This is a genomic window from Mycobacterium sp., assembly GCF_039583785.1.
GTDB lineage: Bacteria > Actinomycetota > Actinomycetes > Mycobacteriales > Mycobacteriaceae > Mycobacterium.
The window spans coordinates 1-57671 of the sequence record NZ_JAVKSG010000011.1; the positions used below are offsets into that span (position 1 = coordinate 1).

The 57671-nt window shown below is 66.4% G+C and carries 47 protein-coding genes and 5 pseudogenes (1 of these 52 running past the window's edge); 36 read left to right on the forward strand and 16 right to left on the reverse strand.

Translation table 11 applies throughout. The features are described 5' to 3' along the window. Positions 1 to 264: 264 nt before the first annotated feature. The 3 genes and pseudogenes from ABDV69_RS06255 (at position 265) to ABDV69_RS06265 (ending at position 4387) form a co-directional block, all read left to right on the forward strand. Positions 265 to 1593, forward strand: a complete 1329-nt coding sequence (locus tag ABDV69_RS06255) for an ATP-binding protein (RefSeq protein WP_343572635.1) — start codon at positions 265 to 267, stop codon at positions 1591 to 1593. Positions 1594 to 1604: 11 nt separating this feature from the next. Then, positions 1605 to 1856, forward strand: a pseudogene (locus ABDV69_RS06260) (hypothetical protein); the annotation flags it as partial. A gap of 170 nt (positions 1857 to 2026) precedes the next feature. After that, positions 2027 to 4387 (forward strand): RelA/SpoT family protein, encoded by a 2361-nt coding sequence (locus ABDV69_RS06265; protein WP_343572637.1) that lies wholly within the window; start codon positions 2027 to 2029, stop codon positions 4385 to 4387. 60 nt (positions 4388 to 4447) lie between these two features. Here ABDV69_RS06265 and ABDV69_RS06270 read toward each other — a convergent pair whose 3' ends face one another. Together ABDV69_RS06270 and ABDV69_RS06275 are read right to left on the reverse strand one after the other, a co-directional pair. Continuing rightward, complete coding sequence (locus tag ABDV69_RS06270) at positions 4448 to 5251, reverse strand: peptidylprolyl isomerase (protein WP_343572639.1); 804 nt, start codon at positions 5249 to 5251, stop codon at positions 4448 to 4450. Next, positions 5251 to 6108, reverse strand: coding sequence for a peptidylprolyl isomerase (locus ABDV69_RS06275; RefSeq protein WP_343572640.1), 858 nt, complete (start codon positions 6106 to 6108; stop codon positions 5251 to 5253). The genes ABDV69_RS06270 and ABDV69_RS06275 overlap by 1 nt, the downstream gene beginning before the upstream one ends. A 108-nt stretch (positions 6109 to 6216) precedes the next feature. Between ABDV69_RS06275 and ABDV69_RS06280 the strand changes: the two genes are divergently transcribed. Together ABDV69_RS06280 and hisS are read left to right on the forward strand one after the other, a co-directional pair. Then, the gene (locus ABDV69_RS06280; protein WP_343572721.1) at positions 6217 to 6879 is read left to right on the forward strand and encodes an MBL fold metallo-hydrolase; all 663 of its coding nucleotides are present in this window, start codon (positions 6217 to 6219) and stop codon (positions 6877 to 6879) included. Next, positions 6876 to 8135 (forward strand): histidine--tRNA ligase, encoded by a 1260-nt coding sequence (hisS, locus tag ABDV69_RS06285; protein ID WP_343572642.1) that lies wholly within the window; start codon positions 6876 to 6878, stop codon positions 8133 to 8135. The genes ABDV69_RS06280 and hisS overlap by 4 nt, the downstream gene beginning before the upstream one ends. Here the strand turns inward: hisS and ABDV69_RS06290 are convergent. Further along, positions 8128 to 9735 (reverse strand): metallophosphoesterase family protein, encoded by a 1608-nt coding sequence (locus ABDV69_RS06290; RefSeq protein WP_343572644.1) that lies wholly within the window; start codon positions 9733 to 9735, stop codon positions 8128 to 8130. The genes hisS and ABDV69_RS06290 overlap by 8 nt on opposite strands. A 957-nt stretch (positions 9736 to 10692) precedes the next feature. On the opposite strand from ABDV69_RS06290, the gene ABDV69_RS06295 reads away from it, so the two are divergent. The 4 genes from ABDV69_RS06295 (at position 10693) to ABDV69_RS06310 (ending at position 12956) form a co-directional block, all read left to right on the forward strand. Next, entirely contained in the window at positions 10693 to 10992 is a 300-nt protein-coding gene (locus ABDV69_RS06295; protein ID WP_343572646.1) for a PE family protein, read from the forward strand. Positions 10993 to 11007: 15 nt separating this feature from the next. Then, positions 11008 to 12273 (forward strand): PPE family protein, encoded by a 1266-nt coding sequence (locus ABDV69_RS06300; RefSeq protein WP_343572648.1) that lies wholly within the window; start codon positions 11008 to 11010, stop codon positions 12271 to 12273. A gap of 81 nt (positions 12274 to 12354) precedes the next feature. Then, positions 12355 to 12651: a WXG100 family type VII secretion target gene (locus ABDV69_RS06305; RefSeq protein WP_343571997.1), complete on the forward strand. Its 297-nt coding sequence runs from the start codon at positions 12355 to 12357 to the stop codon at positions 12649 to 12651. Between the two features lie 20 nt (positions 12652 to 12671). Then, complete coding sequence (locus ABDV69_RS06310) at positions 12672 to 12956, forward strand: WXG100 family type VII secretion target (RefSeq protein ID WP_343571996.1); 285 nt, start codon at positions 12672 to 12674, stop codon at positions 12954 to 12956. 18 nt (positions 12957 to 12974) lie between these two features. Here ABDV69_RS06310 and ABDV69_RS06315 read toward each other — a convergent pair whose 3' ends face one another. Next, entirely contained in the window at positions 12975 to 13106 is a 132-nt protein-coding gene (locus ABDV69_RS06315; RefSeq protein WP_343572650.1) for a hypothetical protein, read from the reverse strand. Positions 13107 to 13192: 86 nt separating this feature from the next. Continuing rightward, complete coding sequence (locus tag ABDV69_RS06320) at positions 13193 to 14212, reverse strand: hypothetical protein (protein WP_343572651.1); 1020 nt, start codon at positions 14210 to 14212, stop codon at positions 13193 to 13195. 127 nt (positions 14213 to 14339) lie between these two features. On the opposite strand from ABDV69_RS06320, the pseudogene ABDV69_RS06325 reads away from it, so the two are divergent. Then, positions 14340 to 14764, forward strand: a pseudogene (locus tag ABDV69_RS06325) (radical SAM protein); the annotation flags it as partial. 98 nt (positions 14765 to 14862) lie between these two features. On the opposite strand, the gene ABDV69_RS06330 reads toward ABDV69_RS06325, so the two are convergent. Beyond that, positions 14863 to 15747 (reverse strand): neutral zinc metallopeptidase, encoded by an 885-nt coding sequence (locus tag ABDV69_RS06330; RefSeq protein WP_343572653.1) that lies wholly within the window; start codon positions 15745 to 15747, stop codon positions 14863 to 14865. Positions 15748 to 16127: 380 nt separating this feature from the next. Between ABDV69_RS06330 and ABDV69_RS06335 the strand changes: the two genes are divergently transcribed. From ABDV69_RS06335 to ABDV69_RS06345, 3 genes are all read left to right on the forward strand, one after another. Continuing rightward, positions 16128 to 17189 (forward strand): 3-oxoacyl-[acyl-carrier-protein] synthase III C-terminal domain-containing protein, encoded by a 1062-nt coding sequence (locus ABDV69_RS06335; protein WP_343572654.1) that lies wholly within the window; start codon positions 16128 to 16130, stop codon positions 17187 to 17189. Next, complete coding sequence (locus ABDV69_RS06340) at positions 17190 to 18305, forward strand: sulfotransferase (protein WP_343572656.1); 1116 nt, start codon at positions 17190 to 17192, stop codon at positions 18303 to 18305. A 114-nt stretch (positions 18306 to 18419) separates the two neighbouring features. Next, positions 18420 to 19808, forward strand: a complete 1389-nt coding sequence (locus tag ABDV69_RS06345; protein ID WP_343572658.1) for a hypothetical protein — start codon at positions 18420 to 18422, stop codon at positions 19806 to 19808. Between the two features lie 33 nt (positions 19809 to 19841). On the opposite strand, the gene ABDV69_RS06350 is transcribed toward ABDV69_RS06345, so the two are convergent. Next, complete coding sequence (locus ABDV69_RS06350; RefSeq protein WP_343572659.1) at positions 19842 to 20735, reverse strand: oxidoreductase; 894 nt, start codon at positions 20733 to 20735, stop codon at positions 19842 to 19844. A 65-nt stretch (positions 20736 to 20800) separates the two neighbouring features. Between ABDV69_RS06350 and aspS the strand changes: the two genes are divergently transcribed. Beyond that, entirely contained in the window at positions 20801 to 22612 is a 1812-nt protein-coding gene (gene aspS, locus ABDV69_RS06355; RefSeq protein WP_343572660.1) for an aspartate--tRNA ligase, read from the forward strand. A 200-nt stretch (positions 22613 to 22812) separates the two neighbouring features. On the opposite strand, the gene ABDV69_RS06360 is transcribed toward aspS, so the two are convergent. Then, the gene (locus ABDV69_RS06360) at positions 22813 to 23169 is read right to left on the reverse strand and encodes a transglycosylase family protein (RefSeq protein WP_343572723.1); all 357 of its coding nucleotides are present in this window, start codon (positions 23167 to 23169) and stop codon (positions 22813 to 22815) included. 655 nt (positions 23170 to 23824) lie between these two features. Between ABDV69_RS06360 and ABDV69_RS06365 the strand changes: the two genes are divergently transcribed. Together ABDV69_RS06365 and ABDV69_RS06370 are read left to right on the forward strand one after the other, a co-directional pair. Then, positions 23825 to 24715, forward strand: a complete 891-nt coding sequence (locus ABDV69_RS06365) for a transglutaminase family protein (RefSeq protein WP_343572725.1) — start codon at positions 23825 to 23827, stop codon at positions 24713 to 24715. Further along, positions 24708 to 25775, forward strand: a complete 1068-nt coding sequence (locus ABDV69_RS06370) for a putative zinc-binding metallopeptidase (protein ID WP_343572661.1) — start codon at positions 24708 to 24710, stop codon at positions 25773 to 25775. The genes ABDV69_RS06365 and ABDV69_RS06370 overlap by 8 nt, the downstream gene beginning before the upstream one ends. On the opposite strand, the gene ABDV69_RS06375 is transcribed toward ABDV69_RS06370, so the two are convergent. Continuing rightward, positions 25776 to 28430: a circularly permuted type 2 ATP-grasp protein gene (locus tag ABDV69_RS06375; protein ID WP_343572662.1), complete on the reverse strand. Its 2655-nt coding sequence runs from the start codon at positions 28428 to 28430 to the stop codon at positions 25776 to 25778. Next, positions 28430 to 31768 (reverse strand): transglutaminase family protein, encoded by a 3339-nt coding sequence (locus ABDV69_RS06380; protein WP_343572664.1) that lies wholly within the window; start codon positions 31766 to 31768, stop codon positions 28430 to 28432. The genes ABDV69_RS06375 and ABDV69_RS06380 overlap by 1 nt, the downstream gene beginning before the upstream one ends. A 108-nt stretch (positions 31769 to 31876) precedes the next feature. Between ABDV69_RS06380 and ABDV69_RS06385 the strand changes: the two genes are divergently transcribed. After that, the gene (locus ABDV69_RS06385) at positions 31877 to 32713 is read left to right on the forward strand and encodes a DUF3097 domain-containing protein (RefSeq protein WP_343572666.1); all 837 of its coding nucleotides are present in this window, start codon (positions 31877 to 31879) and stop codon (positions 32711 to 32713) included. Positions 32714 to 32727: 14 nt separating this feature from the next. Here ABDV69_RS06385 and ABDV69_RS06390 read toward each other — a convergent pair whose 3' ends face one another. Continuing rightward, a complete protein-coding gene (locus ABDV69_RS06390; protein WP_343572668.1) occupies positions 32728 to 33741 on the reverse strand; it encodes a hypothetical protein in 1014 nt (337 codons plus the stop codon). Between the two features lie 119 nt (positions 33742 to 33860). Between ABDV69_RS06390 and ABDV69_RS06395 the strand changes: the two genes are divergently transcribed. Beyond that, positions 33861 to 35207 (forward strand): replication-associated recombination protein A, encoded by a 1347-nt coding sequence (locus ABDV69_RS06395; RefSeq protein ID WP_343572670.1) that lies wholly within the window; start codon positions 33861 to 33863, stop codon positions 35205 to 35207. A gap of 154 nt (positions 35208 to 35361) precedes the next feature. Here the strand turns inward: ABDV69_RS06395 and ABDV69_RS06400 are convergent, their stop codons facing one another. Then, complete coding sequence (locus tag ABDV69_RS06400) at positions 35362 to 36024, reverse strand: GntR family transcriptional regulator (RefSeq protein ID WP_343572672.1); 663 nt, start codon at positions 36022 to 36024, stop codon at positions 35362 to 35364. Between the two features lie 68 nt (positions 36025 to 36092). Here ABDV69_RS06400 and ABDV69_RS06405 point away from each other — a divergent pair, with 68 nt between their 5' ends. The 3 genes from ABDV69_RS06405 to ABDV69_RS06415 are packed head-to-tail and all read left to right on the forward strand — an operon-like array spanning position 36093 to position 39554. Then, positions 36093 to 37445 (forward strand): LLM class flavin-dependent oxidoreductase, encoded by a 1353-nt coding sequence (locus tag ABDV69_RS06405; protein ID WP_343572674.1) that lies wholly within the window; start codon positions 36093 to 36095, stop codon positions 37443 to 37445. Then, the gene (locus ABDV69_RS06410) at positions 37445 to 38629 is read left to right on the forward strand and encodes a CoA transferase (RefSeq protein WP_343572676.1); all 1185 of its coding nucleotides are present in this window, start codon (positions 37445 to 37447) and stop codon (positions 38627 to 38629) included. Before ABDV69_RS06405 ends, ABDV69_RS06410 begins: the two co-directional genes overlap by 1 nt. 13 nt (positions 38630 to 38642) lie before the next feature. Then, the gene (locus ABDV69_RS06415) at positions 38643 to 39554 is read left to right on the forward strand and encodes a CoA ester lyase (protein WP_343572677.1); all 912 of its coding nucleotides are present in this window, start codon (positions 38643 to 38645) and stop codon (positions 39552 to 39554) included. Here ABDV69_RS06415 and ABDV69_RS06420 read toward each other — a convergent pair. Further along, positions 39551 to 40171 carry an antibiotic biosynthesis monooxygenase gene (locus ABDV69_RS06420; protein WP_343572726.1) on the reverse strand — a complete coding sequence of 207 codons (621 nt, stop codon included), beginning with the start codon at positions 40169 to 40171 and terminating at the stop codon, positions 39551 to 39553. The two genes, ABDV69_RS06415 and ABDV69_RS06420, sit on opposite strands and share 4 nt — an antisense overlap. Positions 40172 to 40322: 151 nt before the next feature. Between ABDV69_RS06420 and ABDV69_RS06425 the strand changes: the two are divergent. The 6 genes and pseudogenes from ABDV69_RS06425 to ABDV69_RS06450 form a co-directional block, all read left to right on the forward strand. Continuing rightward, positions 40323 to 40451: pseudogene (locus ABDV69_RS06425) on the forward strand (YjbQ family protein); the annotation flags it as partial. Between the two features lie 64 nt (positions 40452 to 40515). Further along, entirely contained in the window at positions 40516 to 43230 is a 2715-nt protein-coding gene (gene alaS, locus ABDV69_RS06430; RefSeq protein WP_343572678.1) for an alanine--tRNA ligase, read from the forward strand. Further along, positions 43231 to 43728: a Holliday junction resolvase RuvX gene (gene ruvX / locus ABDV69_RS06435; RefSeq protein WP_343572680.1), complete on the forward strand. Its 498-nt coding sequence runs from the start codon at positions 43231 to 43233 to the stop codon at positions 43726 to 43728. Between the two features lie 91 nt (positions 43729 to 43819). Continuing rightward, positions 43820 to 45010: an endolytic transglycosylase MltG gene (locus ABDV69_RS06440; protein WP_343572728.1), complete on the forward strand. Its 1191-nt coding sequence runs from the start codon at positions 43820 to 43822 to the stop codon at positions 45008 to 45010. Further along, a complete protein-coding gene (locus tag ABDV69_RS06445) occupies positions 44988 to 45794 on the forward strand; it encodes a shikimate dehydrogenase (RefSeq protein ID WP_343572681.1) in 807 nt (268 codons plus the stop codon). Before ABDV69_RS06440 ends, ABDV69_RS06445 begins: the two co-directional genes overlap by 23 nt. A gap of 10 nt (positions 45795 to 45804) precedes the next feature. Then, entirely contained in the window at positions 45805 to 46227 is a 423-nt protein-coding gene (locus ABDV69_RS06450) for an A24 family peptidase (protein WP_343572683.1), read from the forward strand. Positions 46228 to 46318: 91 nt separating this feature from the next. Here ABDV69_RS06450 and ABDV69_RS06455 read toward each other — a convergent pair whose 3' ends face one another. Both ABDV69_RS06455 and ABDV69_RS06460 read right to left on the reverse strand, forming a co-directional pair. Continuing rightward, a complete protein-coding gene (locus tag ABDV69_RS06455; RefSeq protein WP_343572684.1) occupies positions 46319 to 47524 on the reverse strand; it encodes a fatty acid desaturase in 1206 nt (401 codons plus the stop codon). A gap of 19 nt (positions 47525 to 47543) precedes the next feature. After that, positions 47544 to 48674: a ferredoxin reductase gene (locus ABDV69_RS06460; RefSeq protein WP_343572686.1), complete on the reverse strand. Its 1131-nt coding sequence runs from the start codon at positions 48672 to 48674 to the stop codon at positions 47544 to 47546. A 138-nt stretch (positions 48675 to 48812) separates the two neighbouring features. Here ABDV69_RS06460 and aroC point away from each other — a divergent pair, with 138 nt between their 5' ends. The 4 genes and pseudogenes from aroC (at position 48813) to aroQ (ending at position 52188) form a co-directional block, all read left to right on the forward strand. After that, positions 48813 to 50018 (forward strand): chorismate synthase, encoded by a 1206-nt coding sequence (gene aroC / locus ABDV69_RS06465; RefSeq protein WP_343572730.1) that lies wholly within the window; start codon positions 48813 to 48815, stop codon positions 50016 to 50018. Further along, positions 50019 to 50516: pseudogene (locus ABDV69_RS06470) on the forward strand (shikimate kinase); the annotation flags it as partial. 152 nt (positions 50517 to 50668) lie between these two features. Beyond that, positions 50669 to 51757, forward strand: coding sequence for a 3-dehydroquinate synthase (aroB, locus tag ABDV69_RS06475; RefSeq protein WP_343572687.1), 1089 nt, complete (start codon positions 50669 to 50671; stop codon positions 51755 to 51757). Then, positions 51754 to 52188 carry a type II 3-dehydroquinate dehydratase gene (aroQ, locus tag ABDV69_RS06480; RefSeq protein ID WP_343572689.1) on the forward strand — a complete coding sequence of 145 codons (435 nt, stop codon included), beginning with the start codon at positions 51754 to 51756 and terminating at the stop codon, positions 52186 to 52188. The genes aroB and aroQ overlap by 4 nt, the downstream gene beginning before the upstream one ends. Here the strand turns inward: aroQ and ABDV69_RS06485 are convergent. Beyond that, a complete protein-coding gene (locus ABDV69_RS06485; RefSeq protein WP_343572691.1) occupies positions 52185 to 52904 on the reverse strand; it encodes a B-4DMT family transporter in 720 nt (239 codons plus the stop codon). The two genes, aroQ and ABDV69_RS06485, sit on opposite strands and share 4 nt — an antisense overlap. Positions 52905 to 52937: 33 nt before the next feature. Between ABDV69_RS06485 and ABDV69_RS06490 the strand changes: the two genes are divergently transcribed. The 5 genes and pseudogenes from ABDV69_RS06490 to ABDV69_RS06510 all read left to right on the forward strand — a co-directional run. Next, a complete protein-coding gene (locus tag ABDV69_RS06490; protein WP_343572692.1) occupies positions 52938 to 54035 on the forward strand; it encodes a Xaa-Pro peptidase family protein in 1098 nt (365 codons plus the stop codon). A gap of 131 nt (positions 54036 to 54166) precedes the next feature. After that, a complete protein-coding gene (efp, locus tag ABDV69_RS06495) occupies positions 54167 to 54730 on the forward strand; it encodes an elongation factor P (protein ID WP_343572693.1) in 564 nt (187 codons plus the stop codon). Continuing rightward, complete coding sequence (gene nusB, locus ABDV69_RS06500) at positions 54727 to 55212, forward strand: transcription antitermination factor NusB (RefSeq protein ID WP_343572694.1); 486 nt, start codon at positions 54727 to 54729, stop codon at positions 55210 to 55212. The genes efp and nusB overlap by 4 nt, the downstream gene beginning before the upstream one ends. After that, a complete protein-coding gene (locus ABDV69_RS06505) occupies positions 55209 to 55571 on the forward strand; it encodes an antitermination protein NusB (protein ID WP_343572695.1) in 363 nt (120 codons plus the stop codon). The genes nusB and ABDV69_RS06505 overlap by 4 nt, the downstream gene beginning before the upstream one ends. A gap of 48 nt (positions 55572 to 55619) precedes the next feature. Beyond that, a pseudogene (locus ABDV69_RS06510) lies at positions 55620 to 57671 on the forward strand (aminotransferase class I/II-fold pyridoxal phosphate-dependent enzyme); its annotated part runs 690 nt beyond the window's last position; the annotation flags it as partial.

Sequence of the window (57671 nt, forward strand, 5' to 3'; positions counted from 1 at the left end):
CCCAACTTGTCAGCGATGTCAGGTAACTCTGCCGTTTCAGTTGCGTCCGATCGGCAAAACGACTGGTGAAAGCATTGTCGAGGACATGAGGTGATGTTCGCGACATGTGAGTCAGCCGGTACTAGTGGGCCTGCCGGCGATTCCAGTCCTGCGCCCGGCTGCGACGGCACCGGCCTCGGCTAGATTCCGCGGATCGGCGAACTAATCTCCGCGGATCGGCGATTTCATCTCCGCGAATCGGCGAACTCTGGGTATGTTGTCGAGGTGAATGTGCCGTCCCGTGTCGCTCGAAACCTGCGTCCCAGGGTTGAAGAGGCACTGGCCGACACACGGATTGTTGTCGTTCAGGGCGCGCGCCAGGTCGGCAAGTCCACCCTGGCAGCCGAGATCACACGCCACCGCGGCGGGCGATTAGTCACGCTCGACGATGACGTGACCCGAACGGCAGCGGCCACAGATCCTCATAGTTTCGTTCGCCAGTTCCCCGATGGACTACTCACGATCGACGAAGTGCAACGGGTCCCAGAACTGGTCCTTGCGCTCAAGGCCACCGTTGACGCCGACCAACGGTCAGGCCAGTATTTGCTCACCGGATCCGCCAATCTCTTGCAACTCCCAGCGACCGAGGACAGCCTCGCCGGCAGGGCTGAGAGCCTTGAGCTCTTCGGATTTAGCCAAGGCGAACTCGCCGGAGTTACTGAGACCTTCATCGACCGGCTGTTCGCGGGCGATCTCTTTCTTGGTCACGAAAGCGATCTGACCCGTCATGACTATCTCACCCGCGCCTGTACCGGCAGCTACCCCGAGGCTGTCAACCGACCGTCAACCAGACGCCGAAATGCATGGCTGGATAACTACGTCGACCGTATCGTCAAACGCGATGCAGCCGACGTCTCCAATCTCCAACGCATCGCCGACCTGCCGCGGCTCATCCGACTGCTGGCCGCACGCAGCGCATCCGAGCTCAACCTGAGTTCCCTGGCTGCTGACGCCGAGATCCCCGTGCGCACCCTGCCGCCCTACCTCGATCTCCTCGAGACCCTGTATCTCATCGACCGCGTACCCGCATGGTCGACCAACCTTTCGAAGCGGGTCGTTGATCGACCGAAAGCCCTGCTCCTCGACTCTGGACTGGCCGCTCGCCTCGTCAATGTCTCACCTACTGGAGCCGGGCCGAATGCCAACCCGGACGCGGCAGGGGCCATCATCGAAACTTTGGTGATCTCAGAGCTCCGGCGACAACTCGGATGGTCACAACAGACCCCTCGACTGTTCCACTACCGCGATCGAGACGGCGCCGAGGTAGACCTGATACTGGAAACCGCAGACGGCCTCATCGCCGCGATCGAGATCAAGTCGGCGGCAACCCTCCGCGGCAAGGACACCCGCTGGATCACCCGACTCCGCGACAGAGTCGGCGCACGCTTCGCCGGCGGCCTCATCCTCCACACCGGTCCGCAAGCCCAACCTTTGGGTAACCGGCTCGCAGCCGTCCCCATCGACGTCCTCTGGTCCACCCAGGGGTATGGGGGGCTGGGGCCTCGCTCACATGTGAACGTGGGTTGCCGACAGGAAACGGGTCCTGGCCGGTAGACACCCGACTTGTCAGCAACCTGGTGCTGGTCTGCCCGTATCACCATCGGCTGCACCACCGCGGCGTCATCACCATCACCGGACCCGCAGACGCGCTCACCGTCACCGACCAGGACGGCCGAGTACTGAGACCGGGATCGCTGGCGCGCCCACCCACACAACCCCCGCCCACGGCGGCACCCTGCCCGGGACCCACCGGCGAGCGGGCCGACTGGTGGTGGTACGACCCCTTCCAACCCCAACCACCACCGACAAACAACTAACCTGGTTAATCAGCGGGCCCGGGGTTTGAAACCCTGACGGTGCGCACGGTGGTGGTTTTCCCGCAGCCGTGTTCGGCGATCAGCTTGAGCGGCGTGTTCATGGAGGCACGGGGAGTAACGGGCCAACCCGGCGTCAGCCGCTATATCCTTGAGCTTCGGAGGTGACCAACGTGGCGGACGACACGGGTACGGCGGTGCAGCCGCCCACCGAGCCGCTGCAGGTCGCCGAGGTTCCGGCGATGCCCGAGCCCTCGACGAGTCTCAAGACGTCGAGTAGCGCCTCGCGCCGGGTCCGCGCCCGGCTGGCGCGACGAATGACCGCCCAGCGCAGCGCGATCAGCCCGGTGCTCGAACCGCTGGTCGCGGTGCACCGGGAGATCTACCCGAAAGCCGACCTATCGTTGTTGCAGCGCGCCTACGAGGTGGCCGAGAGCCGGCACGCCAGCCAGCTGCGCCATTCGGGCGACCCGTACATCACCCACCCGCTGGCAGTGGCCAACATCCTCGCCGAGTTGGGCATGGACACCACCACGCTGGTGGCGGCCCTGTTGCACGACACCGTCGAAGACACCGGCTACAGCCTGGAGGCACTGTCCGCGGACTTCGGTGACGAGGTCGGTCATCTGGTCGACGGGGTGACCAAGCTGGACCGGGTGGTGCTGGGCAGCGCCGCGGAGGGCGAGACGATCCGCAAGATGATCACCGCGATGGCACGCGATCCGCGGGTGCTGGTGATCAAGGTGGCCGACCGGCTGCACAATATGCGGACCATGCGCTTCCTGCCCCCGGAAAAGCAGGCCCGCAAGGCCCGTGAAACGTTGGAAGTCATTGCCCCGCTGGCACATCGGCTCGGGATGGCGACGGTCAAGTGGGAGTTGGAGGACCTGTCCTTCGCCATCCTGCATCCCAAGAAGTACGAGGAGATCGTGCGACTGGTCGCCGGCCGGGCGCCGTCGCGGGACACCTACCTGGCCAAGGTCCGCGCCGAGATCATCGCCACGCTCAACCGGTCGAAGATCAACGCGATGGTCGAGGGACGGCCCAAGCACTACTGGTCGATCTATCAGAAGATGATCGTCAAGGGCCGCGACTTCGACGACATCCACGACTTGGTCGGCGTCCGCATTCTGTGCGATGAGGTCCGGGACTGCTATGCCGCTGTCGGCGTGGTGCATTCGCTGTGGCAGCCGATGGCGGGACGGTTCAAGGACTACATCGCCCAACCCCGCTACAGCGTGTACCAGTCGCTGCACACCACCGTCGTCGGACCCGAGGGCAAGCCGCTGGAGATTCAGATCCGCACCCGCGACATGCACCGGACCGCGGAATACGGTATCGCCGCGCACTGGCGCTACAAGGAAACCAAGGGCCGCAACGGGGTTCCGCATTCCAACGCCGCCGCCGAAATCGACGACATGGCCTGGATGCGCCAACTGCTCGACTGGCAGCGGGAAGCCGCCGACCCCGGCGAGTTCCTCGAATCGCTACGTTACGACCTTGCGGTGCAGGAGATCTTCGTCTTCACCCCGAAGGGTGATGTGATCACGCTGCCCACCGGATCCACCCCGGTGGACTTCGCCTACGCCGTGCACACCGAAGTCGGGCACCGCTGCATCGGTGCCCGCGTCAACGGCCGGCTGGTCGCGCTGGAACGCAAGCTGGACAACGGGGAAGTGGTCGAGGTTTTCACCTCGAAAGCGGCGACCGCCGGGCCGTCGCGCGACTGGCAGCAGTTCGTCGTCTCGCCACGGGCCAAGGCCAAGATCCGGCAGTGGTTCGCCAAAGAGCGACGTGAAGAAGCAATCGAAACCGGCAAAGAAGCGATCACCCGCGAGGTTCGCCGCGGCGGACTTCCGTTGCAGCGCTTGGTCAACGGCGGATCCATGGCGGCGGTGGCCAATGAACTGCACTACGCCGACGTGTCGGCGCTCTACACCGCGGTGGGCGAGGGCCACATCTCGGCCAAGCATGTGGTGCAACGACTGCTGGTCGAACTCGGCGGCATAGACCAGGCCGAAGAAGATCTCGCCGACCGTTCCACCCTCACGACGATCCCGCGCCGCCCGCGCAGCGACGACGTCGGCGTCGCGGTGCCCGGCGCGCCGGGTGTGCTGAGCAAGCTGGCCAAGTGCTGCACCCCGGTGCCCGGCGATGAGATCCTCGGATTCGTCACCCGCGGTGGGGGAGTCAGCGTGCACCGCACCGACTGCACCAATGCGACGTCGTTGCAGCAGCAGTCCGAGCGCATCATCGAGGTGCACTGGGCGCCGTCACCGTCATCGGTGTTCCTGGTGGCCATTCAGGTCGAAGCGCTCGACCGGCACCGACTGCTCTCGGACGTCACCCGCGTGCTGGCCGACGAGCGGGTCAACATCCTGTCGGCCTCGGTGACCACCTCCGCCGGTGATCGAGTGGCGATCAGCCGATTCACTTTCGAGATGGGCGACCCCAAGCACCTGGGTCATCTGCTCGACGTGGTCCGCAACGTCGAAGGTGTGTACGACGTCTACCGGATCACGTCGGCGGCCTGACGGGTGACCTCGCCGGACTCGGCTGGCATCCGGCGCGTAGCCCATGCCTATGTCGAGAGGTCAGTCCCGACGCGCTGAGGTGATGGTGACTTCGTTGACGGGCTTGCCGTCGTCACCACCGCCCGCGACGCCGCCCGACGCGATCTTGTCGATCACCGCCAGCCCGGCTTCGCTGACCGTGCCAAAGATCGTATAAGTGGGCGGCAACAGCGAATCGCGGTAGACCATGAAGAACTGGCTGCCGTTGGTACCCGGTCCAGCATTGGCCATTGCCAGTGTGCCCCTGGGATATACGACGGGCACCTTTAGTGCCGGTTCGCCGGGCGGATATTGAACTGTCGGGAATTCGTTGACGAATTGGTAGCCGGGTCCACCGGTTCCGTCGCCGTTGGGGTCTCCGCACTGCAACACCGACAACGCGCGGGCCGTGGTCAGCCGGTGGCATTCGGTGTTGTCGAAGTAGCCCTGCTGAGCAAGGTTCACGAAACTGCTGACTGTGCAGGGCGATTCGTTGTTGGCGAGCTGCAGAGGGATCCGGCCGCGATCGGTGACGATCGTCAGCCCGATCTGCGCCGGGACCGTCGAAGCCTTGCCCGACGGCGGCGGGGCTGCCTGTTTGCCGGTCGGCCCGGCGGTCCGCGGGTACTGGCAATTAGCCCCCACGGCGGGCGACGGGAAGAACGGCGGCAGCTTGGGCCCGGTCACCGGCGCGACCGGCGGCAATGTGGAGGTGGGGGCTGCCGCAGTGCTCGCCGAGGCGGCGGCACCGGTCGCACCGGACTTGTGGTGGGTACATGATGCCTGCGTCACGGCGACGGCGACGATGCCCAGGGCGGCTGCAGTGCGGGTGAGTTTCATCGTCATCAGTCCAACTGCACCGATTTGATGATGACCTCGTCAGCCGGCGGCCCGTCTTCGCCGCCACCGGCGATGCCACCCTTGGCGATCTTGTCCAGGGTGGCCAGCCCGTCCTGCTGGATCTTGCCGAAAACGGTGTAGGCGGGCGGCAACGGCGTGTCTTTGTACACCATGAAGAACTGGCTGCCGTTGGTGTTCGGCCCGCTGTTGGCCATCGCCAACGTGCCCCGCGGGTATGTCACCGGCTCGTGGGCCGCCGGGTCGCCCGCCTGGTATTGGTCGACCGGATATTCGTCGGCAAACTTGTAGCCCGGGCCGCCGGTGCCATTGGCGCTTGGGTCACCGCACTGCAAAATCGACAAGGTGAGACGGTGGCACTTGGTGCCGTCGAAGAACTTTTGCTGCGCAAGACTCGCGAAACTGTTTACGGTGCAGGGTGATTCGTTGTTTGCCAGCAGCAGTCCGATGGGCCCCTGGTTGGTGACCATGCTGACGCTGACCTGTGCCGGATCGGTGGGCACCTTGCCGCTCCGGGGCGGCTTCGCCGGTTTGGCCGGCTCGCCCGGCGCGGGCGGGTACTGGCAGTTGGCGCCGATGCTGTCGTTAGGCTTGAAGGCCGGCAACGACGGGCCCGCTGCGTTGGGCGCAGAGCCGGACGAGGTCTGGGAGCCGGCCGCCGCCTTCTGGTCGTCGTGATTGGTCAGCACGACGGTCGCCACGATGGCGGCCACCACGACCACTGCCGCTACCGATCCTCCGACGATAGCCAGGGTTCGACGACGACGGGCTTGCTGGGCGCGGCGTTCGAGTTGCCGCTCCAATTTGCGCTTGGCTGACGCTCTTCGTTGTTCGTTGCTCGGCACCGCTGGTCCCTCCATGATCGCGGCTGGGTCTGCGACGAGTGTGCCAGTTCACCCTCGATCAGGGTGGCGCGACCCGTCCGCTATCGCCTGGATGGGAAACTGGACGACGTGTTGATCACCGGATTTCCCGCCGGGTTGCTGCAGTGCAATTGCTACGTGCTGGCGCCGCACCCCGGAGCCGACGCCGTCGTTGTCGACCCAGGCCAGCGTGCCATGGGTCAGCTACGGCGAATTCTGGACGAGAATCGGCTGACCCCGGCGGCGGTGCTGCTCACCCACGGCCATATCGACCACATCTGGTCTGCTCAGAAGGTGTCCGACACATTCGGCTGCCCGACCTACATCCATCCCGAAGACCGGTTCATGCTGACCGACCCGATCAAGGACTTCGGACCCAAGATCGGTCAACTTCTGCTCGCCGCGATCTTCCGGGAGCCCAAGCAGGTGATCGAACTGGAACGCGACGGTGACAAAATCGATCTGGCCGGGATCAGCGTCACCGTCGACCACACGCCCGGCCACACCCGCGGATCGGTGGTATTCCGTGTTGCCGGCGAGAAAGATCTGGTTTTCACCGGCGACACGCTGTTCCAGCGATCGGTGGGCCGCACCGACCTGTTCGGTGGCAGCGGGCGTGATCTGCTGCGCTCGATCGTCGACAAGCTGCTGGTGCTCGACGACAAGACGGTGGTGCTGCCCGGGCACGGCAACTCCACCACCATTGGCGACGAGCGGCGGTACAACCCCTTCATCGAAGGGCTGAGCCGGTGAGCCAATTCACTGCGCCCAAGGGCGTTCCGGATTACGTCCCGCCGGACTCGACGCGGTTCGTCGCGGTCCGATCGGCGCTACTGGACGCGGCCCGTCGGGCCGGGTATAGCGATATCGAGCTGCCGATCTTCGAGGACACCGCGTTGTTCGCCCGCGGGGTGGGGGAGTCCACCGACGTGGTCTCGAAGGAGATGTACACCTTCGCCGACCGCGGCGACCGCTCGGTGACGCTGCGGCCGGAAGGCACCGCCGGGGTGGTGCGCGCGGTGATCGAGCACGGTCTGGATCGCGGCGCGCTGCCGGTCAAGCTGTGTTATGCGGGCCAGTTCTTCCGTTACGAGCGGCCCCAGGCGGGCCGCTACCGTCAGTTGCAGCAGGTCGGTGTCGAGGCCATCGGCGTCGACGACCCCGCGCTGGACGCCGAGGTGATCGCCGTCGCCGACGCGGGTTTCCGCTCCCTCGGTCTTGATGGATTCCGGTTGGAAATCACCTCGCTGGGTGATGACACCTGCCGACCGCAATATCGGGAGTTGTTGCAGGACTTTCTCTTTCACCTCGATCTTGATGAGGAAACCCGCAAGCGCGCCGAGATCAATCCGCTGCGGGTGCTTGATGACAAGCGTCCCGAGGTCAAGGCGATGACGGCGGACGCCCCGGTGATGCTGGACCATCTGTCCGATGCGGCCAAGCGGCACTTCGAGACCGTGCTGGCGCATCTCGACGGGCTGGGCGTGCCGTACGTCATCAATCCGAGGATGGTTCGCGGGCTTGACTACTACACCAAGACCACCTTCGAATTCGTGCACTCTGGATTGGGTGCTCAGTCGGGTATCGGTGGTGGCGGGCGTTACGACGGGTTGATGCGCCAGCTCGGCGGACAGGACCTGTCCGGCATCGGGTTCGGGCTCGGGGTCGACCGGGCGTTGTTGGCATTGCGGGCCGAAGGTAAGGAGATCGGACCGACCGCGCGCTGCGACGTGTTCGGGGCACCGTTGGGCGAGCAGGCCAAGCTTCGACTTGCGATGCTGGCTGGCCAACTGCGTGCGGCGGGCGTCCGGGTGGACCTTGCCTACGGCGATCGCGGCCTCAAGGGGGCAATGCGCGCGGCCGACCGGTCCGGTGCGCGGTTGGCGCTGGTTGCCGGCGACCGCGACATCGAGGCCGGCACCATTGGTGTCAAGGATCTCTCGACGGGTGATCAGATCGATGTGGCGACTGATTCCGTTGTCGCCGAGGTGCTTTCACGGCTCACCTGATCACGCCGCGCGAGTCGCCGCGAGGCCGAGTGAGCGTGAACTGTTCGACCACGCTGATGGCCCCGTAGGGTCCGTTGACCGCGTAGTGGGTGGCCTTGATCGAGGTGTTGCCGCCCGGTGATCCGGGGTCGACGTCGAAAGCGACGAAGCCGTAGGGGTTTTGGCTGTCGCGAAACGCCGACCACGGCGCTTCCTCGATCACGTAAATCGGGACTTTGCGCCCGATGGCGTCCCGGGAGTCGCTGAGACCAGTCACCACACGGCATCGCGGCTGCGGGAAGAACAGACCATTCGACGGTGCGGATGTTCCGCCGCCGCCGATGACCAGGTGCACGGTTCCTTTCGACGTGTCGATCACGTCGCCGTGGTCTTGTACCGGAATCGGCGTTCGGGTCTCGGTGTCTTGAGCCCCGCGAAGTGGGTGGGAGCGTTCGTAATGATGCTCGTGGCCGCACACCACCAGATCGACTTGGTAGCGGTCGAACAGTGGCAGCCAGTCCTGGCGGATACCCAGGTCGGCGCCGTTGGTGTGATCGGCCGTGGACACCGCGGTCTGGTGCATGCAGACGATCACCCAGTCGACGCGTGTGTCGGCTCGCGCGTTCGCGAGTTCGTTTTCCAGCCAACGCTTTTGCGCACCACCAGAATAGCCGCGGACGTAAGAATTACCGCCGTCCTGAAAACAGATGTCGTCGTTGTTGAGGCTGATGATCCGCACCGAGCCGGCGGTAAACGAGTACCACAGCCCGCGCAACTCGGGGTCCGAAGCCGTGTCGGGCAGGGTGAAGTAGGTCTGGTACGCCGCGTAACCGATCGGGCCATTGCCCCGTTCGTTCTCATGGTTGCCGGCGGCCGGCATCCATGGCCGATACCGCGCGGAGCGGGTGTTGTTGTCGAACCAGTCCGACCAGGTGCGAATCCGGTCATTGGCCAGGTTCGCGTAGCACAGGTCGCCGTTGACCAGGTTGAACAGCGGGCCGATGCGCTCGATCGCGGTGGTGATGTCCCCGGCCGCCGGGGATCCCAAGTTGTCGCTGCGGTAGCTGTCATTCTTCAGTCGGCCCAGTGTCGGCGTCGCCTGGTCGCCAAAGCTGGTGAAGCGCAATGGACTCCGCCCCGACGGCGCGGTGCGCACGGTTCCCAGCTCGGGGTCGGTACCGTCGTGCACCGCGGCATACACGTAGTCGGTATCGGGTGCGAGATTGTCGAGTTTTGCGTGGTGCACCCGGACTTCGGTGCTGGATTTCGCGTCCCGGTAGGTCCGGGTCTCGGCGGGCACGGTGCGGCCGAAGCCCCCGGTCGACGTGCCCGCCATGACGCGGGGGTTGCTCACCGGATCGGTGGTGTGCCATGACACGACGACTTCGCTGGCAGCGTCCCGGCCGAATTGCAGATGCAGGCCGCCCACCGGCTGGGCCCCGCTCCGGCTGGGACGGCTCCACAGACTGGGCCCGCGCCGGGCCGGTCCGAACAGTGCGCCGGCGCCGGCGCCGAGCCCGGCGCCGATGAGTGTCGTCGTCGCGCCGGTCGTCAGCAGGGTTCGGCGGCTGATGCCCGGCGCCGGCCTGGCGACTTCGCCCGGTTGCGGATCTTCGACCATGCCTCTTTCATACCTGCCACGGCGCCGAAGGCCGGTGAACGCTGGCCGGACCGCAGCGGGACCGTGACCTCGTAGTCGGCGGCTGCCGCTCGCTGTCGTCCAATTCCCTGCCGAACGTGGCACGTCGTACCTCGCGTTGTCGAGGCGTCCGGTCGGAGCACAGCAGCTCGCGCGTCGACGGAGCACAACATCCGGCCCCGCGGTCCGCCACCGCAGCGGCGGTCGGCGGCGCGTGTATGCCGTCAAAACCGATCCGATTAAGTATTTTCTCAGTTTCGTGATGAGTGCGAGATTCCGATCATGATGTCTATCGGCGCGGCCAATAACTGCGCGATCAGCTCGCAATAATCGACGTCCGCACAATGGTCGACGAGCTTTCCCCTGACGCGGCGTGTCGCGGGCGCCCGGCGGTCGTTCGCCGGCTCCGCCGCCAGCCGAGTGGAGGCGTGATCCCAGCTGGCCGGGGTGGGCCGGTCGTGTTGTCTGGCCGAGTCCGACGACCGCGGCTCACGTCGACCGATTGGCGGGGCGGGTGCGGGCCAACTGCTCTGACATCAACGCATTTACGGCAAGTATGACGCTGTCGCCGGTTAGCTGATGCGGGGCGGTGTTCTTTGCCGCTGGCGCCCGAATCGGTGATCTGCGCCTGGCGTGCTGGTCCACGCACGTCTGCGGCGAGTGTGCGTGGGCCCGGCTACTGACGCACGCCCGACAGCCGGTCTGGGCGAGGGTTGTTTTCGTGCGCTCCCCGCCGTCCCTGGGAGCTTCCTGTATGAGCGGCCCAAAAATATCGTTGTCGGTGCAATATCTCTTTGGTTTTTCTCAGCACAGGACGCTGTTTTGTGATTTAAGCTTTTGTATCTGTCAGACCTGAAACATGTCTTCTTCGCGATTGGCTAATTGTATGAGCACATCCGGCGGCGGCTTGGGGTTTGACTCCTGTCTGAAGGGGGATCGGTGTCGTTCGTAACTACGCAGCCGGAGGATCTGTCCGGTGCTGCGAGCAGTCTTGCCGGTCTCGGCGATGCGATGGCAACGCGAAACGCTACGGCGGCGACGCCAACTACCGGTCTGGCTCCCGCTGCTTCGGATATTGTCTCTCTCATGACCGCAGCGCAGTTCGGTAAGCACGGTGCCGCGTATCAGCAGATTGCCGCCCAAGCGGCGGCAGTGCATGAGCAAGTAGTATCCGCGTTGCGTTCCGGGGCGGGGGCGTACGCGCTGACCGAAGCGGCGAATGCGGCTGCTGCCGGCTAAGGGGGGCCTGGGTCGATGAGTTTCATGATGTTCCCGCCGGAGATCAACTCCGGCTTGATGTATAGCGGTGCGGGCTCTGGGCCGCTGATGGCGGCGGCTTCGGCATGGGACGAGTTGGCGGCCGATCTCGAGGCGACCGCCACCTCGTATCAGTCGGTGCTTGCGGAACTGACCGGTGCGACGTGGTTGGGCCCCACGTCGGCGCGGATGGCAGCGGCGACGGCGCCCTACGTGGACTGGCTGGCGGCTACCGCGGGCCAGGCCGCGCAGACCTCAGCTCAGGCCCGGTTTGCCGCTGCGGCCTACGAGGGCGCGTTCACCGCCACGGTGCCACCGGCGGTGATCGCCGCCAACCGTGCGCTGCTGGCGGCGCTGGTCGCCACCAACTTCCTGGGGCAGAACACCCCGGCGATCGCGGCCACCGAGGCGCACTACATGGAGATGTGGTTCCAGGACGGCCTGACGATGGATGGCTACGCGACGGCCTCCCAGCAGGCTGTCGTGTTGCCCCAGCAGACCCCGGCGCCTTCGGCCAGCGACGGTGGGTTGTCGTCGGATCTGGCCGCGGCCGTGCAGTCCATCGAGAATTCCATCAGCAGCACGGTGAACAACTTGACCACTGCGTTGCAGGGGCTGTTGAGCGGCAACGGCACGACGGGCACCTATGTCAACAGCCTGACGTCGGCGCTGACGTCGGCTGCGACCAACTTGACTGGCGCGACGTCGACCGCTCACTCCGCCGCCGCCACCACGGCGGGCGCCGGCACGGCGGGCGCCGTGACCAATGCGGCCACTAGCGCGTACGGCGCGATTGTTCCGGTGCAGGTCACCTACTACGGTGCCATGCTCGCCAGCATGCCCGCGAGAATGCTGATCAGCCTAAGCAATTCGATGAGCGCCAGCCAGGCGCTGCAGGCGGGTCAGCAGGCCTTGCTCGCCGACGTCCAGACGCTCGTCGATGGCAAGATGAAAGCTGTGCTGGCCAGCATTTCCGGCCAGATGCGCGGATTCGGATCGCAGATTTCCGCTCAACTGGCCGGGGCTGGACGCCTCAGCGGCCTGTCGGTGCCGAACGGATGGGCCCAGTCGGCTCCGGAGATGGTGCGTGCCGCACCCGTGTTGCCGGCCAACAGCGTTGCGTCGCCGGTAGCGTCCGCGGGCATGCCGACCAGTCCCTACACCCAAGCACTCATGGGTGCCCTGAACGGGCGCGGCATGGGCACTCAGGCCGCCAAGACGGCGTCCGTGAAAGTTGAGACTCGCACGCCGGCTGGCGGATGAGAACCGGGGGGATGCCTTTGCGCAAGGATGCGTTAACCCATGCACTAACCCAAGACATGACAGCGAGCTGAGGAGAGAAATATGCCTACCCGTTTTATGACCGACCCGCACGAGATGCGTTCTATGGCGGGCCGTTTTGACACCCACGCCCAGACCGTGGAAGACGAGGCCCGCAAGATGTGGGCATCGAGCCAGAACATTGCCGGTGCGGGCTGGAGCGGTACCGCTCAGATGACCTCCCACGACACCATGGGGCAGATGAACACCGCGTTCCGCAACATCGTGAACATGCTGCACGGGGTGCGTGACGGGTTGATCCGTGACGCCAACAACTACGAGGCGCAAGAGCAGGCCTCCCAGCAGATCCTGTCCAGCTAGCCTTATCAAGGAGAACACTCATGTCGATCAGCTACCAGTTCGGTGATGTCGATTCCCACGGCGCGCTGATTCGCGCCCAAGCTGCTTCATTGGAGGCCGAACACCAGGCCATCGTGCGCGATGTGCTGGCTGCCGGTGACTTCTGGGGTGGCTCGGGTTCGGTGGCCTGCCAGGAGTTCATCACCCAGTTGGGCCGCAACTTCCAGGTCATCTACGAGCAGGCCAACAGCCACGGCCAGAAGGTGCAGTCGGCCGGCAACAACATGTCGTCGACCGACTCCGCCGTCGGGTCGAGCTGGGCCTGACGCTTTACCCTTCGCGGGTCAAAACACACCGGGCATGGCGATGCCCGGTGTGTTTTCTTTCGGTGGCATATCTTCTTGCGCCACCAGGTTCTCATCACCCCGCGCGGCGCCGAACTCGCGTTCGCGGGAATCAGCCAAGGACATCGTCACCGCCGGGATGGCAACGCCAACGGCGGGTGGTCGATCTGTTCGCGCTGTGCTGAGAGCAATCGGTTGAGTGGGCCCCGGGCCGGTGCCTACTCGGCGACCGCTGCGCAACCCCCGAGAACTATTAGCGACGCGAAATTCGCCGCGTTGGCCAGGTGGTTGTCGGTCGGGGTGTAGGTCGGCAGTGCGGTGACAAACGCGCGACGGTACTGGGCCGACAGGTTGGCCAGGTCCTGCCAGACGGCGTTATCGCTTTGCCGGCCAAGCTGTTCCAGTTTGCCGGCGAACGAGTTCATCACCGGTCCCGCTGCGTAGTTGACCGCCTTCTGCTCTTTGTTCCAGTAGATCGACGGAATGTTGGGATCCAATTGCTGCCACTGGGCAGTTTGTTGACCGAAGCGAGCCACCGCCGATCTCCATTCCGGGCAGACATTGTTTTCCGCGGTGAGGAATGGCTGCGGGTTGGCCAGGTTGCCCACCGGGGCAATGTCGGACGGCGGCGGGGACGCCGACACCATTGGGCCCCGTGCCGCGGCCGAACCGTCGCGGATGGCGGCGCAGATCGAGTCCAGCGTCGAGGAGGCGCTGTTCGCCGCGCCGGCCAGGTTGTTGTCTGCGGGCACATATCTCTGAATCCGCTCGGAGTAGGCGCGCGCGTACGCGATGAACTGCTGATAGAGCTCGCGCATGACGCGATGCGGCGTCAGCTTGACCAGTCCGACGGTTTGCGCTGCGGCACCGCGCATCGACTGCGCGGCCGCGATGAACTGTGCACGCTGCTTCGGGTTCCACGCCGACGCCGGAATCGACCGGTCGCGGTCATTCCACAATCCCTGGCCGCTGTTGGCCAATTCGTTGTTGATCGACGCCCACGCCGTACACGTGGGATCGTCGGTGATCACCGTCACCGGCCCGGTGTCCTTCGCGCTGGCCACGGCCGCGGTCTCCTGAGCCTGCCCGTTGTCGGACTCGCCGTTCGGCCCCCCGGAACCCCCGCCGAATAGCAATACGGCTGCGACGATCGTTGCCAGAACGGCAACGGCGGCCACCCCACCCATGGCCCATTTAAGATTTTTGTTGTCTTTTGGGTCGTCAGTATCAGACGTCACGATGCTCCAGCTTAAATGACAACCCGCTCACCGCAGCCGTATTGCTGATGAGCCGCAGCCGTGACCGCAGTTTGTTTGCGCAGCGCACGGGGTTGACATCGGATCGAACAAAAGTTCGAATAAACTTGTGCGATGGGACGGCCAAAGCCCCGGGCGGACGAAGTCGCGCTGCCCGGATTGGAGCGCAATCGGCTTCGTCCGGAGCGTCCGCACGCCGCAGTTCGAGGGTTGTGCAGGTCGGCGCTGAACAAGGTTCCGCACGCCACCGCGTTACCGCTCCAGTGCGCCGTCAACGGCTATCGTAGTTGCTCGCATCTGGAATTGAACTGCGGCAACGACACCGACCCCTACCAACGTGCGGAAGGCCGCTACGCGTTGATGCCGGGCATCATCGGCGCGCTCGCAGAATCGGGCACGCCACTGTCGATCCTCACCAAGCGGCGGGACTTACCACTGATCGTCGACGCCGCAGCGCAGGTGCCCGTTGGGGTCGCGGTGTCGCTCGCCGTCGCCGACCCTGAACTGCACAAGCAGCTGGGGCCGGGTACGCCCAGCTGATCGCCAGGCGCGGGTTGGTGGCACGTCGCACCGGGTCGAGCCGGTGCCGCCCCGGCGCCGTGCCGAAACCGTTCAGCCGAGGCTGTGCTGAGCTAGTTCAGGTCGGGTGCGTGGTAGGTGTCGCACTGAGTGGGGTCGCCGGTCTGATAGCCGACGGTGAACCAGTGCTGACGCTGCTCCGAGGAGCCGTGTGTCCACGACTCAGGATTGATCCGTCCGGTGGCGGCCTTCTGGATGCGGTCGTCGCCGACCGATGACGCAGCCGACAGCGCGTCGGCGATATCCTTGTCGCTCAGCGGTTTCAGGAACGGAACACCGGTGCTTTCCTGCTTGGTCGTGGAGGCGTAGTGGGCCCATACGCCGGCGTAGCAGTCGGCCTGCAACTCGGTGCGCACGCCGTTGCCGTTGGCGCCCTGCGCGCCTTGCTGGGCACGGCCGAGCGAGCCCTGCAGATCCTGCACGTGGTGCCCGAACTCATGGGCAACCACGTACTCCTGCGCCAATGGCCCACCACTTGAACCGAATTGGGTGCGCAGCACGTCGAAAAAGCCGGTATCGAAGTAGGCGGTCTGATCGACCGGGCAGTAGAACGGTCCTACCTCGGTGGTGGCCGCGCCACAGCCGGTGTTGACCTGACCGCTGAACAACCGGACCCGCGGGCGCGTGTAACCGCGCATCAGCTGCTTCCACACTGCATCGACCGAGTTGCCGGTGGCGACTACCCGGCACTGCACGTACTGGTTGGCATCGGCTCCGGTTTTGCACTTGCTCAGGTCGAATCCCGGGGCCACGTTCTGGCTGGCGCTCGGCGCGGGCAGCTGGGTGGCCACTTTGCCAGGGTCAACCCCGAGCAGCAGCGCGACCACGATGAACAACAACCCGCCCAGTCCGCCGCCGATGGCGATTCGCCGCCCTCCGCCGCCTCCGGATGACGCCGTCGTACTGGTGTCGATCTGCATGCCCTCGTTGAAGGTCATCGCATTCTCCGTCGCGGTTTACGGCAGGTGGCTGGCCCGGCGATAGCAGCTTTGCACACTACGATTCAGGCGTGCCCGCGGTTGCCGAAGTTCCCGCTATCGCGCACTCGACGCTCGGTGGTCTTCGGGGCGTTGCCGAAGGCGGCGTCGCCGACCCTCGCGCACGGATTGACTTATGGGGTCGACCTGCTGCCGCGACATCCGATCGAGGCTGCGCAGACAGGTCCGTATTGATTGTGTTATCAACTATCTTGATCCGGTTAGTTAGACTTCGCTGGCTAGGGCGGGTTCGACACGGTAGTTTCACGGACTAGCTAGCTAGGAGAAGTCGCTGTCCCGCGGCGTTCAGAGGGGGTTTTCGTGTCTCGAGGTTCCAGCGAGTGTCTGTCGGTTCATCCGGCGGCGGTGACGTCCGCATGAACCTGCCGTGCATGTACTTGTCCAGGCCTGCGGTCGTTATTCCCGATGCCGCTCTCGACAACGAGGCGGTGTTGGCGCGCGTACGAGAATCCTTCCGCGGGAATGAATCTGAATGGGATTCGATCATGCAGGGCATTCAGTACGTGTTGGGCCGCTGTAACACCAAGGTCCGTTACGTCGACCCGGACCAGACGCTCTCGCCCGGCGAGTTCGCGTCGCGCGCGGCGACCACCTGCCTCTTCGAGAACGGCGTCGAGGCGTCCGAGGTCGATCTTTTGGTTTACGGGGGAATTGCCCGGGAGAACTTCGAGCCTGCGACCGCCGCCGAGGTCGCCGGGCGCCTCGGGGCGACGCCACTTCATGCGTTCGACGTGACCTGCGCCTGCGCCGGGCTGGTCGAGGCCATCCACGTGGTCGCCGGTTACTTCGCGCTGCATCCCGAGATCAAGACCGCACTGGTGTGCGCCGGTGAATTGTGGCGCGACCGCGTCAGCTACGACATCCAGACGCTCGACGATGTCGCGAACTACGCCGCCGGCCTCACCCTGGGCAATGCCGCTGCGGCATTCCTGATCACACGCGAGTCGCTGGCAGCGGGTGGTGCGCGACTGCTGGGCTTCCGGCACAAGACGCTGGCCGAGCACTACGACCTGTGTTCGGCACCGGTCGACGGGCCCTTCATGTCCCGCTCGAAAGAGATTTTCGCGCTCGCGGTTCATGTGCCCGGGGAGGTCCAGCGGCTGCTCGCGGACGCCGGTTGGGCACCCCAAGATGTCGACCACTACGTCTTCCACCAGCCCAGTCAGGCGATCCTGGAGCGTGTCTTCGACGGAATCGGCGCGCGGCCCGAAGCATGCGTACACACCCACTCGATCTACGGGAATACCGCCAGCACCTCGTGGGCGGTCGCGCTCAACCACCGCCTGAAGCACGGCACCATCAACCACGGCGACAAGCTCGTGATCGTCAGCGCTGCGTCCGGGTTCACGATCGCCTGCGCTTCGGCCGTGTGGGAGCGCTAGATGGGGCGTTATCTGCGTGTCTACAAGGTGATCGGCCAAACGTTCGGGTTGTGGTTCCGGCCTCTGGGCGCGTTCCTGCTTTTGCAAGTGCGCCAACTGATTTCGGCAACCACGCTCGGCCTAGACCAGGTGTTCTATCCGGGTCATCGCAAGCAGGTGATCGACCGGCCCATTTTCATCATCGGTAACCCACGTAGTGGCACGACGTTTTTGCACAGGCTGCTGCTGGGCGCCGGTGACATGGCCGCCCTCGAGTTGTGGGAGATGCTGTTTCCCGCGATCACCGCGCGCAAACTGCTCGGCGGCATCGTGCCCAGGTTGGACAAGCTCTCACCGGCTCGGTATCACCCGTCTGACGTGCATGACACCAGCCTGCGGGGCATCGAGACCGACGATGTGGCGTGGTTCTTCCGGACCATGGACGGCCCGTTCGCGTGGGCGTACTTCCTTGCCTGGCAAGACACGTGGGGAAGTGAGCTGTCGCGGCGCGAATTCGCGATCGATGGCGTGACGCCGGCTGAGGAAGAGCGTTTCTTCGGCTACTACGAGGCCTGCTGGCGCCGCAACCTGACGCTCAAGGGCGCCAGCCGGGTGCTGGCCAAGACCAGCATGCTGACGATGCGCCTCGATGCGGTGTTGCGGCGTTACCCGGACTGCAGGCTCGTCTACGTCATCCGCGACCCGGTCGAGGTCATCCCGTCGGGAATGTCGTTGCTGGCCAGCGTGCTCGAGAACGGCTATGACGTGTGGAACCGCACCGCGAAAGAAGACCAGCACAGGTGGGTGGAGAATCTCTACCGGGCTTCCTGTGACATGCTGCGCTGTTTTTACGACGCTCATGCAGCGGGCCGGATCCCGGAGCGCAACCTGTGCATCGTGCGCTACCAGGATCTGATCAACGACCTCGAACCGACCATGGCGCGGATCCTCGACTTCGTCGAGATCAAGCCGTCGGAGGAATTCGTCGAAGAGGTGCGCGCGCAAGCCGAGCGGCAGCGCAATTACACCAGCACGCATGGACATTCGCCCGCGCAGTTCGGCCTGACCCCCGAACGGATCCGGGCAGACCTCGGGTTCGTCTACGAAGCATTCGGGCTCTCCGAGGCGGCCGGATGATGGTCTCTGCGTCGTCGCGCGCAAATCGAACCCCCCTCTGAAAGTTGAGAAGCCATGGGTAAGCATTCGTTGCACAAATCTGACGGTTCCCTGGGTTCGAATGGAGGTGTCTCGATGCACCGCCGTCGGGTTACCCGCGCTCTGGGCGCGGCAGCAGGTGGCCTGCTCGGCGTCGCGTTTCTCCCGGCGGCCGTCGCGTTCGCCGATAGCTACGAGATCATTCCTGATCCGTCGTCCACCGAAACGCTCACCGGGGTATACGGATTGGAGAACACCGTTCCTCCGGCCGAGACCGGCAGCATTCAGGGAACCCAGGAATTCGAGGTCTACGACACCACCACCCGACAGGTGGTCGGGACCTTCGATGCCGACGAGTCGAATTCGATAGACATCAGCGGTGACACCAACACCGAACTGCTCGTCACCCACGATCTCTCAGGCACCGTCGGCACCGCCGCCGGGGACGTTCCGGCGGACAACTCGATCATCGACTCCTACACCTATGCCGGTGATCAATTCGGGTACGTGTACTCAGACCTGCCCTCGACGACCGCCACGGAGACCTTGACGACGGCGGGCTACGGGGACTTCCCCGTATCCAGCAGCTATGACGCCATCGCGTCCGAATCGGACACTGCGGTTCCGCCGATCTCGCTTTCCGGCGGCGACGTCATCGTTCCTACCGGTGCGGAAACGTTCAAAGCGGTGAGCGGGGCTGCGCCGTATGACACCGACATTCAGGGCAGCCAGGTATTCGACGTCGACAACAGTGCCGGCACGGTGATCGGGACCTTCACCGGCGACGTGACGACCACGACCGATGCCGCCGGTACGAACACCGAGGCGATCCTCGTCACCGGCGATGGATCATCGGGCACGGTAGGCACCGCCGCCGGGGACATCCCGGCGGTCGGATCGGTCATCGACAGCATCGACTACGACGGTGGCCCCACCCCGGACATTTACTCCGACCTCGTCTCGCCGACCGGCGGCCCGAACGTGATCTCGGCCACCGACGTGACCCTCTTCGGGGACATCAGCGTTCCCGCCAGCCTCGACGCAGTCGCCGCCGAATCGGATACCGCCACGATCCCGTTCGACGGCGGCGATATCACTCCCACCGGCGCCGAAACCTTCACCGGCATCAACGGGCTTCCGCCGGCGGACGTCGCCATTCAGGGCACTCAGGAATTCGACGTCAACGACAGTGCCGGCAGCGGGACCTTCGATGCGGACGTGACCACCACCAGCACAAGTGTCTACGACGAGACCACCGAGACACTTCTGGTCACCAGCGCTACCGGAGATGCTCCGGCCGCCGGCTCGATGATCGACGTCGCCAACTACGGTTACGGCTTCGAGACCGTGTACTCCGACCTCGTCTCGCCGACCGGTTCCAGCGTGATCACCGACACCATCGTGACGCCCTTCGGGGACTTCGCCCTTCCCACCACTTTCGACGCAGCCTCGGGTCTGACAGCCGACACGATCGCGTTGTTCTAAGACGCCGCCGCTAGTCGTCGTGGGGCGCGGTGACTACCCGGGGCCGTCGCTGGCTGCGGCCAGCAGCGGTACCAGGATGTCGCTGATCGGCGTCTCGATCCCGTGGATGCGCGCCTTGCGGATGATCACACCGTTGCGGACGTCCCACTCCTGCGGGCGGCCGGCCTCGCGGTCGGCCAGCATCGACGTGCCCATGTCGGCAGGGGCCTGCCGGAACATCTGCACTGTCCCGGCGGCGATGTCGTCGGCCAGCTGCGCACCCTCGGCACGGGCGACCTCGAGGCATTCCGCCGCGTACCGGGTTGCGAGTTCGGCCAGATCGTCGCGACGGAACATGCCGGACCGCCGTCCGGTCAGCACCATCAGGCCGGCGACCGCGTTGACCAGTAGCTTGCGCCACGCGGCGGTGACGAAGTCGGGGTCGCAGTCGGCGGTGCCGCCGGCTGCGCGCCACAGGTCGCCGACGGTGGTCGCGGCGGGCCCGGTCGGCAGCGTCAGTCGGGCGTCGGTGCGCAGTCGCACCCAGCCGTCCGGCTGAGTCTCGGCCGAAAACCAGACGATGCCGGGAATGACGTTCGACGACGGACCCAGCGGCTGCACCTGCTCGACCTGTTCGACGCCGTTTTGCAGGACGACGACGATGGTGTTCTCGTCGCACAATCGAGTCAGCCAGCGCGCTGCGTCGGCGTTCTGGGTGGCTTTGACCGCCAGCAGGACGACCCCGACCGGGCCCGTGACCGCTGCGGGGTCGGTACAGACCGGACCCGGCACGGTGATCGGATCGGCGCCATCGGGGCGTAGCTCGATCTGCGAACGCGGGGACCTCCCGCAGACCAACACCGAATGGCCGGCGGCAGACACGTATGCGGCGACCGTCGTGCCGACGGCGCCGGGGCCGACAACTGCTACATCTACCTTGACATCCATGGTTATCCCTGAAATTACCCGCCTCTAGACTGGGCTGTCGTTCCCACCGTTGACGAGGAGTATTTGTGCTGCGCAGTCATGCCGCCGGTTCGTTGCGAGCCACCGACGCCGGGCAACCGGTGACGCTGGCCGGCTGGGTCGCGCGTCGGCGCGACCACGGCGGGGTGATCTTCATCGACCTGCGCGACGCCAGCGGCGTATCCCAGGTGGTGTTCCGCGCCGACGACGTGCTGGCCCAGGCCCATCGGCTGCGCGCCGAGTTCTGCGTGGCCGTCGAGGGCGTCGTGGAGATCCGGCCGGAGGGCAACGCCAACGCCGAGATCGCCACCGGCGAGATCGAGGTCAACGCGACGTCGCTGACCGTGCTGGGGGAGTGCGCGCCGCTTCCGTTCCAGCTCGACGAGCCCGCCGGTGAGGAAGTCCGGCTGCGGTACCGCTATCTGGATCTGCGCCGCGAGGGCCCGGGCAACGCAATTCGGTTGCGTTCCAAGGTCAATGCCGCCGCTCGTGGCGTGCTGGCCGCGCAGGGTTTCGTCGAGATCGAGACGCCGACCATGACGCGTTCGACGCCGGAAGGCGCGCGCGACTTCCTGGTGCCGGCCCGGCTGCAGCCCGGTTCCTTCTACGCCCTGCCGCAGAGCCCGCAGCTGTTCAAGCAGCTGCTGATGGTCGCCGGGATGGAGCGGTACTACCAGATCGCCCGCTGCTATCGCGACGAGGATTTCCGCGCCGACCGTCAGCCGGAATTCACCCAGCTCGACCTGGAGATGAGCTTCGTCGAGTCCGACGACGTCATCGCCACCGCCGAACAGGTGCTCAAAGCCGTGTGGGCGCTGATCGGCTACGACCTACCCACCCCGGTGCCCCGGATCAGCTACGCCGAGGCAATGCGACGCTTCGGCACGGACCGCCCGGACCTGCGGTTCGGGGTCGAACTCGTCGAGTGCACAGAGTTTTTCTCCAACACCACTTTCCGGGTGTTCCAGGCGCCCTATGTGGGCGCGGTGGTGATGTCCGGCGGGGCGTCGCAGCCGCGCCGCACGCTGGATGGGTGGCAGGAGTTTGCGAAGCAGCGCGGTCACAAGGGCTTGGCCTATGTGCTGGTCGGCGACGACGGCACGCTTGCCGGGCCGGTCGCCAAAAACCTGTCCGACGCCGAACGCGAAGGTCTGGCCGCGCACGTCGGCGCGCAACCCGGTGACTGCATCTTCTTCGCGGCCGGGCCGGCGAAAGCGTCGCGCGCGCTGCTGGGCGCCGCTCGTGACGAGATCGCGAAGCGGCTCGACCTGATCAACCCGGACGCCTGGGCGTTCACCTGGGTCGTCGACTTCCCGCTGTTCGAGCCGGCAGACGACGCCACTGCCGCCGGCGATGTCGCGCTGGGCAGCGGCGCATGGACCGCGGTGCACCACGCGTTCACCTCGCCCCAGCCCGAATCCGAGGCGACCTTCGACAGCGATCCGGGCAACGCGGTCGCGGATGCCTACGACATCGTCTGCAACGGCAACGAGATCGGTGGCGGCTCGATTCGTATCCACCGCCGCGACGTGCAGGAACGGGTGTTCGCGATGATGGGCATCACTGCCGCCGAGGCGCAGGAGAAGTTCGGATTCCTGTTGGACGCGTTCACCTTTGGTGCACCACCGCACGGCGGCATCGCGTTCGGCTGGGACCGGATCGTCCAGCTGCTGTCCGGCGCGGAATCCATTCGCGAGGTGATCGCGTTCCCGAAGTCCGGCGGCGGCGTCGACCCGCTGACCGATGCCCCGGCGCCGATCACGGCCCAGCAGCGCAAGGAATCGGGGATCGACGTCAAGCCCGAGGAAGCTCGCGCCCGCGCTGCGGCTGCGCCCGCCAAACAGACACCAGGGCAGTGATTGTACGGTCACCCACGACCGTAGGTTCTGTTTCGCGCGACCAGCCCCGCGCAGCCATCGCGGGTGATATCGCTTCTCGAACTCCAGTCGGGCAGTTAGCCCCGCCTGATAGTTAGCCCGTCAACCGACCCCTCGAAGCTCACGGTTACGGGGCTATCACGCCACCTATCACGGGGCGGTCACGTCGCCCGCGACCGGCCCTAGTGCGGGACCAGCGACCACAGCGTCGACAGCGTGCCGCGCATTGGGTGCAAGAAGATGTTCACGATCTGGATCGGGAACAACTGGCCGTTACCGCCGCACTTGGGCCACGCGCCGGGGCCTTGGGTGGCCAGCACCCGATTCGCCACCGCGATCTGCTGTTCGCGCGACGCCATCGCCGGGTCGCCGATGCCGCCGTTGGCGGCCCAGGTAGACGGTTTGAACTGCAGTCCTCCGTAGAACCCGTTGCCGGTGTTCGCATGCCAGTTGCCACCCGACTCGCACTGCGCCACGGCGTCCCAGTTCATGCCGTCTGCGTAGGCCACGCCGGTGGTCGGATTGACCAGCAGCGTCATGCCCACGACGACCAACAGGGCTATCACCAGGTGCCTGCACATCGTGCTCAGTAGCCCACCTAAATGAATCATTTACCAGGTCTAACAAGTGGGTGTGAAAGGAGTCAATGAGTGGGGCTTTAGTAATCAATGAGATTCAAGTTTAAGAACGTGTTTTGCGTTGCTAGTGTTAACTCGAGTTAATTAGTGAGCTTATTGGTGCATTTTAATACCTATGAGCTATATGAGCAGCAAGTTATCTTGTCGTGATGGAGTAAATTAGAGTGACTTGTGATGCTTCTGTTACTAAAGTGACAGAAGGTGCGCTGCGGGAGGCCATCACGTGATGCCGAGAAACTCCTGGACCAGGCGTTTCGGGGCTGTTCCGGCCAGGCCTCGACAATGAGCTCCCGCAGCCCCCGCAGATCGATCGCCGCCAGACGTGCGGCGACCGCTCCTTGGTGAGTGGCAGCTCTTCGACGACGCTGGCGACGTCGTCCCAGGTGGCCACGACCCACTGTGCTCCCGCGGTACAGAACAGCGGGGCACATCAGGCTGCGCCGCTGCGCGGGCACCTGGGCGTCACTAGTGTTGCAGCGTGACATCGCCGAGCCAGGCCAGCGATCCAGGGCAGGCACCGGATCGGCACCCGTCGGGCCCGGGAGTCCGTTACCGGATCACCCACCGCACCGAATATCGGTACTCGGACGTGGTGACGAGTTCGTACGGTCGCGGTTTCCTCACCCCGCGAGACCTGCCGCGGCAACGCTGCCTGTTCCACGAGTTGCGGATCTCGCCGACGCCGTCGGACAGCTCGACGAGTCCGGACACCTACGGAAACATCAGTTCGTATTTCCATGTCACCGAGCCACATCAGACGCTGACCGTAACCAGTTCGTCCATCGTCGAGGTCTATCCCTCGCCGCCGGAGCGCTGGGGTGGCGGGCCGGCGCTGGACCCGTGGGAGCTCGCCCGCCCGGTGGGCGTGCGAGGCGCACTGGCATGCGAGTTCGCGCTCGACCTGAACCCGCCCGAGATCACCGACGAGGTCCGCGAATATGCGGCGCCGAGTTTTGATCCGCAGCGACCGCTGGGCGAGGTGTTGGGCGACCTCACGTCGCGGATCTACACCGACTTCACCTACCGCTCGGGTTCGACCACGGTATCGACTGGGGTCAACGAGGTTCTAACGGCGCGGGAAGGGGTATGTCAGGACTTCGCGCGGCTGGCGATCGCCTGCTTGCGCGCCAACGGTTTGGCGGCCAGCTACGTTTCCGGCTATCTGGCCACCGACCCGCCCCCCGGGAAGGACCGCATGATCGGCATCGACGCGACGCACGCCTGGGCGGCGGTGTGGACGCCGCAGCCGCCCGGCCAATTCGAATGGCTAGGATTGGATCCCACCAACAATCAGATGGTCGACGAGCGCTACGTCATCGTCGGTCGGGGTCGCGACTACGCCGACGTGCCGCCGTTGCGCGGCATCATATACACCAATTCCAAGAACAGCGTGATTGACGTCTCAGTCGACGTCGCGCCCTACGAAGGTGACGAGTTGTATGCGTGATTTCCACTGCCCCAACTGCGGTCAGCGGCTGACGTTCGAGAATTCGGCATGTCTGGCGTGCGGCAGTGCCCTGGGGTTCTCGCTCGACGAGATGGCACTGCTGGTGGTCACCACCGGCGACGACGCCGGCCGCGCCGGCTTCGTCAGCGCCAGCGAGTACGAGCTGTGCGCGAATCGCAATCTGGCGGAATGCAATTGGCTTGTTCCGATTCGCGCACCGACGTACTTGTGTAGCTCGTGTGTGCTGACCAGTGAACGGCCCAACGACGCGGACACCGCTGGGCTGGCCGAGTTCGCCCGGGCCGAGGCGGCCAAGCGCAGACTCGTCGCCGAATTGCACGAGTTGAAGTTGCCGATCATTGGGCGCGAACAAGATCCGGACTACGGACTGGCTTTCCGGCTGCTGTCCAGCGCGCATGAGCGGGTGACCACTGGGCACGAGAACGGCGTCATCACGCTGGATTTGGCCGAAGGCGACGATGTGCACCGCGAGCAGTTGCGGGTCGAGATGGACGAGCCGTACCGCACCCTGCTGGGGCACTTCCGGCACGAGGTCGGGCACTACTACTACTACCGGCTGATCACGCCGTCCGCCGAGTTCGCCGCGCGATTCAACGAGCTGTTCGGCGATGCCGATGCCGACTATCAGGCGGCGCTGGACCGGCATTACGGCGAAGGCGTGCCCGCGGGCTGGGAGCAGAATTACGTGTCGTCGTACGCGACGATGCATCCGGCCGAAGACTGGGCCGAGACGTTCGCGCACTACCTGCACATCCGCGACACGCTGGATACGGCGGCGTGGTCAGGCTTCGCGCCGGCGACGGCGACCTTCGATCGGCCGGTGCTGGGACCCAGCGCATTCATGACGATCATCGACATGTGGCTGCCGGTGTCGTGGTCGCTGAACATGGTGAACAGGTCGATGGGTCACGACGACCTGTATCCTTTCGTGCTGCCGATCAAGGTTCTGGAGAAGATGAAGTTCATCCACAACGTCATCGACGAGGTGACCGCCGCATCGGGGAGACGCGACCCGCTCAGCGCATCAGCACGGTGGTGATCACGGCATCGTCCGCCGTTCGTCGCCACCCCACAACGGTTGCGTGTCGCCCGGCAAGGCCAGTTGGGTCGCCGCGATGACCTCGGCCAACTCGCGCAACGCGGCATGGGTTGCGGTGAGCAGTCCGGCCAGCCGTTCGCGGCGTCCGTTCGCGGACACCGCTTCGAGCTCGGCGGGATGCGAGCGCCGCAACAAGGTGCCGATCTCGGCGACCATCCGCTGCGGGCGTGAGGATCCCGACGGGCCGGGCAGGTCGCCGAGATCGGTGCGCAGCCGTTCCAGTTGGTATACCAGCGACCGTGGGTTCGTCGAATCGAACAACATCAGCGCGGCCAGCGCGGCCACGCTGACCTGGCCGGCCGTGCGGCGGCGATAGATCACCGCGGATTCCGTTGCAATCAGCGTTGATTCGATCACGGTCCGTTCCGCGGCCGGGGCCAGGACGGTGGTCAACGTGGCATTCAGCAGGGCGGTGAGGCCCAGGCCCCGTTCGATGCGCTTGCCGATGTCCATCATCGTCCAGCCGACGTCCTGCACCATCGACTCGCTTGCAACGCCGGCCAGGGTCAGCATGCCGACCAGAGTCTGTGACTGCGCCGTCTCTAACATGGCGTCGCCCTCGGCCAACGAGTCCGGCGGCTCGGCGGTGTGCGCCAGCGCCCGCTCGACACCGGCCAGCACCGCCCAGGTGTCGCTGGACAACTGGTCACGAACTGCCCTGGCGGCCAACGCCAGTCGATCCACCGACTGCGCCAGGGCGCCGGGCCGATCGCGGTCCATGGTCAGCGACCATAGGGTCGACGGCGCGATGGCGATCGTCTCGGCTTGATCCTCGGTCCCCGGGTCGGTTCCGGTGATGCGGCCCAGCGCAGCCATCAGGACGGGCACACACTGGCTTTCGGAAATCTCTTGGCGGTGCCGGAATTCGTAGTAACGCCGCCTGGCGGCGATCAGCAACCGGGCCATGTTCTCGGCGCGCTCGCCGTAGCGTCCCATCCAGAACAGGTCCGACAGCACGCGCGGCGAACTGACACCCAACGTGCCCGCGCCTGTCTTTGTGGAAGTTTCCGGGGCCGGCAGGGTGACCGCTTCGGTTCGCGACCTGTCAGTGGGCGCAACCCAGACATCCTTTGCGGCAATGGTTTCCAACGTATACGCCGCCGGGCCCTGGGCCAGCACGTAGCCGAGACCGCCCAGCATCGGCGCGTACCCGCCACGTTGAGCAACCGTGAACAGGCGCATACCCACTCCGCCCGCCGAGAGTTGGTTGTCGTTGCTGGTCGGGGCGGAAGAAAACTGCGGTAGTTCTTGACCGACCCATTGCCACGGCATCGCGGTGATCGCGGCAGCCAGATCGGCGAGCCGTTCGGACGAAAGCGCCGGGCCGACAAGCGTTTGCCCGCCGATGGTAGGCCTGATCAACAGTGTCGACAGGTTGGCCAGCAGATGCGAGCGTTCGTTGTCGATGCCACCCCAGTAGCTCGGCGCGCTGGGCAGCAGCGGTGCTTCGCCGAGCAGGCGGGTCGCCAACTGGGGCAGGAAGCGTTGCAGCCCAGCACTTTCCAGGATTCCACTGCCGACCGTGTTCACGACGGTCACCGTCCCGCGATGCTGCGCCTCCAGCAGCCCGGCCACCCCCAGCCGGGAGTCGGCGCGCAGATCGAGGGGGTCGGTGTAGGTGGCATCGACGCGGCGGAATAGCACGTCGACGCGTTTGAGTGTGCCCAGCGAGCGCATCCACAATTTCCCATCGCGAACTACCAGGTCCGCGCTCTCCACTAGCGGGAAGCCGAGCAATGTCGCGAGATACGCGTGGTCGAAGGAGGTTTCGGAGTAGATACCCGGACTGAAGATGACGACCACAGGGTCCTGCACGCCATCGGGCGCCGCGTCGATCAGTGCCAGTCGCAACGCTTGAGCGAACGGTGTCGTGGGACGTGGTCCGACCTTCTCGTACAGGTCGGGCAGCGCTTGCGCGAGCACCCGTCGATCGGCGAGCGCGTATCCCGCGCCGGACGGCGCCTGGGTCCAGTCGGCATTCACTCCAAAGCTGCCGTCGGCGAGTCGGCTGACGTCGCAGGCGTGCATGAAGAGCTGGTGGTGGCCCGGCACTTCGATTCCGTTGGCGGCGCGCACATATCCCGGATGTGCGAACAGCAACTCCGGGGGCAGTACGCCTTCGGTCAGCGAGCGCCGGTTACCGTACACGTCCGCCAGCACGGCATTGAGCACTCGGGACCGTTGCACCAGCCCGGCCTCGAGCACCTCCCAATCGGGGGCCGATACCACCAGCGGTAGCGGGTCGATGCGCCACGCTCGCGGCTCACCGTGCCCGCTTGCGGGATCGACAACGGTGTGCGTGATGTCGTCGTTGTTCACCAGTTGTCGTACTGCGGAGCTGAGCCGACTCAGGCCCGCTTTTCCACGGTCACCGACCGCGTCGGCGAGGTCGGCCCAAGCCGGGCGCACACTGCCGGTGTCGTCGAGGAACTCGTCGTAACCGATCACCGGCCCTTGCAGGGATGGCGGGCGCAGGTCGAACAGCGTGTCCTGAGCCCGCGCGGTGCGATACCCGGCGAGCAGCCGGTCGACGTCGGTGCGGTGGTGAAACGCTGCCGAGTCGCTTGGGTGTACTGCCATATCTGTCGAAGCCATTACCGCAGAACGGTACGCACGCGCCGCAGATCGAGGATGCCCGGCGCGCCGACGTCTGTGGAAATTCGGGCCTGCATCTCTCGAATGCCGGAGAGCGTGAGTTTGCCCGGGGTGAACCCGGTGGCCTCGAAGCGCCGTGCGCGCCGTGACTCTGCTTCTACGGCATTGACGGGCGGCTCGTCGTACGCGCGTCCGCCGGGGTGGACGATGTGGTAGGTGCAGCCGCCGCGCGACGTCGAGGTGGTGAGGTCGATGAGCTCGAATTGCAGCGGGCCGTCGACTGTGATGCTGGGGTGCAGGGCGCTGGGCGGTTGCCAGGCCCGAAAACGTACGCCGCCTACGTGCACGTCGGGATTGTCGGTGGCCAGCAGTGGGACCGGATAGCCGTTGCAGGTCACCAGATGACGGTGACGGTCGGCGCCGATAATGCGCACCTGGAGACGTTCGACCGAGGAGTCGACGTAGCGGGCGGTTCCGGTCGCCGTGGCCTCTTCGCCGAGCGTGTTCCACGGCTCGATGGCGCCGCGCAGTTCGATCTCGACGCCGTCGAATACCGCGGTGCCGATACGCGGGAAGCGGAACTCGGTGAATGGGTCCAGCCAACTGTTCTGGAAGGCGATGCCGTGCGCACGCAAGTCCGCGGCGACCTCGGCGATGTCATGGATCAGGAAGTGCGGCAACAAGTATCGACCATGCAGATTGGCGCCGTGCCGGATCAGCGGCGTCCGCAGCGGCTCGTCGGTGAACCAGGCCACCAACGAGCGCACCAGCAGCGACTGCACCATCGCCATCCGCAGGTGCGGTGGCATCTCGAAGCCGCGCAATTCCAGCAGGCCCAGCCTGCCGCGCATGCTGTACGGGTTGTAGAGCTTGTCGATGCAGAACTCGGCGCGATGAGTATTTCCGGTGATGTCGGTGAGCAGATGCCGCAGTGCCCGGTCGATGATCCAGGGCCTGGGCGTGCCGGGCCCGGGAGCCGAAGCGAGCCGGTCGATTTCGGCGAACGCGATCTCCAGCTCGTAGAGCGCCTCGGCCCGTCCCTCGTCGACCCGCGGCGCCTGCGACGTGGTGCCGACGAACCGACCGGCAAACAGGTAGGACAGCGACGGATGCCGCTGCCAATACGTGAGCAGCGACACCAGCAGATCCGGGCGGCGCAGCAGGGGAGAGTCTTTCGGGGTGACGCCACCCAACGTGATGTGATTGCCGCCGCCGGTGCCGCCGTGACTGCCGTCGACGCCGAACGACTCCGTCGAAAGGCGAGCCAGTCGGGCCTGTTCGTAGAGGGTTTCGAGCTGTCTGGTCTGCTCGGCGAAGCTGGCGGTGGGCGCGACGTTGACCTCGATGACGCCCGGGTCGGGGGTGATGGTGGTCGAGGACAGTCGCGGATCGGCCGGTGGTTCATAGCCCTCGATCACCACTGGGCAGCCGACCTTCTTGGCCGCGGCGTGAATTCGGGCGATCAAGTCAACGAAATGATCCAGCGTCCCGGTGGGCGGCAGGAATATGTAGAGCAAGCCGTCGCGGACCTCGGCGACCATTGCGGTGGTCGGCGCGCTCTCGTCGTCATCGACCAGTGCTTCGGTGCCCGCCGGGCTCAGATTGTCGCCGGCGGTGGTCGGATCGGTGTCGAAGGACGGCCGCGGCGGCTTCCAACTGATCGCGTCCAGCGGCAGTCGCAGGCCCGCCGGCGAATCGCCGTCGACCAGCACGATGCGGCCGCGGCGCAGCCGCCAGTTGGCGCTGGCCCAGCCCAGCTCATCGTCGCGGCGGTGCAGCGGAAGTACGAACGCCGTTGGAGTGGCCGTCGATTCGTCGAGGCGCGCCAGTAGCTCGGCTCGGGCTGCGGGAGTGTCGCGACCGGTCTCCGGGTCCAAGTCGGCACTGGGTTCCACCGGGTCGCCCTGCGGTAGACGGGCTTTGGCCGCCAGCTTGGACAGGGCATCCTCGTACGCCGGGCGCACCTGTGAAGGGGGCAGGCCCAGGCCGTCGGCGACGGCGGACAGCAGGTTCTGGGCCGTGGTGATGTCCGCGGCCGGGCCGGTCTCAGTGGTGCTCCAGGGGTCGGCCAGCAGTGTCGCATCGGGCCACAGCGGCTGGCCGTCGGTACGCCAGTACAGACCAATCTGCCAGCGGGGCAACGGTTCACCGGGATACCACCGGCCCTGGCCGCGGTGAATCAGACCCTGCGGCGCCCACTGCGCTTTCAGGCGGGCAGCCAGGTCGGAGGCGCGCTGACGCTTGTGCGGGCCGTCGGCGGAGGTGGTCCACTCGTCGTCGACCTGGTTGTCGATCGACACGAAGGTGGGTTCGCCGCCGACGGTGAGCCGGACGTCACCGGCTTCAAGGCGCTCGTCGACGCCGCGGGCGACGTCGGTGATGGTTGCCCAGGCCTCGTCGCTATAGGGGAGGGTGATCCGCGGATCCTCGTGGATGCGGATGACGGTGTTGGAGAACTCCAGCGTCGACTCGCACGGCTCGATGCCACCGGTGATCGGGGCCGCGCTGGCCGGGCTCGGGGTGGCGGCCAGCGGGATGTGGCCCTCGCCGGCGAACAGACCCGACGTCGGGTCCAGACCGACCCAGCCCGCGCCGGGTATGAAAACCTCGGCCCAGGCGTGTAGATCGGTGAAATCGGCGGTCGGTCCCGACGGCCCGTCGAGTGCCGTGACGTCGGAGGTCAATTGGACCAGGTAGCCGGAGACGAATCGGGCGGCCAAGCCCATCTGGCGCGCGACCGACACCAGTAGCCAGGCGAAGTCGCGACACGAGCCCACCCTGGTCCGCAACGTCAAATCCGGTGTCTGCACGCCATGTTCCATGCGCACGCTGTAGTTGAGGTCGGCGTTGATCCGCCTGTTGAGCGCGACCAGGAAGTTGATCGTCCGGGTGCCGGGCGGTACCGCGAACGTGCGTACCCACTCTCGCACCAGCTCGCCGGGACCCGATCCGGCGCCGTCCTCGTCGACCGGCTGCAGGTAGGGCTTGAGCTCGTCGGCCAACGGCTCCGGGTAGCTGAAGCCGGCAGCCGGCCAGGTCTCGGCCCAGTCCTCGATGAAGAAGTCGAAGGGGTTGATCACCTTCAGGTCGGCGATCAGCCCGACGGTGATGCTCAGCCGGTTGGTCGGATTCGGGAAAGTCAGCCGGTAGACGAAGTTGCCCACCGCGTCCTGCTGCCAGTTGACGAAGTGATCGGCCGGCTCGACCTGCAGCGAATACGCCTCGATCTGCGTGCGTGAGTGGGGTGCCGGGCGCAGCCGCACAACATGCGGGAAAACTCGGACCGGTCGGTCAAATGTGTAGCTGGTGCGGTGCTCCAGCGCCACTTTGATGGTCATAACCCGAAATCTCATCACACCCGCCATCAGGTTGCAGCCCAGCAACGCCCGACATTGGCGGAGTGGCGTAACCGAGATTGGCCGCCAATCCTTCCTAGGATCGCTCGGGTGGATGATCGTTACGGCTCGGACATACTCGCGCACGACCCACACCATGCGCGCCAGCCCCGGTCGACTGACCTGCCCATAGAACTCGGTTTGGTGGTCGAAGACGCGCAGACCGGCTACGTGGGCGAGGTGGTGGGTTTCGAATACGGACGGATGCAGCTCGAGGACCGGCACGGCCGCCGTAAGCCGTTCCCGGTGGGCCCCGGATATCTCGTCGACGGCAAACCGGTGATTCTGATCGCCCCCCGCGGTCCGGTACCCAATGCCGCGGCCCGGACGGCGTCGGGCTCGGTGGCGGTGGCCGGAGCGCGCGCCCGCGTGGCCCGGACCGGCCGGATCTACGTGGAAGGCCGCCACGACGCCGAGCTCGTCGAGCAGGTCTGGGGTGCGGACCTACGCATCGAGGGTGTGGTGGTCGAATACCTCGGCGGTGTCGACGATCTCGTCGGCATCGTCGCGCAGTTCCGCCCGGGCCCGCAGCGACGACTGGGCGTGCTGGTCGACCACCTGGTGGCCGGCTCGAAGGAATCGCGGCTGGCCGAAGCGGTGCAGCGCAGCCCGGCCGGCGCGCACACGCTGGTCGTCGGCCACCCATTCGTCGATATCTGGCAGGCCGTCAAACCCGGCCGGCTCGGACTGTCGGAATGGCCGGTGATCCCACGCGGAACCGAGTGGAAGCACGGCATCTGCCAGGCCCTCGGCTGGCCGCACAACGATCAGGCCGACATCGCCGCGGCGTGGCGCCGCATCCGCGGACGGGTGCGCGACTGGACCGATCTGGACGCCACGCTGATCGGCCGGGTGGAAGAGCTGATCGACTTTGTCACCCAGCCCTGACGCCCCCGGCGCGCCTACGGCGTGAGCGGCGCGACCGGGCCTCCGGAGAGCCGGCGGTAGGTGTACACCTGGATCAGCAGCGCCACCGGGCCGGTCGCCAAAAGGCCGACACCGCACGCGAGCAGACCGACCACGACCAGCAGGGCCTGCACCAGGAACGAGATCAGTGTGTCGCCGATATGCGACCGGACGGTGCTCATGCTTGCCTTGAGCGCATCGATCGGCGGTAGCGCGCGGTCGGTCGCGAACGCGATGGTGAACAGCGCGAAGAAGGCGAACGCGACGATCGCCACGAGCGACAGCAGCGCGAACAAAAGGCCCAGCAGCGAGATCAAATTCAGGACGGCGCTGATCACGCTGAGCAGGGCGCCGGCCAAAACCACGTTGCCGAAGTTGCGCGGCTTGAAGAACGAGCCCACCGTGACCGGTCTGCCGTCGGCGAGATCGAGCCCGCCGGACAGGAACGCGGCCTGCACGAAGATGCCGAACACAAACGACACGATCAACAGCACGAGCGTCCCGCCCGCGCCCAGGGGCGCTGCGAATGAGGCGCCGTAGTCGTCGTCTGGCGCAGTGTTGGCTGTGGCGCCGCCGAGGATCACGAAAACCAGGCCGTGGACCACCAGGCCGATCACGCCATAGACCAACGCCGCCAACACCAGCGGCCCGAGGTTCTTGCCGAACTTGTTCCACGCCCAGTTGAAGGCATCACCGATGTTGAACTGCGCACCGGCGCCGGGCGGGTAGCCGGGAACGCCCGGGTAGCCGGGCGGCGGGCCGTAACCCGGTGGCGGGTAGCCGGGCGGTGGGCCGTAACCCGGTGGCGGGTAGCCGGGCGGTGGGCCGTAACCCGGCGGCGGGTAGCCGTAACCCGGTTGCGGCGGCGGACCGTAGCCGGGAGGTGGCGGTGGGGGCGCGCCGTACCCCGGCGGTGGTCCGTAGCCGGGTGGCGGCGAATATTCACCCGGGTTCGGGTTACCTCCGTACGGCTCGTTGGGGTAGCCGGGGTGCTCCGGAGGTTGGCTCATTCCCCGCTCCTGCCTCGTCGTCGGAAGGTGTCCAGGCGTGCGCTTTGGCGAACTTAGCAAGTAATCGTCGGCGGCGCTGAGACCTCACGCCGGGCGCTTACGTGTCGTGCCGACGTGGTATGCCTGACTCCGTGCCTGACGGTCTGTTCGACGTCCCCGACGAGGACAGCATCGGCGCGCCTGCGCGCGGTGGTTCGGCATCCGCACCTCTGGCGGTGCGGATGCGCCCGGCCAGTCTGGCGGAGGTCGTTGGGCAGGATCACCTGCTGCAACCCGGTTCGCCGCTGCGACGGCTGGTCGAGGGCTCGGGGATGGCATCGGCCATCCTCTACGGGCCACCCGGGAGCGGGAAGACGACGCTGGCTGCGCTGGTGTCGCAGGCCACCGGACGCCGGTTCGAGGCGCTGTCGGCGCTGGCGGCCGGAGTCAAGGAAGTACGCGCGGTGCTGGAGGGGGCACGCATCGCGCTCCTGCGAGGCGAACAGACCGTGCTCTTCATCGACGAGGTGCACCGGTTCTCCAAGACCCAGCAGGACGCGTTGCTGGCCGCCGTCGAGAACCGGGTCGTCCTGTTGGTCGCGGCGACCACCGAGAACCCGTCGTTTTCCGTTGTGGCGCCGCTGTTGTCGCGATCGCTGATCCTGCAACTGCACCCGCTGACCGCCGATGACGTCCGCCTGCTGGTGCAGCGCGCCATCGTCGATCCGCGTGGGCTGGCCGGCCGGGTGCAGGTGACGCCCGGGGCCGTCGACCAGCTGGTCCGGCTGGCAGCGGGGGACGCCCGACGGGCGCTGACCGCGCTGGAGGTGGCGGCCGAGGCGGGGGAGCGGGTCACGGTCGAGACCATCGAACAGTCGCTGGACAAGGCCGCGGTCCGCTATGACCGGCACGGCGATCAGCACCACGACGTGATCAGCGCCTTCATCAAGTCGGTTCGCGGGTCCGACGTCGACGCCGCACTGCACTATCTGGCCCGGATGTTGGTGGCCGGCGAGGATCCCCGCTTCATCGCGCGCCGGCTGATGATCTTGGCCAGCGAGGACATCGGGATGGCCGATCCGCTCGCCTTGCAAACGGCGGTCGCCGCGGCGCAGACCGTCGCGCTGATCGGTCTGCCCGAAGCCCAGCTGACCCTGGCGCACGCCACCACCTACCTGGCCACCGCGCCCAAATCGAATGCCGTGACCATGGCGCTGGGCGCGGCGATGGCCGACATCAAAGCGGGCAAGGCCGGGCTGGTGCCGCCGCATCTGCGTGACGGGCACTATTCGGGCGCAGCAGCGCTGGGCAACGCGCAGGGCTACAAGTATTCCCATGATGATCCGGATGGTGTTGTGCCACAACAATATCCACCCGACGAACTGGTTGGCATCGACTATTACCGGCCCACCGGCCGCGGCGTGGAGCGTGATATCGCCACCCGGCTGGACCGGTTGCGGGCGATCATCCGCCGCCGGTTTGGTTAGTCACACCGGTCACTCCAGCACCGGCTGTGGGTCATGAACCTTTTGTGCAAACGAGACCACATGCGGTATCACTCGCGTTAGCCGCGGCAGTGATATCGCCGGTGCACTCAAAACGAAAAGAGGAAATACCGCTCCTGGCAGAGACGGGTGTGACTCATGAGGTTTCTGCGCTGACGTGCTCCAGCCGGGCGGCGAGCGACCGCCCCGCATCCAGCACGTGCCGCTCGGCGATGTCGCGGGCTTTGTCGGAGTCGCGATCGGCCAGCGCGGCCACCAGCGCGCGATGCTCCTCAAGTGCGTGGTGCTCGTGTTCGGGGAACATCGCGAAGAAGTTGGACGGCACCACCCGCACGGCATGTCGAATCTGCGCCATCAACCGTCGCGAATGAGCGGCGCGATGGATCTCGCGGTGGAAGCGCCAGTTTGCGTCGACGGCGGCCGCACCGGTGTGGGTCTCGAATTCGGTTGCCAGTGAGTGCAGTTGATCGATCCCGTTGTCGTCGACCCGTTCGGCGGCCCACGCTGCCGCTTGGCCGGCCAGGACGCCGAGGATGGTAAAGCTGTCCAGCACGTCCTGCGGGCTGATGCCGATCACGGTGACCCCGCTGCGCGGCGCCACCCGCACCAACCCGTCGTAGGACAACTCCAGCAAGGCCTCGCGGACCGGGGTGCGGCTGGTGGCGAATTCTTTGGTGATCGCGTCGAGGTCGAGGCGGGTGCCGGCGGGCAGCGCACCGGTCAGGATCCGGTCGCGTAATTCGCGCGCCGCACGCTCGCGGACCGTGCCGCCGATATCCACACTGTCACTGAAAGCCATGTGAAGACCTTAGGTCGATCGGACGTCTGACACTTGAAATCTAATATATCAGATGTTAGACATCACCTATGACCTCGAAACGACAGATGGCACTCGTCGCCTTCATGCAAGCGGGCAGCACGTCGGTGTACGCCGGTTCGTGGCGTCACCCCGCCACCGAGCACGGCTACCTCGATGCGTCCTACTACGCCAAGATCGGGCAGCAACTCGAGCAGGGCTGCTTCGACCTGATGTTCTTCGACGACCGCCTCGCCATGCCCGGCATCTACGGCGGCTCGGTCGCCGACGCCGTCAAGTACGGCGCCCGGCCGGTGAAGCTGGACCTCTCCATCGTGTTGGGTGTCCTCGCGCAGGCGACGTCGCACATCGGCCTGGGCGCTACCGGCTCCACCACCTACTACCCGCCGTTTCACATCGCCCGGACCTTCGCCACGCTCGACCACCTGTCCCGAGGCCGGGCGGCGTGGAACATCGTCACTTCGGTCAACGACGGCGAGGCGCAAAACTTCGGCCTGGAAACACATTTGGGCCACGACGCCCGCTACGACCGGGCCGAGGAATTCCTCGAGGCCACCGTCGGACTATGGGACACCTGGGAAGACGACGCGATCCTGCACGATCGTCTCAACGGTATCTACGCCGACCCGGACAAGGTCCACGAACTCAATCACGCCGGTGAGTTCTTCTCGGTGCGCGGGCCGCTCACCGTGCCGCGAACCCCGCAGGGGCGGCCGGTGCTGATCCAGGCCGGCTCGTCGGGTCGTGGGCGCGAATTCGCCTCGCGTTGGGCTGATTTGATCTTCACCGGCGACCCGGGCATCGAGGTCGCCCGCAGCCACTACGCCGACCAGAAGGAGCGGATCGGTGCCGCGAGCCGCGACCCCGACTCGGTCAAGCTCTGCCCGATGGCCTACGCCGTGGTCGGCGAGAGCGAAGACCACGCCACCGAACGCGAACAGGTGTTCCTCAACGACCTGGTACACCCGATGGCGTCGCTGACCTTATTGTCGGAGCTGATGAACTACGACTTCGCCACACACGACCTCGACGACCCGATCACCGACGAGCTGATCGACAGCGTGTCGGGAATCCGCGGTCTGGTGCAGAACCTGCGCGCTCACATCGGCGACACGATCACCCTGCGCGACTTGGCCGGCCACCGCGCCACCCTGCTACAGGGCCCGCGTTTCGTCGGCACCGGCACGCAGGTCGCCGATCAGATGGAGGAGTGGTTCCATGGCGGTGCCTGCGACGGGTTCGTCTTGGCCGCAACGCATTTGCCGGGCGCATTCGAAGACGTGGTGCGGATGGTGATCCCGGAACTGCAGCACCGCGGGCTGTTCCGCGACTCCTACACCGGCTCGACGTTGCGCGATCACCTCGGGCTGCAACGGCCGGCCTGGGCGCCCGTCGGAGCATAATGCTCGAAGGCATCCGGGTTCTCGACGTCGCGACGCTGGCCGCCGCGCCACTGGCCGCCACCTATCTGGGCGAGTTCGGCGCCGACGTCATCAAGATCGAGCAACCCGACGGCGGCGACCCGATCCGCACCTGGGGCAACCAGGTCGACGGTGTCGGGCTGATGTGGAAGTCGTTGTCGCGCAACAAAAGATCGATCACCCTCAACCTGCGGATGCCCGAAGGCCAGGCGTTGCTGCGGCAACTTGTCGAACACGCCGACGTGGTGATCGTCAACACCCGGCCGGCGACCCTGCGCAGGTGGGGGCTGCACTACGAGGCGTTGCGCGCCGTCAACGACAAGATCGTGATGCTGCACATCACCGGCTACGGGCTGTCCGGGCCCAAGAGTGAGCGGCCCGGCTTCGGCACGCTCGGCGAGGCGATGAGCGGGTTCGCCAACATCACCGGCGAGGAGAACGGGCCACCGACGTTGCCGCCGTTCATGCTTGCCGACGGGGTGGCCTCGCTCAACGCCGCCTACGCGGTGATGATGGCGCTGTATCACCGCGACGTGCACGGCGCACCCGGGCAGCTCATCGACATCAACCTGGTCGACCCGCTGGCCCGACTGCTGGAGCAGACGCTGCTGGGCTACGACCAACTCGGCCTGGTGCCGACCAGGGCAGGTAACCGCTGGGACATCTCGGCGCCGCGCAACACCTACCGCACCGCCGACGACCGCTGGCTGGCGATGTCGGGCAGCTCACCGGCGTTGGCGCTGAGGGTGTTTCACGCGATCGGCCGCGCGGACCTGGTCGACGACGCCGACTTTTCCGACCCGCAACGCCGGCTGGCGCGGGCCCGCGAGGTGGATCAGGTGGTCGCCGACTGGGTGGCCACCAAGACGCTGGATGAGGCGATGGCAATCTTCGACGCCGCCGAGGTGGCCGCCGCGCCGGTGTACGACATCACCGATCTGGTCGCCGACGAGCAGCTTGTACACCGCGAGGTCTTTGTCAAAGTCGCCGACGACGAACTCGGCGCGATGACCGTGCAGTCGCCGGTGCCGCGGTTCTCCGGTGCGACCGGTCGGGTGGGCCATCTGGGCCCGCGGATCGGTGCGAACAATGCCGAGGTGTACGGCCAACTACTTGGCCTGGGCGACAACGATATCGACGCGTTGCATGCCCGGGGTGTGCTGTGAAAGGAGTACCTGCATGACCTCACTCCTGCGTCGCTCGGAGCTTGCCGTGCCCGCCGCCAATGACCACATGTTCGCCAAGGCGGCCGCATCGGAGGCCGACCTGGTCTTCCTGGACCTCGAGGACGCCACCGCGCCCGCCCGCAAGGAGGAGGCCCGGGGCAAGGCCATCACGGCGCTCAACGAGCTCGACTGGGGACACACCGCACGCGCGATCCGCATCAACGGCCTGGACACCCAGTGGTGTCACGACGACATCGTCGAGGTCGTCACCGGAGCCCGGGACAACCTCGACACCATCGTCATCCCAAAAGTGCTTCGGGCGCGCGATGTTTGGTGGGTCGACGTGCTGCTCACCCAACTCGAAACCAAGCTCGGCCTGTCGCGCCGGATCCGCCTCGAGGTGCTCATCGAACAGGTCGAGGGGCTGGCCAACGCCGAGGAGATCGCCGTCGCCAGCCCGCGGCTGGACGCGCTGATCTTCGGTGTCGGCGACTTCTCGCTGTCCCAAGGCGCGCGAGTCGACACCAACTTCGATCCGCTGGGCGAATACCCCGGCGACTTCTGGGCTTATGCCCGCAACAAGGTGGTCATCGCCGCCCGCATCGCCGGCATCGACGCGATCGACGCGCCCTACCCGGACTACGGCAACCTGGCGGGCTACGAGCGCGACGCGCGACGGGCCGCGCTGATCGGCTACACCGGCAAGTGGGCGATCCACCCGAGCCAGATCGACGTCGCCAACCGGGTCTACGCGCCGACCGACGAGGAGATCGCGCTGGCCGAGCGCAACATCGCGGCCTACCGCGAGGGTGAGCGCAACGGGCTCGGCGCGGTGGGTGTCAAGGGTGTCCTGGTCGACGCGGCGCACGTCAAGATGGCGCAGGCCACCCTCGAGCGTGCAGCGCTGATCGCCAACGGGCGCTAGACCAACTCGGGTACCCGCAGATGTGCCAGCGCCAGTTCGAACTCACCGACGTCGTGCTGGTCGGCGCCCAGATCGCGGAGCCGGGCGGTCCGCAGCGACCGGGCCCGATCCTCGTTGCGCTGCATCGCCTCCAGGCTGTCGAACGTCGACGACGACACCGCCCGCCATGAGGCGCGGTCGATCATCAGGCTGGCACTGCAGAAGCCGTCGAGTTCTGCGATCGCGGGCAGCACCGACTCTCGGTAGAACTCGATCGCCCGGTCGAACTGATCGGGCCGCATCCGCAGCCACGTGGCGCGCACGCAGGCGCCGGCGCCGGAGCGGTGGTCGCGGTGCAGCACTGCGATCTCCCACTCGTCGATCGTCGGGCTGCCCCCGAACGTCTGCGCGGCCTGATCACGCACCGGGCGGGCCCGTTCGGCGCTGGCGTGCATGGCTGCTTGGTCATTCCACGCGGAGGTCGCGATGCATCGGCCCGATTGGCGGTCGACCAACAACGAGAGGCCGATGCAACCGTCGACCGCGGTCAGCGCGGGCATCACCGCGTCGCGAACGTGCGCAATTCCGGCGTCAATGGACGACGGGTGCGCGTGGATTGTCGTGGAGCGCGCGTACATCATCTAGCCCTCCTTGTCAGGAGGCAGCGCCCCGGCGGCGCCACCGGTCCTGAAGACCACCTTCCTCCGCTGGATTCGCTATGACAACGGGCAAATACGTAGGCTGGTCAGGTGGATACCGATGTGCTGGATGTCGACACCGCGCGTCGCCGCGTCGTCGATCACCGTGCCGGTGCAGGCGGGGGAGCCGCTGCTGGGCACCTGGCAGAGCGTGGTCCTGGTTGACCTGAACCGGGACAATCCGCGGCGCTCGGTGCGATTGAGCTTCGTCAGCGCCTGAACTGGCCGCACGGCAGGGCCGGTACTGTGATGCGGTCGAAACAGGCTGAAGAGGAAGCGGAGAAGTGCAGACACACGAGATCAGGAAGAGGTTCCTCGATCATTTCGTGAACGCGGGTCACGCCGAGGTGTCGAGTGCCTCGGTGATTCTCGACGACCCCAACCTGCTGTTCGTCAATGCCGGCATGGTGCAGTTCGTTCCGTACTTCCTCGGCCAGCGCACCCCGCCGTATCCGACCGCGACCAGCATCCAGAAGTGCGTCCGCACACCCGATATCGACGAGGTCGGGATCACCACGCGGCACAACACGTTCTTCCAGATGGCCGGCAACTTTTCCTTCGGCGACTACTTCAAACGCGAAGCCATCGAGCTCGCCTGGACGCTGCTGACGAACAAGGCTGAAGACGGCGGCTATGGCTTTGACCCTGGAAAGCTCTGGGCCACAGTCTATTTCGATGATGACGAAGCCATCGAGCTGTGGCGCGAGATCGCGGGCCTGCCGATCGAGCGGATCCAGCGGCGCGGTATGGCCGACAACTACTGGTCGATGGGCATCCCCGGCCCGTGCGGCCCGTCGTCGGAGATCTATTACGACCGCGGAACGGACTTCGGTGTCGAGGGTGGCCCGGAAGCCAATGAAGACCGCTACATCGAGATCTGGAATCTCGTGTTCATGCAGAACGAACGTGGCGACGGCGCCGGCAAGGACGACTTCGAGATCCTGGGTCCGTTGCCGCGCAAGAACATCGACACCGGCATGGGCGTCGAGCGAGTCGCATTCCTGCTGCAGGGCGTGCACAACGTCTACGAAACCGACCTGCTGCGTCCGGTCATCGACGTGGTGGCCAGCCGCGCACCCCGCGGCTATGACGCCGGCAACCACGAAGACGACGTGCGCTACCGCATCATCGCCGACCACAGCCGCACGGCGGCCATCCTGATCGGTGACGGCGTCAGCCCCGGCAACGACGGACGCGGCTACGTGCTGCGCCGTCTGCTCCGGCGGGTGATCCGCTCGGCCCGGCTGCTCGACATCGACGGCCCGATCGTCGGCGAATTGATGGCATGCGTCCGAGACGCGATGGGCCCGTCGTACCCTGAGCTGGTCGCGGACTTCGACCGGATCAACCGGATCGCGGTTGCCGAGGAGGCCGCGTTCAACCGGACATTGCAATCGGGTTCGCGCCTCTTCGACGAGGCGGCCGCCAACACCAGGGCATCCGGTGCCACGGTGCTGTCCGGCTCGGATGCCTTCACGCTGCACGACACCTACGGCTTCCCGATCGAGCTCACCCTCGAGATGGCCGCCGAAGCGGATCTGAAGGTCGACGAAATCGGCTTCCGCGAACTGATGGCCGAGCAGCGCCGCCGCGCGAAAGCCGATGCCGCCGCGCGCAAGCACGCGCACGCCGACCTGACGGCCTACCGTGAGCTGGTCGACGCCGGACCGACCGAATTCACCGGCTTCGACGAATTGACTTCGCAGGCAAGGATTCTGGGAATCTTTGTGGACGGCAAACGGGTGCCGGTGGTAACCCACGGAACCGAAGAGTCCTCGGGTGCCGACCGGGTGGAAATCGTGCTGGACCGCACCCCGCTCTACGCCGAGTCGGGTGGTCAGGTCGCCGACGTGGGCACCATCGGCGGCACCGGCTCCAGCGAGACCGCGCGGGCCGCTGTCACCGACGTGCAGAAGATCGCAAAAACCCTGTGGGTACATCGCGTCAACGTGGAGTCTGGGGAGTTCGTCGAGGGCGACACCGTCGTCGCCGCAGCCGATCCCGACTGGCGCAAGGGCGCCACCCAGGGGCATTCCGGAACCCACCTGGTGCATGCCGCACTTCGGCAGGTGCTGGGCCCCAACGCCGTTCAGGCCGGTTCGCTGAACCGGCCCGGCTACCTACGGTTCGACTTCAACAGCCAGGGCGCGCTGAGCCCCGAACAGCTGAGCCAGGTCGAGGAAGTGACCAACGAGGCCGTGCAGGCCGACTTCGAGGTGCACACGTTCCTGGAGCAGCTGGAGAAGGCCAAAGCGATGGGCGCGATGGCCATGTTCGGCGAGTCCTACCCCGACGAGGTGCGTGTCGTCGAGATCGGCGGACCGTTCTCGCTGGAGCTGTGCGGTGGAACCCACGTGCACAACTCGGCGCAGATCGGGCCGGTGGCCATCCTCGGCGAGTCGTCGGTGGGCTCCGGCGTGCGCCGGGTCGAGGCCTACGTCGGGCTGGAGTCGTTCAAGCATCTGGCCAAGGAGCGCGCGTTGATGGCGGGGCTGGCCTCGTCGCTCAAGGTGCCCTCCGATGAGGTGCCGGCCCGGGTGGCGAACCTGGTGGAGCGCCTGAAGGCCGCCGAAAAGGAGATCGAACGCAACCGGCTGGCGAACGCGCGGGCAGCGGCCGGAAACGCCGCCGCGGAAGCCCAGCACATCGGTAACGTCCGTTTGGTAGCGCGGCGGATGTCGGCCGGCATGACGGCTGGAGATCTGCGCTCCCTGGCGGGCGACATCCGCGGCAAGCTCGGCGACGACCCCGCAGTGGTCGCCCTGATCGCCGAGGGCCCAGCTGGTTCGACAGGCGGCTCCGTCTCCTACGCCGTCGCCGCCAACTCCGCCGCCCAGGACCTCGGCCTGCGCGCCGACGACTTGGTCAAGCAGCTCGCCGCAGGGGTCGACGGGCGCGGCGGCGGCAAGGCCGACCTCGCGCAGGGGTCCGGGAAAGACTCGTCGGGCATCGACGCCGCGCTCGAGGCGCTACGGACAGAGATCACCAGGACCAGCTGAGTGGATTCACCGCATCGCCTGCCGGACCGGCCCGGTCGTGACGATCCCGGACCTGGGCGACGGCTCGGCATTGACGTGGGCAGCGTGCGTATCGGCGTGGCGGCCAGCGACCCGGACGGGATTTTGGCCACCCCGGTCGAGACAGTGCGCCGCGACCGTTCCGCCACACACCTGCGCCGGCTCGTCGAGCTGGTCGCCGAGTATCAGGTCGTCGAGGTGATCGTCGGGCTGCCGCGGACGCTGGCCGACCGCACCGGCCCGTCCGCCCTGGACGCGATCGAGCTGGCCGGCCTGCTGGCCGACCGGATTGCGCCGGTCCCGGTGCGGATGGCCGACGAGCGGCTGACGACCGTCAGCGCCCAGCGCTCGCTGCGCCAGGCCGGTATGCGGGCCAAGGGTCAGCGTAAGGTCATCGACCAGGCGGCCGCGGTGGCAATCCTGCAGGGATGGCTCGATGAACGCCGCGCGATGCGGCCCGGGGAGGTCAACGGTGTCTGACGGCCGGGAGCGTGCCCGTCTGCGCGGCGTTCGGCCGCGCGACGAAGCCGTGCGCAGCGGGTCGCGACCGGGACCCGTGGCGGTCGGGTCGATGCGTCGCAGGAGTTCCCGCGCCGACCGGCTACGTGCCGAGCGTGAACGTCGGCGACGGCTTACCACCCGCGGAATCTTGCTGAGCCTGGCCATCGGTGTGGCCATCGCGACGATGTTTGTCGGCTCTCGGCTGTGGCACGGCGGCGGTTCACGGAACGACTTCGCCGGTGACGGCAAACGGGATCTGGTGATCGAGGTGCACGCCGGGGACTCCACCACCGCGATCGGCGAGACGCTGTACAAGCAGCATGTCGTCAAGACGGTCAAGGCGTTCCTCGGGGCCGCGGAGGGCAATCGAGCGATCTCGGCGATCCAGCCTGGTTACTACCGGCTGCGCACCGAACTGCCGGCGGCCACGGCGGTGAAACGGCTGGTCGATCCGGGCAGCCGGGTGGGTAAGCTGGTGATTCCCGAGGGTCAGCAACTCGACGACACCGCCGATGTCAAGACCAACGACACCACGCCCGGCATCTTCGCGATGATCGCCAAGGCCAGCTGCGTCGAGCTGGACGGTAACGAGCACTGCGTGTCGAACGGCGATCTGCGAGTGGCGGCCGAAAAGACCCCGGTTCCTTTGCTTTTGGTGCCTCCCTGGGCGGTGCCGTCGGTGACGGCCATGGGCAGCGACCACCGTCGGATCGAAGGCCTGATCGCCCCGGGCACCTGGAACGTCAACCCGTTGGGGTCCCCGGCGGAGATATTGTCGACGCTGATCAACTCCAGCGCAGAGCTGTACGCGAAGTCGGGTCTGCAAGGCACCGCTACCGCGATGAACATGTCGCCGTACAACGTGTTGGTGGTCGCGTCGCTGGTGCAGCGCGAAGCCAAACCGCAGGACTTCGCCAAGGTGGCGCGGGTCATCTACAACCGGCTCGCCGAGCACCGCAAGTTGGAGTTCGATTCGACGGTGAACTATCCGCTGGACCGTCGCGAGGTGGCCACCACCGACGACGACCGCGCCCAGCCGACTCCGTGGAACACCTACGCCGCCGACGGACTTCCGGTGACGCCGATCTGTTCGCCCGGCACCGACGCGCTCGAAGCGGCCGAGCATCCCGAGGACGGCGACTGGCTGTACTTCGTGACCATCGACCCGCAGGGCACCACGCTGTTCACCCGCGACTATCAACAGCATCTGGCGAACATCGAGTTGGCCAAGCGCAACGGTGTCCTCGACTCCGCGCGCTAGAAAAGCGGCGGTGCTCGGCTCGCCGATCGCCCACTCGCGCTCGCCGCAACTGCATCTGGCCGCCTACCGGGCGCTGGGGCTTGACGGCTGGACCTACGAGCGTATCGAGTGCAGCGCCGACGATTTGCCAGGCTTGGTCAGCGGATTCGGGCTCGACTGGGTTGGGGTGTCGGTGACGATGCCGGGTAAGTTCGCCGCGCTGAGATTTGCCGACGAGCACACCGACCGCGCCGAGCTGGTCGGCTCGGCGAACACGCTGCTGCGGACACCGCGCGGCTGGCGGGCCGACAACACCGACGTCGACGGCGTGATGGGGGCGCTGGGATCGGCGAGCGGCGCGGCGGTGGTCGCCGGCTCGGGCGGAACCGCTCCGGCAGCGATCGTGGCGCTGGCCGAACTGGGGGTCACCGACATCACCGTGGCGGCACGCAATCCGGACAAGGCCGCGGGGTTGGTCACGTTGGCGCGCACGGTTGGTGCCGAGGCCCGATTCTGCGACCTCAACGGTGGCTCGATCGCCGATGCGGTCGCCGCCGCCCAGGTCGTGGTCAGCACGCTGCCCGCCGATGTCGCGGCGAACTATGCGGACGACTTCGCCGCCGCGCCGGTGCTGCTGGATGCGATCTACAACCCGTGGCCGACGCCGCTGGCCGCCGCGGTGAGCGCGGCGGGCGGCCGCGTGGTCGGCGGCCTGCAGATGCTGCTGCACCAGGCGTTCGCGCAGGTCGAACAATTCACAGGCCTACCCGCTCCGCGAGCGGCGATGGAGGCCGCACTGGATTAGTCTGCCGCGCATGCTGATTGGTGTGGCACTGCTCTGGATGGCGGCGTTGATGGGCTATGACCTCCGGCAACGCCGGCTGCCGAATTGGCTGACCATTCCGGGGTTCTCGGTGATCGCGGTGGTCGCGCTCGGTTTTGGCCATGGTCGGGCAGCGCTGATCGGTGCCGCTGCGTTGGCCGCGGTGTATCTGCTGGCGCACCTGTTGGCGCCTGCGGCGATGGGTGCCGGGGATGTCAAGCTGGCGCTCGGATTGGGAGCGCTGACCGGGTGTTTTGGTGCCGACGTATGGACGCTCGCGGCGATCGGTGCGCCGGTTCTGACCGCGATGGCCGGCACCGTGGCACGGCTGGGCTGGTCGGCGAGGACGGTGCCGCACGGTCCGTCGATGTGTGTGGCGGGAGCTGCATCGGTGGCGCTGAGTCAGTTGGCTTAATCAGTGAATTGGCAGCGTTTGGCAGTGCCGATGGTGGAGTCGGCAAGTGCATCTGGCAGTTCACCGCGCTGCGGCCGTCGCACCGCGTCAGTTAAGCCGCCGCGGCGCGACCTGTCAGCGCGCTGCGCAGCCCATAACGCTTGCCGTTAATTTCGCGCGGCTCCTGCTGCGGAAACTTCTTCTCCGAGTTCGTCTCCGGCGCGTCATCGGGGGTGCCGCGCAACCAGCTGTCGGGTGCCGCGAGCTTGAAGATGGTCCAGAAGGATTGCCAATACTGGCGCAGCAGCGGCCCGGTCGTATACGGGAGGTCGTACTGCTCGCACAGCGCGCGCACCCGGACGCTGATGTCGCTATACCGGTTGCTGGGTAGATCGGGGAACAGGTGGTGTTCGATCTGGTAGCACAAGTTTCCGCTCATGAACGCCATGATCGGGCCGGCGTTGAAGTTGGCCGAGCCGAGCATCTCGCGCAGATACCATTCGCCGTGGGTTTCGTTCTCGAAGCTTTCTTTGGTGAACTTCTCCGCGCCGTCGGGAAAGTGTCCGCAGAAGATGACCATGTAAGACCAGTAGTTGCGGATCAAGTTCGCTATCGCGTTGGCCTTCAGCGTGTGCTTCCAGTTGGACCCGGCCAGGGCCGGGTAGATGATGTAGTCTTTGCCCGCCTGTTTGCCCATCTTCGTGCCCATGATGCGCAGATCTTTGCGCGCCTGCGCCCACGTCTTTTCCTTCTTCCGGATTTTGGCGGACTCGACGTGGTGCAGGGCAACACCCCATTGAAACAGCGTGCCCAACAGCATGTTGTAGATCGGATTGCCGATCATCCACGGCGCCCACGGCTCATCCCGCGTCACGCGCATGATGCCGTAGCCCACATCGGAATCCAGGCCGACCACGTTGGTGTACTTATGGTGCACGAAATTGTGCGAGTGCTTCCACTGCGATGACGGGCAGGCGGTGTCCCATTCCCACTCCGTGGAGTGGATTTCCGGGTCGTTCATCCAGTCCCATTGACCGTGAATGATGTTGTGGCCCAATTCCATATTCTCGATGATCTTGGCGCTGGCCAGGGTGGTGATGCCCGCCAGGCGGGCGATCCTGCTGCTGCTGGCGAATAAAGCCAGGCGACCGAATACCGCAAGGCCGCGCTGCAATTGGATGGCGCGACGAATGTATCGGGCGTCGCGTTCGCCGCGCGATTCCTCGACCTCGGCGCGTATCGCGTCGAGCTCGGCGGCGATCTCCTCGACGTCCTGCGGGGTGAGGTGTGCGTATGCCTTGATGTCAGTGATGGCCATTAGGGGTGATCTTCTTCTCTCACACTTTGATGGTGCAGTTGCCCGATGCGGTCGATATGCAGGTCTGTATGCGGTCGCCGGCCCCGTGCTCCTTGCCCGAACGAACGTCGCGGACGTTGCCCTCTTCCAACGGCAGCACACAGGTTTGGCAGATACCCATTCGGCAGCCGAACGGCATGAGGATTCCCTGCCTCTCGCCTGCCTCGAGAATGGTTGTAGCGCCGTCGATCTCGATTTCTTTGTCCGAGATGACAAATTTCACGGTGCCACCTTCGCCGCCTTTGTCGGTGGCGGCGATGTTGAACCGTTCCATGTGCAGCGCGTCGGCAATGTCGTTGTCCTGCCACACCTTCTCGACGGTGTCGAGCATGGCCGCGGGACCGCACGCCCACGCCGAACGATCCCGCCAGTCGGCGGCGATGTCGTCGAGTTGGTCGAAGTCGACTTTGCCGTGGGTGTCGGTGAGTTGCAGGTGGAGTCGGTAGCCCCGCTGCTCTTTTTCGATGTCGCGCAATTCTCGGGAGAAGATCACCGCGTCCTCCGACGGCGCGGTGTGCACGTGCACGATGTCGGGGAACTGACCGCGCCCCCGCAGCGATCGCAGCATGCCCATCACCGGTGTGACGCCGCTTCCCGCGGTGATGAACAAGATCGACTTCGGGGGAGGGTTCGGCAGGGCGAAGTCTCCTTTGGCCGACTGCAGGCGAACGATGGTGCCGGGCTCGACGCCGTTGACGAGGTGCGCGGACAGGAAACCTTCCGGGGTGGCCTTCACGGTGATCGAGATGTCGAGTTCGCCGCGCTCGGGAACCGAGGTCAGCGAGTAGGACCGCCAATGCCATTTACCGTCAACCCGCAGACCAATGCCGACGTATTGGCCCGGACGGTAGCTGCCGGAAAAGCCCCAGCCCGGCCGGATGACGACCGTTGCCGTGTCGTCCGTCTCCGGCGTCACCGAAACGATTTCACCGCGCAGTTCGCGGGCCGACCAGAGTGGATTGAGTAACGACAGGTAGTCGTCGGGTAGTAGCGGTGTCGTCGCTCGCGCGGCCAACCCGCGAACCGTGTTGACCCAGGACCCGGAGGCGGCATCGACATCTTTTGCCGGGGATCGGGCCCAACGCTTGAGGCTTCTCAGTGACGAGGTCATGGACCGCCTTCTTTCTCGAGGCTGCGCGAGCTGTGATCGCGGTCACGCTAAGTAATACCCTACTCGGCAGTAACCAAAACGCAGCCCTGCGCTGTGACGCTTTTTCAAGTCGAGGCGTGTCGTGGGAAGATGGGACTCGTGTTGCGATGGACTACTGCTGGTGAATCCCACGGCCGAGCGCTGGTGGCCGTGGTCGAAGGCATGGTCGCCGGGCTGACGATTACCTCCGACGACATCGCCGACCAGCTGGCCCGCCGCCGCCTCGGCTACGGCCGCGGCGCCCGGATGAAGTTCGAGCGCGACGACGTCACCGTGCTGGCCGGTGTGCGACACGGCGTCACACTCGGCGGGCCGATCGCCATCGAGATCGGCAACACCGAATGGCCGAAGTGGGAAACCGTGATGGCCCCCGACCCAGTGGACGCCGCCGATTTAGAGGTGGCGCGCAATGCGCCGCTGACCCGGCCGCGGCCCGGTCACGCCGACTACGCGGGCATGCTCAAGTACGAGTTCGACGACGCCCGCCCGGTGCTCGAGCGGGCCAGTGCCCGCGAAACCGCCGCCCGCGTCGCGGCCGGCACCGTCGCCCGCCAGTTCCTCCGGCAGGCCCTCGGCGTCGAGGTGCTCTCGCACGTCATCTCGATCGGCGCGTCCACCCCGTACGACGGCCCGCCGCCGCAGCCCAACGATTTGGCGGCGATCGACGACAGCGGGGTGCGGGCCTTCGACAAGGCTGCCGAAGCGTCGATGATCGTCGAGATCGAAGCCGCCAAAAAGGACGGCGACACCCTCGGCGGCGTGGTGGAAGCCGTCGTGACCGGGCTGCCGATCGGGTTGGGGTCGTTCACCAGCGGCGACAACCGGCTGGACAGCCAACTCGCCGCAGCCGTGATGGGCATTCAGGCGATCAAGGGCGTCGAGATCGGCGACGGCTTCGCTACGGCCCGCCGCCGCGGCAGCCGTGCACACGACGAGATGTACCCGGGTCCCGACGGCGTGATCCGCTCGACCAACCGGGCCGGCGGCCTGGAAGGTGGTATGACCAACGGCGAACCGCTGCGGGTGCGCGCCGCGATGAAGCCGATCTCCACCGTGCCGCGCGCGCTTGCCACCGTCGACATGGCCACCGGCCACGAGGCCGTCGCGATCAACCAGCGCTCCGACGTCTGCGCGGTACCGGCCGCCGGGGTCGTGGTCGAGACGATGGTCGCGCTGGTGCTCGCCCGGGCCGCGCTGGAAAAATTCGGTGGCGATTCGTTGACCGAGACCCGCCGCAACATCGAGGCCTACCGCCGTTCGGTCGCCGAGCGTGAACCGGTGACCGAAGTCCGGGCGTCCGGGTAAATGGCGCCCAAAGCCGTACTGGTGGGACTGCCGGGATCCGGTAAGTCCACCATCGGTCGACGGCTGGCCAAAGCTCTTGACGTCGCGATGCTCGACACCGACGCCGCGATCGAGGAGCAGACCGGCCGCCGCATCGCCGACATCTTCGCCACCGACGGGGAGCAGGAGTTCCGCCGGATCGAGGAAGAGGTGATCCGGGCGGCGCTGGCCTCACACGACGGGGTGTTGTCGCTGGGCGGCGGAGCCGTCACCACCGCGGGGGTGCGGGCCGCGCTGGCCGGCCATACCGTCGTGTATTTGGAAATCAATGCGGCCGAGGGGGTTCGGCGCACGGGCGGTCACACGGTACGGCCACTGCTGGCCGGACCCGACCGCGCCGAAAAATTCCGCGCGCTGATGACCCAGCGTGTGCCGCTCTACCGAAAGGTCGCCACGATTCGGGTGAACACCAACCGTCGCAACCCCGGTGCCGTGGTCCGCCACATCGTGTGCCGCCTGAACGACCCGAAACCGGGTCAGCGACGCCGGCCGCCGTGGCGCCGCTCGCCGGCTCCGGAGACGTTCAGCGTGCCCGAGCCCCGGACCGGGCCGCCACCGACGCCCGCAACCCCGGCCGCGCTGGCCGCGGCTCGTCGCGCCGAGGCGGAGAAATGACGGAATCTCGCGAACCGGTCATCGTGCGGGTGGCCGTCGACCCGCCGTACCCGGTCGTCATCGGCACCGGCCTGCTCGGGGAACTCGGCGACCTGCTCGCCGGTCGGCACCGCGTCGCGATCCTGCACCAGCCGGTGTTGACACAGACCGCCGACGCTATCCGAAACCACCTGGTCGACAAGGGTATTGACGCCCACCAGATCGAGATCCCGGACGCCGAAGCGGGCAAGGACCTGCCCGTCGTCGGCTACATCTGGGAAGTGTTGGGCCGCATTGGTATTGGCCGCAAAGACGCGTTGGTCAGCCTGGGCGGCGGCGCCGCGACCGACGTCGCCGGCTTCGCCGCGGCCACCTGGTTGCGCGGGGTTTCGATCGTGCACGTGCCGACCACGCTGCTGGCGATGGTCGACGCGGCGGTCGGCGGCAAAACCGGCATCAACACCGACGCCGGCAAGAACCTGGTCGGCGCGTTCCATCAGCCGACCGCGGTGCTGGTCGACCTCGCGACGCTGCAGACGTTGCCGCACAACGAAATCGCGGCCGGGATGGCCGAGGTCGTCAAGGCCGGATTCATCGCCGACCCGGTGATCCTGGACCTGATCGAGGCTGATCCGCAGGCCGCCCTGGACCCGTCGGCCGACGTGCTGCCGGAGCTCATCCGGCGCGCGATCGTCGTCAAGGCCGACGTCGTCGCGGCCGACGAAAAAGAATCGGAGCTCCGCGAGATCCTGAACTACGGCCACACCTTGGGTCACGCGATCGAGCGGCGGGAGCGCTATCAGTGGCGGCATGGTGCCGCGGTCTCGGTGGGCATGGTGTTCGCAGCCGAGTTGGGCCGGCTGGCCGGCCGTCTCGACGACGCCACCGCGCAGCGCCACCGCGACATCCTGACCTCGCTGGGACTGCCGACCAGCTACGACGCGGATGCGCTGCCGCAACTAGTGGAGTCGATGGCCGGTGACAAGAAGACCCGCGCGGGCGTGCTGCGGTTCGTGGTGCTCGACGGGCTGGCCAAGCCCGGCCGCTTGGAGGGTCCGGACCCGACGCTGCTGGCGGCGGCGTATGCGGAGGTGGGCACCCGGTGAGCACGGTCAACGTGATCAATGGGCCCAACCTCGGCCGGCTCGGCCGCCGCGAGACGGAGGTCTACGGTCACACCACGCACGACGACCTCGTCGCGCTGGTCGAGCGTGAGGCCGCCGAGCTGGGCCTCAAAGCCGTTGTGCGGCAGAGCGACAGCGAAGCCCAGCTGCTGGACTGGATCCACCGGGCGGCGGACGCCAAGGAACCGGTGATCCTCAATGCCGGTGGGCTGACCCACACCTCGATCGCACTGCGCGACGCCTGTGCCGAGCTGAGCGCACCCCTGGTCGAGGTGCACATCTCCAATGTCTTTGCCCGCGAAGAATTCCGGCATCACTCGTATCTGAGCCCGATCGCCAGCGGCGTCATCGTCGGATGTGGCGTGCAGGGGTATGCGCTGGCCTTGCGCTATCTGGCCGGTCTGAACGTCTAGTCGGACTGCGGCTTCTCGATGTGCTCGGTGGCCGGTTCGGCGCGCTCGTGCGCCGGAACCTCAGTCGTGTCGGCTTCGCTGGGCGCTGCGGGAGCTTCGGTCTTCTGCGCGGCTTCCTCGCTGTAGGCCGTCGGCGCTTCGTAGCCGCGTTCGGCCGTCGCCACGGCACTCGTCTGCTCCTCCGGCCATTCCTGGGCCTCGGTGGTGGGGGTCTGCTCCGACCGGACGGCGGCGAACACGTCGGTGTCGGCGCGGTCCTCATCGCCCTGGGCAGCGCCGCTCTGCGGCCGGTAGGCGCCCGTCTTGTCCACCCGCCAGCGGCCGACGGCGACACCGCCGACCGCGCTTACGAACACCACCAGGGCGGTGAATGCCGCGAACGTGGTCAACTCGTTGATCAGCCCACCGACATACAAGGCGTCGTAGAACACCGCGATCAGCCAGGTCACCGCTCCGCTGAGCACACCGGCGATCAGTCCGGCCAGCAGCCAGGTCATCGCCAGGTCGCCGCGACGGTCCGGGTCGGGGCTAGACGCGGCGTCCTCGCGGCCGTCGATGAGACCCCAGGCGAGCGCGCCCACGGTGAACAGGGCGAGCAGCACGAGGCTGATCAACGTGGCCTGCGTCTGGAACACGCTGATCAGCGCTCCCTGGAGCAGCCGAACGACGACCATCGCGCCGCCGAACACCAGGCCACGCAGCATCCAGTTAGTCATGGGGCCACAGCGTAGCGAGTACCGTTCGCTGGCGTGACCTATTCCCAGCGGCGAGCCGCTCTCGGAGCTCGACTCCGCGCGGCGGAATTGGACGCGATGCTGGTCACGGACCTGATCAACGTCCGCTACCTGTCGGGATTCACCGGGTCTAATGCGGCGTTGCTGGTGTTCGCCGACGGCGAGGACGTCGTCTTGGCCACCGACGGGCGCTACCGCACCCAGGCCGCGCGGCAGGCGCCCGACCTGGAGGTGGCGATCGAGCGGGCCGGCGGGCGGTATCTGGCCGGACGCGCGGCGGCGGTCAAGGTGCGCCGGGTCGGCTTCGAGAGCCACGTCGTCACCGTGGACGGATACGACGCGCTGGCCGCTGGGATTTCCACGGCCGGCGCCACCGAGCTTGTGCGCGCCTCGCAGACCGTGGAGGCCTTGCGCGAAGTCAAGGATGCGGGCGAAGTGGCGCTGCTGAGGTTGGCGTGCGATGCCGCCGACGCGGCTCTGACCGATCTGCTCGAGCGCGGTGGCCTGCGACCCGGCCGCACCGAACGAGAGGTGGGCCGCGAACTGGAAGCGTTGATGCTCGACCACGGCGCCGACGGCGTCTCCTTCGAGACGATCGTGGCCGGCGGGGCGAATTCGGCGATCCCGCATCATCGGCCGACCGACGCGGTGCTGGCCACCGGCGACTTCGTCAAGATCGACTTCGGCGCCCTGGTCGGCGGCTACCACTCCGACATGACCCGCACCTTCGTCCTCGGCAAGGCCGCCGACTGGCAGCTCGAGATATACCAGCTGGTCAGCACCGCGCAGCGAGCCGGACGGGAGGCGCTGCGGGCGGGCGTGTGCCTCGCCGATGTGGACGGCGCGGCCCGCGGCGTGATCGCCGACGCCGGACACGGCGAGCACTTCGGCCACGGCCTGGGCCACGGGGTAGGGCTGCAGATCCACGAAGCGCCGGGGATCGGCGCCACCGCCGCAGGAACGCTGCTGGCGAACTCGGTGGTCACCGTGGAGCCCGGCGTCTACCTGCCCGACCGCGGCGGCGTCCGCATCGAGGACACCCTGGTTGTGGCCGGCGAGGGGGAACCGGAGCTGCTCACCCGGTTTCCGCGGGAACTGACGGTGGTCGGCTAGTCAGCGGGCGTCCCGGACGCTATCAAAACGCCGCGGTCGACCATTTAGCTCTCGGCTTCGCCGCGGGTAGAGTCGCTCGCAGTCCGGTGTGCCGACACCACCACCAATCGCCTGTAGGAGATTCACCGACCGTGCCAAGCACTGCCGATTTCAAAAATGGACTTGTCCTGGTGATCGACGGCCAGCTGTGGCAGATCACCGACTTCCAGCACGTCAAACCCGGCAAGGGCCCGGCGTTCGTGCGCACCAAGCTGAAGAACGTGCTCTCCGGCAAGGTCGTCGACAAGACCTACAACGCCGGGGTGAAGGTCGAGACCGCCACGGTCGACCGGCGCGACGCCACCTTCCTCTACCGTGACGGCACCGACTTCGTGTTCATGGACAGCCAGGACTACGAGCAGCACCCGCTGCCGGAGTCGCTGGTCGGCGACAACGCCCGCTTCCTGCTGGAGGGCCTGCCGGTGCAGGTGGCGTTCCACAACGGCGCACCCCTGTATCTAGAACTGCCGGTGACCGTCGAACTCGTCGTCACCCACACCGAGCCGGGCCTGCAGGGCGATCGCTCCAGCGCGGGCACCAAGCCGGCCACGGTGGAGACCGGCGCCGAGCTTCAGGTTCCGCTGTTCATCAACACCGGCGACAAGCTCAAGGTCGACTCCCGTGACGGCAGCTACCTGGGACGTGTCAACGCGTGAGCCGGCCCCGTCCTGCGCGCACCGTTAAAGGACGGCATCAGGCACGTAAGCGCGCCGTCGACTTGTTGTTCGAAGCCGAGGCCCGCGGATTGACCCCGGCTGAGGCGGCCGACGCCCGCACCGCGCTCGCGGCGGCCAATGATGACGTGGCGCCGCCGCATCCGTACACGGTGACCGTGGCGCACGGCGTCACCGAGCACAGTGCTCACATAGACGACCTGATTTCCTCGCATCTGCAGGGCTGGACGCTGGAACGGCTGCCGGCCGTCGACCGCGCGATCCTGCGGGTCGCGGTCTTCGAGCTGCTACACGCCGACGACGTGCCGGCGCCGGTCGCCGTCGACGAGGCCGTCGAGCTGGCCAAGGACTTGTCCACCGACGATTCACCGGGCTTCGTCAACGGGGTGCTGGGCCAGGTGATGCTGGTGACTCCGCAGATCCGGGCCGCCGCGCAGGCAGTACGCGACGCCGCCGACTCATGACCCGGCTGGAGTTGCGCGTCCTGATCGCCGGCATCCTGGCGGCGACGGTCATTCTGGGCGCTGTTCTGTGCGCGGCCTACGGGCAGGCCGTGATCGCGGCGGCGCTGGCGATCTACGCGCTCGGCGTCGGCGCGTGGCTGTATCACTCGGTCGAGCGTCTGGTCCTGGCCCGCCGCATCGAGACGGTTCGCGCGGCCGCCACCCCGTTCCGCCCGTTGCTGCCGGTGATGGCGGCGATCATGGCGTTGACGCAAGCTGTCGTTCGGTCGCTGTCCGATGTCACCGAGGTCGCGCCGGCCCGGCGCTGGATTCCGATCACCCGCGGTCGAAAAGCCGACGACGACGAATGGGACGGTTGAGCACTTAAAACGGCCCCACCCACGTTACCGGAAGGACACACTGGCGAAATGGACCGAGAAGGCAGGCACCCGAGGCGGCTGCATGTGTCCGCGATTGCGGCGGTGGCCAACCCGTCGTACTCGCGCATCGACACCTGGAACCTGCTGGACGACGCGTGCCATCAATTGGCCGTCGTCGACCGGGCCGGGATGGACACCAGCCACGAAGCCGCCCGGGTGCGGCGACTGCTCAACCGGTTGCGCGCCTATGAGCGCTACTGGATCTACCCGGGCCCGGAGAATTTGGCGAACTACCGCGGCCATCTCGACCACCTCGCGACGGTCAGTCTGGCCGAACAGGTGTCGCTGGCCGTCCGGTTGCTCTCCGAATATGGAGACCGTGCGGCGCTGTTCGACACGTCCTCACCCCTGGCCGACCAGGAGTTGGTGGCGCGCGCCAAGGAGCAGCAGTTCTACACCGTGCTGCTCGCCGACGACGCGCCGGCCAACGCGCCGGAAGGGCTGGCGGAGAGCCTGCGCGCGATCCGCGACGTCAGCGACGACGTGCAGTTCGAATTGCTGGTGGTCTCCAGCGTCGAGGACGCCATCACCGCGGTCGCGTTGAACGGGGAGATCCAGGCCGCGATCATCCGGCACGACATCCCGCTGCGCTCCCGCGACCGGGTGCCGCTGATGACCACACTGCTCGGCGCGAACGACGAGGTGGTGGCGACCGATCGCACCCATGACTGGGTGGAGTGCGGCGAGTGGATCCGCGAGCTTCGGCCGCACATCGACCTCTATCTGCTCACCGACGAGTCGATCGCCGCCGAGGCCGAGGCCGAGGACCAGCCCGACGTCTACGACCGCACCTTCTATCGGCTCAACGACGTCACCGATCTACACAGCACGGTGCTGGCCGGTATCAGAAACCGTTACGCCACACCATTTTTCGATGCGTTACGGGCCTACGCGGCCCGGCCGGCCGGCCAATTCCACGCGCTTCCGGTCGCGCGCGGCGCCAGCATCTTCAACTCCAAAACGCTGCGCGACATGGGGGAGTTCTACGGCCGCAACATCTTCATGGCCGAAACCTCGACCACCTCGGGCGGACTGGACTCGCTGCTGGACCCGCACGGCAACATCAAAAAAGCGATGGACAAGGCCGCGCACACCTGGAACTCCGACCACAGCTATTTCGTCACCAACGGAACCTCGACCGCGAACAAGATCGTCGTACAGTCGCTGACCCGGCCGGGCGACATCGTGCTGATCGACCGCAACTGCCACAAGTCGCACCACTACGGCTTGGTGCTGGCCGGCGCCTATCCGCTGTACCTGGATGCCTACGAGCTGCAACCCTTCGCGATCTACGGCGCGGTGTCGTTGCAGACCATCAAGAAGGCGCTGCTCGACCTCGAGGCCGCCGGGCAGTTGAGCAAAGTGCGCATGCTGCTGCTGACCAACTGCACCTTCGACGGCGTCGTCTACAACCCGCGGCGGGTGATGGAAGAGGTGCTGGCGATCAAGCCGGACATCTGCTTCCTGTGGGACGAGGCGTGGTATGCGTTCGCCACCGCGGTGCCGTGGGCCCGCCAACGCACCGCGATGGTGGCCGCCGAACGGCTCGAATCGATGCTGTCGTCGCCGGACTATGCCCAGGAGTACCTGCAGTGGCGGGAGTCGATGAAAGACGTGCCGCGCAGCCAGTGGGGTGAGCACCGGTTGCTTCCCGACCCCAGCACGGCGCGGGTGCGAGTCTACGCCACGCACTCGACGCACAAGTCGCTGTCGGCGCTGCGGCAGGCGTCGATGATCCACATCCGTGACCAGGATTTCAATTCGCAGTCCCGCGACGCGTTCGGTGAGGCGTTTCTGACCCACACCTCGACGTCACCCAACCAGCAACTGCTGGCCTCGCTGGATTTGGCCCGGCGTCAGGTCGACATCGAGGGCTTCCAGATGGTGCGCCACGTCTACGACATGGCGTTGGTCTTCCGGCACCGCGTCCGCAAAGACCGGTTGATCAGCAAGTGGTTCCGCATCCTCGACGAATCCGATCTGGTGCCCGACGAATTCCGGCTGTCGGCGGTCAACTCCTACCGGCAGGTGCGCCAGGGT

Coding starts and splice junctions, on each gene's coding strand:
- ABDV69_RS06270 (WP_343572639.1), bottom strand. CDS start 5,251: ATGACGATGAAACTCACCCGCACTGCAGCCGCCCTGGGCATCGTCGCC.
- ABDV69_RS06290 (WP_343572644.1), bottom strand. CDS start 9,735: ATGGTCGAAGATCCGCAACCGGGCGAAGTCGCCAGGCCGGCGCCGGGC.
- ABDV69_RS06300 (WP_343572648.1), top strand. CDS start 11,008: ATGAGTTTCATGATGTTCCCGCCGGAGATCAACTCCGGCTTGATGTAT.
- ABDV69_RS06305 (WP_343571997.1), top strand. CDS start 12,355: ATGCCTACCCGTTTTATGACCGACCCGCACGAGATGCGTTCTATGGCG.
- ABDV69_RS06310 (WP_343571996.1), top strand. CDS start 12,672: ATGTCGATCAGCTACCAGTTCGGTGATGTCGATTCCCACGGCGCGCTG.
- ABDV69_RS06330 (WP_343572653.1), bottom strand. CDS start 15,747: ATGACCTTCAACGAGGGCATGCAGATCGACACCAGTACGACGGCGTCA.
- ABDV69_RS06340 (WP_343572656.1), top strand. CDS start 17,190: ATGGGGCGTTATCTGCGTGTCTACAAGGTGATCGGCCAAACGTTCGGG.
- ABDV69_RS06345 (WP_343572658.1), top strand. CDS start 18,420: ATGCACCGCCGTCGGGTTACCCGCGCTCTGGGCGCGGCAGCAGGTGGC.
- ABDV69_RS06350 (WP_343572659.1), bottom strand. CDS start 20,735: ATGGATGTCAAGGTAGATGTAGCAGTTGTCGGCCCCGGCGCCGTCGGC.
- ABDV69_RS06360 (WP_343572723.1), bottom strand. CDS start 23,169: ATGACGCTGCTGGTCAATCCGACCACCGGCGTGGCCTACGCAGACGGC.
- ABDV69_RS06370 (WP_343572661.1), top strand. CDS start 24,708: ATGCGTGATTTCCACTGCCCCAACTGCGGTCAGCGGCTGACGTTCGAG.
- ABDV69_RS06375 (WP_343572662.1), bottom strand. CDS start 28,430: ATGGCTTCGACAGATATGGCAGTACACCCAAGCGACTCGGCAGCGTTT.
- ABDV69_RS06380 (WP_343572664.1), bottom strand. CDS start 31,768: ATGACCATCAAAGTGGCGCTGGAGCACCGCACCAGCTACACATTTGAC.
- ABDV69_RS06390 (WP_343572668.1), bottom strand. CDS start 33,741: ATGAGCCAACCTCCGGAGCACCCCGGCTACCCCAACGAGCCGTACGGA.
- ABDV69_RS06395 (WP_343572670.1), top strand. CDS start 33,861: ATGCCTGACTCCGTGCCTGACGGTCTGTTCGACGTCCCCGACGAGGAC.
- ABDV69_RS06400 (WP_343572672.1), bottom strand. CDS start 36,024: ATGGCTTTCAGTGACAGTGTGGATATCGGCGGCACGGTCCGCGAGCGT.
- ABDV69_RS06405 (WP_343572674.1), top strand. CDS start 36,093: ATGACCTCGAAACGACAGATGGCACTCGTCGCCTTCATGCAAGCGGGC.
- ABDV69_RS06410 (WP_343572676.1), top strand. CDS start 37,445: ATGCTCGAAGGCATCCGGGTTCTCGACGTCGCGACGCTGGCCGCCGCG.
- ABDV69_RS06415 (WP_343572677.1), top strand. CDS start 38,643: ATGACCTCACTCCTGCGTCGCTCGGAGCTTGCCGTGCCCGCCGCCAAT.
- ABDV69_RS06420 (WP_343572726.1), bottom strand. CDS start 40,171: ATGTACGCGCGCTCCACGACAATCCACGCGCACCCGTCGTCCATTGAC.
- ABDV69_RS06440 (WP_343572728.1), top strand. CDS start 43,820: ATGCGTCGCAGGAGTTCCCGCGCCGACCGGCTACGTGCCGAGCGTGAA.
- ABDV69_RS06450 (WP_343572683.1), top strand. CDS start 45,805: ATGCTGATTGGTGTGGCACTGCTCTGGATGGCGGCGTTGATGGGCTAT.
- ABDV69_RS06455 (WP_343572684.1), bottom strand. CDS start 47,524: ATGGCCATCACTGACATCAAGGCATACGCACACCTCACCCCGCAGGAC.
- ABDV69_RS06460 (WP_343572686.1), bottom strand. CDS start 48,674: ATGACCTCGTCACTGAGAAGCCTCAAGCGTTGGGCCCGATCCCCGGCA.
- aroB (WP_343572687.1), top strand. CDS start 50,669: ATGACGGAATCTCGCGAACCGGTCATCGTGCGGGTGGCCGTCGACCCG.
- ABDV69_RS06485 (WP_343572691.1), bottom strand. CDS start 52,904: ATGACTAACTGGATGCTGCGTGGCCTGGTGTTCGGCGGCGCGATGGTC.
- ABDV69_RS06505 (WP_343572695.1), top strand. CDS start 55,209: ATGACCCGGCTGGAGTTGCGCGTCCTGATCGCCGGCATCCTGGCGGCG.